The sequence below is a fragment of the Dyella mobilis genome, from assembly GCF_016904945.1.
GTDB lineage: Bacteria > Pseudomonadota > Gammaproteobacteria > Xanthomonadales > Rhodanobacteraceae > Dyella_B > Dyella_B mobilis.
Map to the genome: position 1 here is coordinate 173,015 of NZ_JADIKF010000034.1, position 45,612 is coordinate 218,626.

The window sequence follows — 45,612 nt, forward strand, 5'->3', positions numbered from 1 at the left end:
AAGCCATGGCCTGCGCATGGGCGGCCAGCTCGTGCGCCAGATCGGTGGGGCTCAATCCTTGCGGCGAGCGGGCGAACAGCGGCACGCCGAGGCTTTCCTCCAGTTCGCGGATGTGCCGCCCCAGGCTGGGCTGGGTCATGCCCAGGGCGCGCGCGGCGCCGGACAGGCTTCCCTCGCGCATCACTGCGAGAAACGAACGGTACAGCTCCCAGCCGGGCTCGGTCTTAGTCATACATATTTGTATAGCAGATCAACGCTATTAGGCAATTTTCTTTTACCTGCCCGCCACCCAGACTGTGTCCATTCCAACGGAGGACACCCTCATGCAAGCATCCAAGACAGTTCTGGTGATCGGCGCGAACGGCGGCATCGGCCGCGAATCCTGCCTGGCGCTGCTGCGCCACGGCTGGCAGGTGCGCGCCCTGGTGCGTGCGCTGCCGCCGGAAAACCAACAGCAGGGCATTACCTGGATCAAGGGCGATGCGATGAGCGCAGCCGATGTATTGAGCGCCGCGCAAGGCGTTGCGGCGATCGTGCACGCGGTCAATCCGCCCGGCTATCGCGACTGGGACAAACTTGTGCTGCCGATGATGGACAACACCATCGAAGCGGCGAGGGCCAATCATGCGCGCGTCGTCTTGCCCGGCACGATCTACAACTACGGTCCCGATGCGTTTCCGCTGCTGCGTGAAGATTCCCCGCAACACCCGCAGACGCGCAAAGGCGAGATCCGCGTGGAGATGGAACGTCACCTGGCGGATGCCGCAACCTCCGGCGTTCGCAGCCTGATCCTGCGCTGTGGCGACTTCATCGGGCCGCATGCCGGCAATACCTGGTTTTCCCAGGGCCTGGTCAAGGCGGGTTCGGAGGTGAAGACCATGCAATATCCCGGCGACTATGCGCTTGGCCACGCGTGGGCTTACCTGCCGGATGTCGCCGAAACCATCGCCCTGCTGCTGGAGCGCGAGCAAGAGCTGGCGAATTTCGAGCGGTTCCACTTCGGCGGCTTCTGGCTCGATGGCCACGCGATGCTGGAAGCCGTACGCCGCTCGGCCGGCAAGCCGCAGATTGCCGCCGGCTACTTTCCATGGTGGATGACGGCCGCGCTTGCGCCCTTCATGGTGACGCTGCGCGAACTGCGCAAGATGCGCTACTTGTGGAAATCGCCGGCGCAACTGGATGACCGCAAACTCGTCGCGTTTCTCGGCGGCCGTCCGTACACCCCGCTGGACGAAGCTTTGCGGACGACACTGACGGCGATCGGCTGCATGCCTTCGCAACGCACTGCTGCACACGTGGCGTGAGTGGATAGGACGCGTTCCGATTTTTGGAACCGGTGTTTCCCGCATGACACGCCATGCACCGTCATTGCGGAAAAAAAACGAGAACGATAGAGCGCACCGATGCACTCGATAGCAACAAACGATTTCTTGGCTTGTCGTTCGCCACCTAGATTCCATTCACCCCATCAATCGAAGGACGAAACGATGAAAGCAGCAACCCATGGGATTACCAAGACTGCTCCGCGCAAGCGCTTCCTGACCACCACTATCTTTGGGCTGCTGTCTGGCCTGTCGTTTCAAGGTGCGGCACTTGCCGAGCCGATCAACATCATCACGTTCCATGGGGCCATCAGCGAAGCAACGCCTAACTTTTCCACGATTGCATTGAATTCAGCCAAGTCCGTTGATCGCGGCCAGTATCGCGTCGACCAGGATCAGGTTTCCAAAGTCGGCGAGGAAGTCGTTCCCAAAGGCGTATTGGACTATTACGCCGAATACGCGCCACACAAGGCCAGGCTGGTGACTATTTCGTTGCGTTGACCGCCACGGCATGCCATGGGGTTGCCCCGAAATAGATCCGAGGGCAACCCGACATTTCGGTCGCCGCGCGCACCCTTCATGATGACGCTGCGTGAACTGCGCAAAATGCGCCATCTGTGGAATTCGCCTGCGCAACAGGATGATCGCAAACTCGTCGCGTTCCTAAGCAGCCGCCCGTACACCCCACTGTATGATGCATTGCGCACGACATTGACGGTGATCGGCTGCATGCCTTCGCAAAGCAGTGTGGCGCACGTGGACTGAGTCGATCGGACACGTTCCGTTTTGTGGCGTCGACGTTTCCTGCGTGACACGCCACGCACCGTCATTACGGAAAAAAGCGATAGGGCGTATTGATGCGCTCGACAGCAGCAAACGATTTCCTGGCTTGTCGTTCGCCACCTGGATTCCAATCACCTCATCAATCGAAGGAAAGAACGATGAAAGCAGCACCCCATGGAATTACCAAGACTGCTCCGCGCAAGCGTTTTCTGACTCCCGCAATCTTTGGCCTCTTGACTGGGCTGTCGTTTCAAGTCGCGGCATTTGCCGATCCGACCCACATCATCACGTTTCATGGAGCCATCGGCGAAGCAACCCCGACGTCTTCCACAATCGCGTTGGATTCCGCCAAGTCCATCGACCAGGGCCATTACCACGTCCACCACGTTCAGCTTTCCAAGGTCGGACAGGAAGTACCCAAAGACGTACTGGACCATTACGCGGAATACGCATCGACCAAGGCCAGGCTGGTGACCATTTCGCTGCATTGACTACCACGGAGTGCCATGGGGTTGCCCCGGTATTGATCCTAGGGTCACCTGACGTCCCGATCGCTACTGCTGGGTTACGCTGCGCTAACCCAGCCTACGGTTGGCGCGTCTTCGCCATTCCGTTGTCGTCAATGCCACATCGATCTGGTCGGCAAAACCTTCCAGGCATTGACTGAAGGCGCTGCGTGTTACTTGTAGGGGAATGTCCTCTTCTTCCTGCGTGACGGCGGTGATGAAGTTGGCGATCAGCAGCAGTTGATCGCGGACCTTTTCCAATCGCAGATAGTTTTTTTCGGTCAGCAGATAGCCGGACGCCGTGGCGTCCTCGTTGTGGCGCTTGGCCATTGTCGTCACTCCATGAGGGTTAAGTCACGCCGTGCATTGCACACGGCGTGATGGGTTGCAGGAAAAATCCTGCACGGAAAAGCAATACCGGCCGATATCGTTTTATCCGCTACCCGGGTTGGCCCGACGTCGCCCTGTCCGGACGCGTGTGAAGTGACTCGAAATGTGGCAGGGGAAAGATGCGGCAGTGCATCGGTGCCGTATGATGGGTTTAACCATGATCAACTCCGCTTAAGTTGGTGGTGGCCAGCGGATCGTTCGAGCGCTAACTCTTGCGATCCGCGCACTTCACTTCATACGTCGGGCGTGCGATTTCCTGAAAAACGCGGAGCACGCCCGACGTCACCAATTTCCTACTTTCGCGAGCGGCTGTATGTCGGCGCTTACGGATGGAGTGATAGGAATAAACCCCGCAAGCGCTATCGCTTTTGCGGAAAGCGCGCCGCGGCTCGACGGCATCAGGTACCGCGCGGCTTGGCGCGGTGCGTGGGCGTGGCCGTCCACGGATCGTCCGGCCAGGGATGCTTGGGATAGCGTCCCTTCAATTCCTTTTTCACTTCCGGGTAGGTGCGCTCCCAGAAGCCCTTGAGGTCCTGCGTCACCTGGATCGGGCGCCCAGCCGGGGACAACAGATGCAGCGTTACCGGAATGCGCCCGCCTGCCACGCTCGGCGTATCGGCGAGGCCGAACAGCTCTTGCAGCTTGACCGCGAGTACGGGCGCTTCGCCGGGGCTGTATTCCAAGCGGCGCGTCTGGCCGCTGGGCACGGTCAGGCTGTCGGGCGCGTGGGCATCGAGTTGGCGGCGCTGCTCGTAGTCGAACAGCGCTGCGAGCGCCTGCGAAAGATCCTCTTCCGACAACGCATCCAGTTTGCGCTTGCCTTGCAGGTAGGGCGCCAGCCAGTGCTGCAACGTGTCGAGCAGGTGCTCGTCGGAGACATCCGGCAGATCGAGCTCCGGCATCCACGCGCGCAGCGATTGCATGCGCAGGCGCAAGCGCCGCGCAGCTTCGCTCCAGGGCAAGGCATCCAGGCCGCGGTTGCGAATGGCGGCGAGCAATGCCGGGATCGCATCTTCCGCCTGCACGGGCACGCTGCGGCGTTCCAGCACGATGGCGCCGAAGCGGCGCTCCTCGAAGGCTTCCACGGCGGCGCGTTCGTCGTTCCAGCGTACGTTGCGCACGCGCTGGAATTGCGCGGGATAGTCTTGTTCGAGAATGCGCGGATCGAGCGGCGCGGCGGAAAGTATCAGGCTGTCGCGTGCTTCGTGGCGCAGGTCCAGCACCACCAGCCATGGTTCACCCAACAAGGCCGTCTGTTCGTGCAAACGCGCACCACGGCCGTTGGCCAAGGTATAGCGCAAAGGATTGCTTTCATCCTGGCGCGCAATGCGATCAGGGAAAGCATGCAGCAGCAGATCGCCCACCGCGTGACTGTGCGGCACGCCGCTTGCGGCACTGCGTACGTCCAAGCGACGGCGCCAGCCTTTGCTGGCTTGCTCGATCGCTGCCAGCGCACCGGCATCGACACCGCCATGCTGGCCGGTAGCGCTGCGGCGATCGCGCCACGCATGCAGTGCGTTGACGCGTACGCGGAAGTCGTCGCTACGTGACGCTTCTCCGCGCATCGGCGAGCGCGCATCCATCAAGGCAAGCAGATCGGCAATCAACGCATGCAACGTTTCCGGCGCACACGTAGCGGCCGCACCAAGGCGTGGCGTAGCGCCCAGCTCCAGCATGCGACGTCCCAAGGGCGTGATGCGCTCTTGCGCATCGAGTGCACCAAGCCTGCTCAGCAGTTCGCGCGCCTGCGCCAACGCGCCCGCAGGCGGCGCATCCAGCCACGGCAGGCTGGCACTGCCCCACGCCGCCAATTCCAGCGCCAGCCCGGACAGTTCCGCCTGGGTAATTTCCGCCGTGCGCGACGGGTCCAGTCGACGACTCTGCGGCCACAGCCGATACGCCGTACCTTCCGCGACACGCCCCGCACGGCCGGCGCGCTGATCGGCCGAAGCCTGGGAAATGTTTACCGTTTCCAGTCGGGTGAAGCCGGAATTGGGGTCGAAGCGCGGCTCACGTGCCAGTCCGGCATCCACCACGGTGCGGATGCCAGGTAAGGTGACGCTGGATTCGGCAACGTTGGTCGCCAGCACCACGCGTCGTGTGCCGAATTCCGCCGGCGCCAGCGCCAACTGTTGCTCGCTCAGCGACAGCTCGCCATGCAGCGCGACGATTTCTACATCCTCACGCTGCAACGATTGCGAGAGCACGCTTTGCACCCTGGCAATTTCGCGGCGGCCAGGCAGGAACGCCAGCACGTCGCCGTCGTTTTCCTCCAGCGCCTGCCGCACCACGCGCGCCAGGTGATGCTCCACGCTTTCCTGCGTGCGCGCCGGCGGATATTCCACCCGTACCGGAAAACTGCGTCCGGGGCTGCTAAGCCGCGGCGCATCCAGCCACTGCGCAATGCGCTCGCCATCCAGCGTGGCCGACATCACCACAATACGCAGATCCGGCCGCAGCGTGCCCTGGATATCCAGCGCCAAGGCTGCACCGAGATCGCCGGCCAGGTGCCTTTCGTGGAATTCGTCGAACAGGATCGCGCCGATGCCGGTGAGTTCGGGATCATCCTGGATCAGGCGCGTAAGAATGCCCTCGGTCACCACCTCGATCCGCGTCGCCGCACTCACCTTCGATTCGAAGCGAATGCGATAGCCGACCGTCTGCCCAACCTGCTCGCCCAATTGCTGCGCCATGAACTGCGCCGCCGCCCGCGCGGCGATGCGGCGCGGTTCGAGCATCACAATTTTCTTGTCGCTCAGCCATTCGGCATTGAGCAAAGCGAGTGGAACTTGCGTGGTTTTGCCGGCGCCAGGCGGCGCCTCCAGCACGAGCCTTTGTAGAGAAGTTAGGCCTGCTTGAATATCAGGCAGTAGCGAGTTGATCGGAAAATTGGGCGCGGTCATGTTCGCTATGGTAGTCCAGCGACCTAATAAAACGCCCGATCCTCTCCATTTGAACACAAATCCAAACGTCGAGGGCGCCCCGAACTTTATCGAGAGACGCCCTCAATTACTTACGCAAAGCTATTAGCTATTAGCTATTAGCTATTAGCTATTTCGAATGATGGTCCAATACTGTTTACACGGACCTAGCGTGCCCACATTTGGAATTATAAACCATCCGGCGGGTACAAAATTTGCGGAACATATCTGCAATGTCGTCCCCACTGGTTTGTCAAAGTAGCTTTCAAAAACGTATTCCACCGCTGCCTGACCTACGTTACCGCAAAGTGCATTTTGCCTCACCCCACTCCACACATAACCAGCAGGTGGAGTAAGAGTACAGCTAACCAGCGTATACAGAGGCCGAATCAAAGGAACGACTTGTGGATCAGTCGTACTTTGAGCAATCGAAGACGTCGCATAAATGGATACGAAGGAAATGACAGCAGCAAATGCTAATTTTGCTTTTTTCGCACGCATATCAACACCATCCTTTTTAATTGAATCATCCAATTGTTAAGTCACCGAATCCGGGACCTACTCACGACAATGCCATCTTCAATGGAAGAACAGGTTTATCGTCACTCATCAGACACGTCCAATTAGACAGTTCTAATTAGTAGATTCGCGTAATCACCCATTGGGACACTACTAATCCATTGAATGTACAACTGAGACCTTTGGTCGGACTACTTAATGACCAACCCTCAGGTATATTCAAGTTGGAACATACTCGGATTGAAGAGCCCACTGGCTTATCAAAATAGCTTTCGTAAATTAGAAGCAGCATTTCGTGGCCAGGCCCTCCACACGAAGCAGCATGCTGGACAGAAGTCCAGACGTACCCGTTTGGTGTAGATGTGCGGCCGCTACATCCCGACAAGATGTAATTCGGCCTGAACTTAGAAAAGTCGTAGGCATTTTCGCCTGCGTATGACAGCAATGGCAACGAACACGTTAACAATGATGCAACCACTAGGACCGACATACATTCACGCTTGAATGTTTTCACGCTCCACCTTCCTTTGTCGACTCTTTAATTCCTCAGACTCAATCATTCATTTATGCGAAGACAATACTCCAGACGCTACCTATATAGGACCAGGATCGCGTCGACTGTAATTGTGTTTTTTTGCCAGACACTTTCTATGAAATACACAATAAAACGCGACATTTCAGAAATTCCCTACAAAGAAATCATCTCTCCTGATTAGCCACGACTCTCAGCTCCAAATCGGATGATTTGAGATGTTATTCGTGGACGACGGCATCCTTTCCAACGAGGAAGGACATCGTGGCGATCAACCCGATGCGGTTCTAGTGGCCTCTGTCGCTGATAGAGTTTATGAGCTGGTACGGCACGGAAGCCAAATACTGCCGCGCGTTGTACCGCGTACGTTGGCCGCAGGGCTTTCGTTGCCCGGAATGGGCTAACCGTTCGTGATCGTCGTGAGCATGTCCACATCGTCGCGCCGAACTGTTTGCGCGAGCACGCCCTGCATCAGGTCGACTTCACGTCGGACAAGCAGGAACGCGAGCACGTCGCCGTCATTTTCTTCCAGCGACTACCACACGATGCGCGCCAGATAATGCTCCACGTTTTCCTGCGAGCGTGCCGACGGGTAGTCGACGCGCACCGGAAAGCCACCCCCCTGGCTGCTGGTGCGTGGCGCATCCAGCCACTGGGCCACACGCGCGCAGTCCAGCTCGGTCAACATCATACGATGCGCAGATCCGGCCGTAGCTTGCCCTGGATATCCAACACCAAGGCCGCACCGACATCGCTGGCAAGATGGCGCTCGTGGAATTCGTCGAACTGGATCGCGCCGATGCCGTTGAGTTTGGGATACTCCTGGATCAGCCGCGTGAAAGTGCCCACGGTCACCACTTTGATGAGCGTGACCGCACACATCCTCAATTCGAAGCGAATGCGATAGTCCACCGCCTCATCCAACTGCCACGCTATGCACCGCGCTGCCGCGTAGCGATGCAGCGCGGCTCTAGCATCACAATCTTGGTGCCTTGCAGCCAGGGCTCAGCGAGCAGCGCCAGCGAAACCTAGGGGGGGCGGCGCCAGGCGGCACCTCCAGCACGAGCTGCCGCTGTGCGGCGGGCACGCGGCGAATATCAGGAACATCGGCACGGTAATGCGCGCGATGATAATTCCGGTGCCGCCATGGACCTATGCGCAGCGTGCATGCCTCGCGGGGAGGCATGCACGTGAGCGGTACCGTTAGTGGTACGGATTGGTGACGGTGGTCGTCGGCTCAGCCGTGGTGGTACGCGGCCGCAACGGCGCCAGCGACTCGAAGCCGCTCTGGTAGTCTTCGGTGATTTGCTTGGCGTCTTCGCTGTTGGTGATCACGCGCGGGGTGATCAATACGATCAGTTCGGTGCGGGTCTTGCTCTTGCCCGTCGAACCGAACAACTTGCCCAGCACCGGAATATCGCTCAACAGCGGCACGCCCGAGCCGTTATCGGCGTTCTGTTGCTCGATCAAGCCACCGAGCAAGACAGTCTGCCCGTTCTGCACGCCGAGTTGGGTGGCCACTTGGCGCTGCTGGATGGTGTAGTTGCCCTGCGCATTGGGCGTGGCCGAGGTAGTCTGGCTGACTTGTTGATCGATGTTGAGATAGACCAATCCACCGGGATTCACGCGCGGCTGCACGTCCAGAATGATGCCGGTGGGGATGTATTGCACCTGGCCCGCGGTGGTCGGCTCGCTGCTCCCACCCACCCCGACGTAGTAGGTCTGGTTGACCGGAATCTGATTACCGACCTGGATGTGCGCGACCTGATTGTTTAGAACGACCAGCGAAGGCGCCGACAACGTCTTGGTGTTTTGACTGCTTTCCAGTGCGTTGACGGCGACCTGGAATTTGCCGTTCGAACTCAAGAAAGAATAGAAGAACGGCTGACCACTATAGGTGTTGGTCGAATTGGAATTTGACGTGGCGCCGAAGCCACCACCCAGGCCAATCATGCGGTGCGCATTCGGATTACCCGGGGTATAGCTATCGCCGTTTTGCGTACCGCCCGCCAAACCTTGCAGGTACCACTGCACGCCGTACTGGAGGTCGCCGACCAGATCCACCTCGAACACGCGCGTTTCGATCTGCACTTGCAGCGGCGGCACGTCGAGCTGTTTGACGGCGCCGAGAATCTCTTCCCATTGTGCCGGACGTGCGCGCACCAGCAACTGATTGTTGGCATCCACCGAGCTGATGCGAATGCTGCCGTCTTTGGAGCTGTAGCCCTGGTCCTGGTTGTTGTTGTTGGACAAGCCACCATTCATGCCGACGCCGCTGACACCGGTGCTACCGCCGGTACCACCGGTCAACGAGGATGAGCTACCGAAAGCACTGCTGCTGCCCGTGCCGGAGCTTGACGGGTAGCTGCTGCCCCCGGTCGAGCTACCGAGACCGCTGGACAGGCCACCCGTCGTCGAACTACCGAAGCTGCCGGCGCTGCTGCCCATGCCACTGCTCGAGCCCGATGCATTGTTGCCGACGCCCAAGGTGGTGCCACCGCCCATGCCCGGTGCGACGGCGCCGCCACGGTCGCTGCCGCCGCTACCGCCGTTGTCGGTGTAGATCATCGCGAGGTAGTGCGCCAGATCCGACGCATTGATGTTGCGCACGTCATACACGTAGAGGTGCGGCTCGTTGCCACCGCCCAAATCAATCTTGGCGATCCATTCGCCCACTTCGCTGAGGTAGTTGGGCTGCGTGCTGATCACCACCAGCGCGTTGGTGCGCTTGATCGGAATGAAGCGCAGCATGCCGGCCAGCGGCGTATCGCCTTTCGCACCGAACATGCTGTCCAGTTGCGGCATCAGGTCTTCGACGGTGGCGTGCTGCAGATTGAATACGCCGACCGACATGCCCTTGAGCCAGTCGACGTCGAAGGTGCGCACGGTGCGGTCGTAGTTGGCCAGTTCATCCGGTGTGCCGGCCACCACGATGACGTTGCGCGCGTTGTCGACCAGCAGAATCGAATCGGGGCGCGCAAACGGCTTCAGCAGTTTTTGCATCTGGTCGGCGGCGATGTAATGCAGCGGGAACAGGCGCGCCTGCATGCCGCCGGCGGGCGCCACGGCGCCGAGGCTCGGGGCAACGTTACCTTGCACGGCATCCTTTTCGGGCATCACCACGTAGCGGCCGTTGGTCTTGATCAGCGCGTTGTGGGTCCACGACAGCAGCGTTTCCAGGATCGGCATTGCCTGGCTGCTGTCCACCGGTTCGGAGGTGGAGAAGGAAATATTGCCTTGCACGCCCGGCACGATCGTGTAGTTCTGTTGCAGCAGGTCGCCCAGGATCGCCTTCACCACCGCCTGCACCGGCTGGTTTTCGAAGTTGAAGGTGACGGCGCCGCTACCGGTGGCAGCCGGACGCGGCGTCGACAGGCCGGTCGGGCGCACGAACCGGCCACTGCCGGTGCTGATGCTGGCGACCGGCGGCGCAGGAGTGGTGTTGCCGAGGCTGTTATTGAGCTGCTCGGGCTGCGGCGCCGGCTTTTCGGTGCCCGCGACGGCTTCGCGCTCCAGCGAAAGATCGGGCTGGGTCAGCGGCTTGTTGGCCGCGCAGCCACTCAGGAAAACGGCGAGCGCAATGGCGCTGACCTGCAAGCCTTGGCGTCGGTAAAACTGCGTGCGCACGTGTGTCATGAATCAATGTTCTCCCTGAGCGTTTCCGGCTTGCTGGGAACGCTGCTTAAGAATGGCGGCCCTGAGTTTTTGTAGTCGTTGTGCCTGCACGTCGTTCGGCGGAGGCATCGGGCCGGCCGGCGACGGTTGCATCATGGCGCGATTTGGCATCGGCCGTCCGGGGCCGGGGGGCGTGCCGGGCGGTCGATTCATCGGAATCGCCCCTGGCGCTGCAGGCTGATCTATGGGTGCACCGGCCGGCAATTTTAGTTCCGTACGGCCGCTGGAGGAGGCAAATATGGCCGAACGCGGCAGCACCCTGATCAGTTTCCAGGGGGTATCAGGCACGTTGCTGCCCTCCTTCACCCGCACTTCCTGGCTGCTGTCGTCGTCCTTGTTGGTGCTGGGGTGGATCGGGCCCAGCAGGGCCATGTGCAGGGACGGGGTGAGAATGATGCCGGTGAGCTGCAGGTCGCCCAGGCTTACGCCGCCGGAGTCGCCCCCGCTGGATACGATCGGCTTGCGGTCGCTGCTGAACAACGGGTGCTCCCACACCTGCGCGTAGCTAGGCAAGGCGGGTGGCGTAGGCAGGGCGACGTTGTGCACGGCAGGCAGCGGCGGCGTTTCGCGTGGCGCATTCCAGCTCACGCCATGACCGACGCCGAACAGCAGGGAAAGAAAGGCGACGCCAAGCACGGCGGCGGCGGTGCCGACCATGGGCGTGAGACGGCGCTGGGAGGCGGCATTCATTGCGCATCGTCTCCCGTCGCGTTGTCGCCGTTCGCATTGGCCCCGGGCGCATTGGCGGGCGCATTGACATAACCGGCCAGGGTGAACTGCACCTCCAGCGGCACGCCCCCGCCTTTCTGCGTGTTCATCAGCGGATTGCGGTAGACGCTGAAATCCTGCACGAACAGATACGGCTTGCCCTTTTCCAGCGTGTACAGCAGGCCGACCAATGGCTGCATGTCGCAGTGCAGGCTGATGCTCACCACCACCTTGCGATAGGGATCGCTGGAGACAGTGGTGGGATTGGGTACCGGCATCTTCTGGCTGACTTCGCAGCTGCCTTCCTGTGCGTGGGCGGCGGCGTCGTCGACCACACGCTGCATCAGGCCGGCTGCCGCCGCGTTGGGATCGCTTTCCGGCAGAAAGGTGCTGCTGTCGGCCTGGTCGTGCCCCAGCTCGGCCAGGCGCTTTTGCAGTTGCGGTTTTTCCGCAATGGCGGCGGCATAGCGGCTTTGCGTATCGCGCAAATCGTCCATCTGGCTGTCGACGTCGCGCAGCGGCGCGACGAACCACCAATGCAGCAACACGAAATACGCCAGCAGCACGACCAGCAGCAGCAAGCCGATGGCGGCCAGGCGGCTTTCCAACGGTTTCATCGGGCGCATGTTCATCGCGCCGCTCCCGTGCTGCTGCTCGCCGCCGGCTTGGCATTGCTGGGCGCACGCACTTGCGCATCCATGAAGAAGCGCTCCTTGTTGGTCGCGGGATCGCGCTGGATCACGCCCTGGAAATTGGCACCGGTGAGGAGCTTGCTGCTCTGCAGTGCGTCGATCAGCGATGCGGCCTTGGCGCTTTGTCCCTGCATGCCGACGTGTCCGCTGCTGTCGACGGTAAAGCGTTCCAGCCAGGTGTCGTCGGGAATGCGCGTGGTGAGATCCTGCAGTATGTCGACCACGGCCACGGTATCGGTCTTGCGCCGCGCGAGGAAGCCGGATGCGCCGGCGCTGTCTTCCAGTTGCTTGCGCAGCTCGGAAACTTTTTGCGCGTCGGCGTGCATGTCGTCGACCTGCGTCTGCATGGCGGCCAAGGCATCGTCGCGGTTGTGCAGCCACTGTCCGAGACTCAGCAACAACAGCAGTGCGGCGGCGCCGGCCAGCGCAAGGTTCAAGCGGCGGCGCGGATCGCGATGCACGCGTGCCACACCCGGCGGCAACAGGTTCACACCCAGCCGCTTGTCGCCCTCACACAGATCCACGGCATCGATGGCGATGCCGGCATGGCGCAGCAGATCGAGCCGTGCATCGACCACCGCACGCGGCGTGGCAATCAGCTCGGCGGCGATGCGCCCGGATGGCGCCGGGCCGGGCAGCTCGCGCAGGTCGTAGTACACCTGATCAGTGCGAAACGGCGTCTGGCGATCCATTTCAAAGGCGCCGATCTGGCGCAGATTGTCGCGCGCCGCGTCGGGCAACAGCAGGCGGCGGCGCAGTACCAGCTCCTGCGGCAGGCACAGGGCCAGGCGCAAATCCTGGCTGTCCACGCCGGCTACGGCGGCACCCAACGCGGACTGTTGCGAGGGCGCGTCGAGAGCATCGCTCCACGGCGCCGATGCCTGCGGCTGGCCGCTGCGGCGAACCTGCCACTCGCCATTGTCGTGCCGCAACAGGCACCACACGTTGCCGCCGCTGAAGAAACCCTGCCAGCGTACCGGCAGCAAGGTGCGCAGCTCACCGCTCCACCAGTCCAGAAAGGCCGGCAAAGGCGACCCGCGCCAGGCGCGGCGTACACGTTCCAACTGCGGTCGCAGTGTCTGCGTAGCGGAATTCACTCCCCATCTCCCTCTTGCCAGCGCAGCACCGCAAAAGCTTGCGAACCGGGCCGAAACCCTTGCAAGCGCACGGTGGCGCGCAATACCGCACGCGTTCCATCGGCGAGCACGGCCTCCGACCGAATACTATGCGTGATGCCATTGTTTGCGACCAGCCCTACCCCGCCTGCATTCGCAGCGGCGTTGCCGGGGCGCGCGGCTATCATCGCCGCCGCCTGTTGCAGGTTCATGCCGGGCGGAATGGAGGCTAGCGCAAGCAATGGCGCCGTGCTCGGATCCGGAGTGGCACGACCCGACCAAATCGTGACGTAAGGCGCAACCGCCTGGTAGATCGCCGGCGTTACCCCCAGCACCATCTGCAACTCCTCCACGCTGGCGAAGGGTGCATTGCGCGGACCGTAGTCGCGCCCGGCTGCCGTATAGACGGCGGCACGCTGCGCCACCTGTTGCGGGGTCATGGGGAAACTGCGCCAGTCGACGACAGCCTGGGCGATGGCCGCGGCGTGCTGTGCATCCACGCCGGCGTTGCGAAAGAGATTGGTGAGCACGTCGGGCGAGGCGGCATTGAGGTCCACCTTGCCGTTTTCGGAAACTGCCGAGACCGCAATCTTCGCGCCCTCGAAGGCGAACGGATAAACGCGACCGTCGGCCACCCAGCGATCATTGATGTTCGGCGCCTGCAGCGCATAGATCGCACGCATCACACCCGCCTCCGCCGCATAGTGCGCGCGCGTCTGCTGAAACTGATAACTGGCCTGCAAACCTTCGGTATGCGCCAGCACCGCATAGCCGCCGAGCAGGATGGCAAGCAGCGTGCACGCCCACATCACCACCAACAGGGCGACCCCGCGTTGCGCGCGCTTCATGGTCCGACTCCCGGACCGTGCAAGCCGCGCAGCAGATTGCCCGGCGCCTGCGAGGCTGCCGCATTCACGCGCAACGGCGCACTTAGCAGCGGCCACTCGCGGCCGTTGCGCAACGCCAGCTTGATGGTGACCACATTGGGCATGTTGCCGGCGAATTTCCAGTCGCTCTGCCAATCCATCAGCTTGCCTTGCTGATCCAGACCGCGATAGCTGAAACCGCCGTCGACGATGCCATCGAGCAGCACCTGTGGATCGCCCAACGGCTTGGGCTTGCTGCCATCCGGCGGAAGCACCGCCAGGCTCGCCACCAATTGCTTGCCTTTGTCGCCGTCGGAAACCAGTTTCACGTCGACGATCTGCGGGCCGCTCACACCGAGATAGCCGGGCAGCGGCGCCACGAACTGCATTTCGTTGCTGCTGCCGATGAAATAGATATTGTTATTGTTGTCGTCGTGCGCGATGGCCTGCGTCATCGCCTGCTCCAACTCGCGGCGCAAAAACATTTGCGCGGAACGCACCTGATCCAGCTGCTCGATTTTCAGCGTGCCGGCCTGCACCGTGTGGGTGGCCGAGCGCACGCCCGAATACACGCCCAGCAGCAACAGCGCCATCAGCATCAGCGCGCCGAGGACTTCCAGCAAGGTGAAACCGGCTGCGCGCTTCATAGCGAAGGAGTCGCGTTGTTGGGGCTGCCGATGCGCAGCGTGCTGAAATGCGCCTTGCGCTCGAAGGGTGCCGAGCCCCACATCACGTCGAGGTCGAGCCGGTACATCTGCATGGCGCTGGCGTTGGCAGCGGGTTGCACACCCGGCGCTACCCACGGGGTTACCTGCAGGCGCCAGCGGTAGTGATTGTCGAAGTGCCCTTCGGTAACGCCGGTCTGGATGGGATCGAGCGCGAAGCGCGTATCCAGCAGCGAGCGCGCCCACAATGCCGCCTGGGTGTGTTCTGACGCGTTCTGCGAGAGGCGGATCGATCCGCCCGCCACTTCCATCAAGGCGCCGAAGGTAACCGCCAACAGCAGGATGGCCGCGATCACTTCGAGCAAGCTGAAGCCGCGATGGCGGCGAGGCGGCGTGCTCATGAATGTGCCGCCGTGTCGAAGAACGTGATCGCGCCGGTCAGCCAGGACACGTTGACGTGCCATTCGCGCTTGCCGCTGCGCAAGGTGATGCGCCCGCCGGTGGAGCTGCCATCGGGAAAGAAGCGAATGCGCGCCACGTCGCCGCCACTCTGATCCTTGGTGGCGCTGGTCACTTCCACGTCCAGGCCCTTGGGCAGGCGCACGCTGCGCTTGTCCACACCCTGGTAACTGTCGCCGCGCACGTCGATCTGGAACGTACTCGGCTGGCCATGCACGATCGCCTGCGTGCGCGTGGCGCGCAGCGATGCGGCGATCTCGCCGGCCGCTGCGTTGATGCGCGCACTGGCCAGGCCGCGTGCCACCGAGATCGATACGGCTGCCGCCGCGATGCCGATCAGGATGATGACGGCGAGCATTTCCAGCAGGGTGAAGGCGCGCTGGGTGTGCCGCAGGGAAACGGGTAACGGGGAACGCAAAGATTTGCGCGATACCGCGCGCACTCCCACGTTCGACGAATCGTTTTTCCCAAAAGAGGAACGGGCACGAATCACGCGATGAGGCAGCGCCCCATCACGTTCCCCGTTCCCCGTTACCCGTTCCCCGTTCATTACTGCCAGTTCCCCACGTCGGCGTCATACCCTTCGCCGCCCGGCTTGCCATCGCGCCCATAAAAAATCAGGTCGTAATTGCCGTGTTCGCCGGGATATTTGTAGCCAAAGTCGTGGCCCCACGGATCCTTCAACTGCGAAGGCTTCACGTACGGTCCCTGCCAGTTGTTGGCGTTGGCGGGCTTGGTTACCAGATCCTGCAACTGTGCCGGCGGCGAACCGTTGTCCAGGGCATAGCTGTCGATGGCCTGGCTGAGCGTGGTGACCTGTGCCTTGCCCGCGCCGTACTTGCCCTTGTCCACGCTGCTGCCGACCTGGCGCACCACGATGGCACCTACGATGCCGATCAGCACGATGACCGCCAGCATTTCCAGCAAGGTGAAGCCGGCGCTGCGGGAAGGGTTACGCAGTTGCCGGGTTCGCGGATATCTGTACTGCATGGATGCATTTCTCCGTTTTCTTGTAGCGTGAACGACAGGGGTACGCCGATCGGACGAAGCCGATCATTGAATGTTGCTGGTAAGGCTGAGCAACGGCAGCAGGATGGCCGCCATGATGATGGCCACGAATACCGTCATGACGATGGTGAGCGCGGGCACCAGCGCAGCGAGCAGGCGATCGATGGAGCGGCGGCTTTCCAGCTCGAAGGTGTCGGCCACCTTCAGTAGCATGGTGTCCAGTTGCCCCGCCTCCTCGCCCACCTGCACCATCTGGATGGCCAGCCGCGGAAAGCGCTGCGAATGCGCCAGCGCCAGGCTGAGTCCGTTGCCGCCCTTGACCATGTCGGTGGCCTGGACCAGCGATTCGTCCAAGGCCTTGTTGGACGTGACCATGCGCGCAATGCCCAACGCGGAGAGCAAGGGCACGCCGTTTTTCACCAGGGTGCCGAGCGTGCGGGCCAGGCGCGCGGTTTCCACCTTCAGCACCAGCGGGCCGACCAGGCGCATCTTGAGCAGGCGTTCGTGCCAGGCCATGCGCATGGCGGGATCGCGCATGCGTGCGCGCCACACGAACGCGCCGCCGATGATCAGCACCGCGATCAGCCACCACCAGTCCTGCAAGGTGGTGCCCAGCAACAGCACGGCGCGGGTGATCCACGGAATCGGTACCTGCATGTCCTGGAAGATCGGCACGAACTGCGGCACGACATAGGTCAGCAACAGCAGCAGCGAACCCAGCACGCCGACCATCAGGAACGCCGGATAGATCAGCGCATTGATGATGCTGCCGCGCAATTGCTGGCTGCGTTCCAGGTAATCGGCCAACCGGCGCAGCGTATCTTCCAGCGAACCGCCGACTTCGCCGGCGCGCACCAGCGCGATGTACAGCTTGGGAAAAACGCCGTGCTCTTCATCCAGCGCCTGCGACAACGGCGTACCGCCGCGCACGCGGTCGCGCACGCGCTCAATCAGTTTCTTGGCGTGTTCGCCCTCGGGCAGGTCCAAGAGAATGCCCAGCGCGCGATCCAGCGGCTGCCCCGCACCCAGCAGGGTGGCGAGCTGATGGGTGAACTGCGCCAGCTGATCGCCGCTGAACGGACCGCGCTTGAACAGGCCGGCGAAACCGCCGCCTTCCCCGGCGGCATCGGCGGGTTTGGCTTCCAGCGGCGTGTGGCCCTGATCCTGCAGGCGCACGATCACTTCATCGAGGCTGGACGCCTCCATCTGTCCCTGCATGATTTCGCCGGTGGCACTGACGGCGCGGTAGCGGAACTGGCTCATAAAGGAAACAGCTCTTCGCGTTCGCCTCCTCTCCCCTGCGGGGAGAGGATTGAGGTAAGGGGCCAGGCTTGCGTGATGGCCGCATCGGAGCGCGCGCCGATGAAGGGGCTGCGCAAGAGCCGCCCCTCACCCCAACCCTCTCCCCAAAGAGGAGAGGGAGTAAAAGCGGCGGCGTCATCCTTCCTGCGTAACACGCAACACCTCCTCGATGGTGGTGATGCCTGCCACGGCCTTGGCAATGCCATCCTCGTACATCGTGCGCATGCCTTCGACGCGCGCCTGTTTCTCGATCTCGCCGGCATCGGCGCGCTGCATCACCAGGCGGCGCAGGGAGTCGCTCATCACCAGGAACTCCATGATGGCGCGACGGCCACGGTAACCGGTGGGATTGGACGCGCTGCTGCCTGGTTTCCACAAGCGAATCGGTCGTTCGTCGGTGTACTTCTCCAGCTCGAATTGCTCGACGACTTCCGGTGGTGCTTCGTAGGGAATCGCCGTTTCCGGATCGAGGCGGCGCACCAGGCGCTGCGCCAGGATGCCGTTGACGGTGGAGCCGAGCAGATAATCCTCCACGCCCATGTCGAGCATGCGGGTGACGCCGCCGGAAGCGCTGTTGGTGTGCAGGGTGGACAGCACCAGGTGGCCGGTGAGCGCGGACTGGATGGCGATGCGGCAGGTTTCCAGGTCGCGCATTTCGCCGATCATGATCACGTCCGGATCCTGGCGCATGATCGAGCGCAGCGCGTTGGCGAAATCCAGCCCGATCTGCGGCTTCACCTGGATCTGGTTGATGCCTTCGAGCTGGTACTCGACCGGATCCTCGACGGTGATGATCTTCACCCCCGGCGTGTTGATCTTCGACAGCGCCGTGTACAGCGTGGTGGTCTTGCCCGAACCGGTCGGACCGGTCACCAGCAGGATGCCGTGCGGGCGCTGCAGCACTTCCACGAAGCGATCCTGGAAAGCGCCAGTAAAGCCGAGCGAGGCGAAATCGAACACCACCGTTTCGCGGTCGAGAATACGCATCACCACCGATTCGCCGAAACTGGTGGGCACGGTGGATACGCGCAGGTCCAGTTCCTTGCCTTGCACGCGCAACTGGATGCGGCCGTCCTGCGGCAGGCGGCGCTCGGCGATGTTGAGCTTGGCCATGATCTTCACGCGGCTGATCACCGCCGCGGTGGAACTGGATGGCGGGGCTTCCACTTCGTGCAACACGCCGTCGATGCGGTAGCGCACCTTCAGGCGGTTCTCGAACGGCTCGATGTGCACGTCCGAAGCGCGCTGTTCCACCGCGCGCTGCAGGATCAGGTTGACCAGGCGGATCACCGGCGCCTCGGAAGCGAGATCGCGCAGGTGTTCCACGTCGTCTTCTTCGGCGGCGCTGCCGTCGAGGTTTTCCACGATGGTGCCCATGGCCGAACGGCCCTGGCCGTAGTAGCGCTCGATCAGGTCGTCGATTTCCGAGCGCAGGCCGATGCACAGCGATACCGCCTTGCCCGAAGCCAGGCGCACGGCGTGCAAGGGATACGGATCGGCCGGGTCGGCCACCACCAGGGCCAGGTCGTCCTCGCCGGAACGTACCGGCACCACGTGCTGCTGCTTGAGAAAGCGCAGCGATATATCGAGGTCGGCCGGCGGCATGTCCGGCACGTCCTTGATGGCCAGCAGCGGCGCATCCAGGCGTTCGGCCCAGGCCTCGGCAAGGTCGCGCTCGGACACCAGGCCCAGCCGCGCCAGCAAGGCGGTCAGCGTGCCTTCCGGGGCCTCCTCGTGCAGGCGCCGGGCACGTACCAGATCGTTGTCTTTCAGGCGCCCGCGCGCCACCAGCAGTGCACACACTGCCGATTCATGGTCATCCGTGGCCTTGGCTGCCCCAACGGACGCCGGCTTTACGACTGCCGACATGCTCCACCCCACTCGTGACTGACATCTCAAAAAACGCATCCTTGCCTACCCGACGTCCCCTAGCGTCGAACAGGCGAATCCCATTCGTAACACATCCACAAAGCGACTGGCGAGCCTTGCCAGGCAAGCTGCCGGCACGTACGGGTCAGCCGTTCATGCAGGACTGGGCGATGGCACTCAAGGAATGGGACAATAAAAACCAAAAAAGGGTTCTCCATGCAGCTCATTGATATCGGTGCCAATCTCACTCACGAATCGTTTCGGCACGATTTCGACGCCGTGCTCGACCGCGCCAAGGCGCACGGAGTCGTAAAAATGGTCGTCACCGGCGCGTCACACGCCGGCAGTGAACATGCCGTAGACGTGGCCCAAAAGCACCCTGGTGTTTTGTATGCCACGACAGGGGTCCACCCGCATCACGCCATCGACTACGGCGACGCCACCGACGCCCGCTTGCGGGAGCTCGCGCGGCAGCCGGAGGTTCGCGCGGTCGGCGAGACCGGGCTGGATTACAACCGCAACTACTCGCCGCGCGACGTGCAGTTGCAGGTATTCGAGCGGCAATTGCAGATCGCCGTTGATGTGGGCAAGCCTTTGTTTCTGCACCAGCGTGATGCGCATCACGATTTCCTGGCTTTGCTCAAGCGCTATCGCGAGCGGATTCCAGCTGCCGTGGTGCATTGCTTTACCGATACCCGCGAGGCGCTGCTCGACTATCTCGCGCTGGATTGCCACATCGGCATCACCGGCTGGATCTGCGACGAACGCCGCGGCACGCATCTGCGCGAATTTGTGCGCGAGATTCCGAGCCATCGCCTGATGATCGAGACCGACGCGCCCTATCTGCTGCCGCGCACGGTACGCCCGCAGCCCAGCCATCGGCGCAACGAACCGATGTACCTGAAGCACATCTGTGAGGAAATCGCGCGCGATCGCGGCGAGCCGGTGGACGTGACGGCGGCAAACAGCACGGAGACCGCGAAAGCATTTTTTGGCTTGTAGCGCCGCGTCAAAACGTAGGCTGGGTTACCCCGGACTTGATCCGGGGGTAACCCAGCAAATATCGCCTGGAATTGCTGAATTAGCCACGGATCAAGTCCGGGGCAAGCCAACCTGCCGCCTACGGCAAAACGACACGCGTCTGTCCAAGCGGCAGGTCATCCAACGCATAACCCCCTATCCGCACGCGGATCAAACGCAGAGTAGGAAAACCAACTGCTGCCGTCATGCGCCGGACCTGGCGGTTGCGTCCTTCGCGCAAGGTGATCGACAACCAACTGGTGGGAATGCTTTTGCGGAAGCGCACCGGCGGATCGCGCGGCCACAGCCAGCCCGGCTCGTAGGCCGGTTCGGCTTGTGCCGGCAGGGTCGGTCCGTCGTTCAACACCACGCCGCGGGACAAGGCCTGCAAAGCACAGTCGTCGATCGCACCGTCCACCTGCACCAGATAGGTCTTGGGTTGCTTGTGCTTCGGGTCGGTCAGGCGATGGGCGAGCACGCCGTCATCGGTCAGCAGCAGCAGACCTTCGCTGTCGTGATCGAGCCGGCCGGCGGGGTATACGTCTTTCTGCCGCACGTAATCGGCCAGCGTAGGCCGACCGTCCTGGGTGGTGAACTGGCACAGCACACCAAAAGGTTTGTTCAACGCAATGAGCATGGTTTTTTGCTCACCCCCGCGGGCGCTTCGATGAACGCGCCGCAGGGGAGCAAGGCCAAGGCAGGCGATGGCCCGCCCAGGCCATCAATGCGCCGGCGAGCTGGAAGACGAAGCCGGCGCCTTGGCCGGCTTGACGAAGCGCAGCGTCATGCGATCGGACTCGCCGATCGCCAGGTATTTGGCGCGATCCTGCTCGCCCAGGGTCAGGGTGGGCGGCAGCGTCCACACACCCTTGGGGTAATCCTTGGTGTCCTTGGGGTTGGCGTTGATCTCGCTCTGCGCATCCAGCTTGAAACCGGCGTCGGTGGCCAGCTTGATCACGTAGTCAGTAGGCAGGTAGCCGGTGTCCTTGACCGATTCGAAGCTGGCGCCTTGCGCCGCCCGATGGTCGGCAACACCCAGCGTGCCGCCCGGCTTGAGCACGGCATAGAACGCCTTGAACATCGCCTCCCCCGTGCCCGCCTCCGCCCAGTTGTGGACATTGCGGAAGGTCAGCACCATGTCGGCCGACCCGGCCGGCCCGAACACCGGCGTCTTGGGATTGAAGGTGATGATGCTGGCCTTGCCGTACTCGGCGGCATCGCCGGCAAACTTGGCCTGCAGCGCTGCGGCATTGCGCTTCTGTTCGGCGCCGTTGCCGGCCGGCACAGCGGCCACGTAGTGACCGTTGTCGCGCAGCAGCGGTGCGAGGATTTCGCTATACCAACCGCCGCCAGGGGTAATTTCCACCACCGTCTGATCCGGCTGCAAACCGAAGAACTGCAGCGTCTGCTTGGGATGGCGATAGACGTCGCGCGCCTTGTCGGTTGCTGAGCGCCAGGAACCGGCCAACACGGCATCCAACTGGCTGGCGGTGAAATCGCTGGCGCTGGTCGGCGGCACCAGATCGCCCGCGGGCTGATCCTGGGCGCTTTGTTGCGCATGGGCCATGCCAGCAAACAACAGCGCGGCGGACAATCCGAAGGCAAGCCTGATCTTCATGACAACTCCTTCAACAGATGCCCGCGGCACGTGGCCGCCGGCGAGATGCAGCGAAGGGACCATTTTACGATTAATTTACGACTGCTGCGTTAGCGGCGTGCGAATTGCCTCATGCCCTCTCACGCCTGATGTTCGCAGGTCGGGTTAGCGCAGCGTAACCCGGCGATTGAACCTGGAGCGGCGCGCAATCGCGCTTCGATGTTGCGCATCGCGAGCGCCGCCCCTCACCTCAATCCTCTCCCCAGAGGGGAGAGGAGGCGAAGGCGGAGAGCGCGTTACCTCATTAAAACGGGCGGGGACAGACGGATTGCAGGCCGTCGATGTGTTCGTGCAGATCCGGCGCAATGCCCTGCCACATCGGGTCGAGAATGAAGTCGATGCCTTCATAGCGTGCGAGCTTGGCGGCCGGAATGAAATCCGCGTCGCCGGCAACCAGGATGATCTGGTCCACCTGCTTCTTATAGGCAAGCGCAGCGATGTCGATGCCGATCTTCATGTCGACCTGGGTCTGGCGCATGTCCGGCTCGAAATGCTCGTCGCCCAGCTCATCCCAATACAAGGATTCGTCGCGCAGCTGCTGATAGGCCTGATGACGCAGCTTCCATTCGCCGCGATCGGCCAGGCGCCCCAACCGCAACGCCATCTTGCGCTGGCGGCGAAGCTGGTCGTGCAGGTCGCGGCGAAACGCTGCCGCGGCGGTGCGCGCGAAATCGATGCTTTCGCCGCTGATCGGCTTCACCAGCACTTTTTCCAGCGGAGGGCAGTCGTAGAAAAAAATGCGATAGAGCGATTCGCGCGGCCGATCCAGCGCCTTGAGATGTTCCAGCGCCATGCCGAACACGGTCTTGGCCACGGTGCGGGCGTCGTTGGCGTCCCGGTCGTTCCATACTTTGCGATAGCGCGCAAGAAAGAAAGCACCGTCAACCAGAATGGCGGTATTGGACATAGGAAATCCTTATGACGTGTTGCGAATGAATGGTGATGCCAGCGAACCATGGCCGGCGCCGGCTATCTTACGGCAAGCACTGCACCACTCGTCATGGGCGCGTCACAATCCATGTTTGCGCCTTTGCTTTTCATACAAACTGACGCGCTCAAAGACGGCGCTATACTCAGCCGACACTGACAGGGGGTCGTATGAAGCAAGGCATTGCAGGTCTGCTATGTATGTTGTGGGTGTGTGCTGCGTGGGCTGCCGGACCCTCAGCCGTGCGCAAGCTCGCAGAGGCTTCAATGCTGGTGACCGGCTCGATCGACGTCATGCCTGACGGTAGCGTTCGCAACTACACCATCGACCGACCCGAGAAGATTTCACCAACAGTCCTGAGCCTCATCCAGAAAAGCGTCCCCAACTGGAAATTCGAGGCCGAGAACGGCACCACCGCCGTCGAACGCGCAAAGATGAATCTTCGCCTGGTCGCCAGGCGCACCGACGACACCCACGGCTCGATCGCTATCACCGGTGCGACGTTCTTCGACGCCAATGCACCGACCACCGATTCGGTTCACTCAGGCAGCAAAAGGAGTCTACCCAGGTATCCGCCCGAGGCCATCGCGGCAAGAGTCAGCGGAACGGTGTTTCTGATCATGCAGGTGGGCCGGCAAGGCCAGGTTGAGCAAGTGGCCGCCGAGCAGGTCAATCTCGGGGTCTATGGAAGCGAGTCACAGATGCATCGCTTTCGCGACATGCTGGCCGATGCTTCGATCAACGCCGCCAAGACGTGGACCTTCAACGTGCCCACCACCGGCAAGCAGGCGTCGGATGCACATTGGAACGTTCGCGTGCCGGTCGCCTTCAATCTCACCGCCGACAACGCCTCCAACGACACCTACGGCAAATGGCAGGCCTACATTCCCGGTCCGCGTGAATACATTCCTTGGGTGCAAAAGGACCAGCTTGCATCGCAGGGTTCTGATGCGATTCCGGATGGCACCCTTGCGCCAGCCGATCAACCCTTACATCTGACCACGGCGCTCGACGGCACCTGACGCCGCCAGGTATCGGCAAGCTGCCGCCAACCCGTCAACGGTCGGCGCCCGCCTCGCCGCCCTCCGGGCCCCAGAAAATCACCCAGGTACAGAAGTCCTCGGTAAAGTTTTCGAAGCGGTGCGTGCTGCCCGCTTCGACAAACAGCACGTCGTTGGCGGCAAACCGGCAGCGCTCGCCGTTTTTGACGAAATCGCCACTGCCGCCGATCACGATGTACAGCTCGTCCTGCTTGTGCGGCTGTTGCGCATCCACCTGCTGGGGTGCGTAGATGCCCACCCGCATCGTGCCGTGCCGCAGGCCGTAACCGGCCCTCAGCACGGCAGGATCCAGCGGTAGATTCTGCCGTACCTGCTCCAGCGAAAAACGCCAGTCCGTCGAAGACATCGATCACCTCGCGTGGATTTACGCCGCCGCCTCGTCCGGCGGCCATTGCGGCATCTGCTGGCAATACGCGTCGGCTTCGCCCAGCAGCCATTCGCGGAAGGTACTCATGCCGCGATGATCTTCCGAGCGCGGCGGATACACCAAGTAATACGCCTCCGGCTCGGGCACCGGCAGGTAGCGGTCGCCCAGCACCACCAGGCGTCCGGCGTCGATCAGCGACTTGGACGTCACAATGCGGCCGAGTGCAACGCCCAACCCTTCCAACGCAGCGTGACGCAAGGCATCGACGGTATCCACATGCGCCACGTAGCGGCGCGGCGGCTTGCCGCCGTAATGGGCAAACCAGTCGTTCCAGCGGTTATTGGGATTGGGGTCGCCCAGCAGCGGCCAGTTGGCCAGGTCGCGCGGATCGGCACCGGCCATGCGTTCGACCAGTTCGGGGGCAGCGACCGGCGCAATCCATTCGCCAAACATACGCTCGGCCAGCACGCCTCGCCATTGGCCTTTGCCATAGCGCACGGCCGCATCCACCGCTTCGCGCTCGAAATTCACCAGGGCGGAGGTGGATTGCAGATTGAGCTCGAGCTCCGGATGCGCGGCCAGCAGGCGCGGCAAGCGCGGCATCAGCCAGCTGGAGATGATGCCGGGACTGGCACTGACCGAAAGCGCATCGTGCCGCCGTTCGCGAAAGCGCGACATGGCGTGGTCGATCCCGTCGAAATGCTCGCCGATGGCTTCAAGCAGGCTGCAGCCCTCCACGGTGAGGGTGACGCCGCGCGGCCCGCGCTCGAACAGGCGCCGCTCCAGGCGCTCTTCGAGCTGGCGCATCTGGTGGCTCAAGGCGCTGACGGTGAGATTGGCCTGGTCGGCGGCGCGCGAGAGATTGCCCAGTCGCGCCACCTGCACGAATTGCTGCAAAAGACTCAAAGGCACCCGACTCATCTTGAATTTCCTTCAAATCAGGCTTGTGAATATATCGCTTTTACCCGCCGCCGCACTCCCTTACTTTGAGCACACCCCAACCCCATCAAGGAACTCCCATGCGTTCGCCATGGACCGACCTGCTGTTCCTTCACGGCCACGCCACGCCCGCCAAGCTCGCCTGGCGCCCGGATGCCCCGAGCTGCCGCTGCAAGACCGAACAGGTGGAAGTGGATATCGCCCGCCTGCCCTTGCATGCCTGCGCAAGGAACGAGCCGGCCTGCTGTACCGGCGAAGGCAATCCGGCTTGATTAGGGCCTGTTAGCACCCACCTCGAAGCTTTACGCTTTACCGCGCCATTCGAGGGCTTCGTCATGCAACAACGCCAGCTTGGCCGCTCCGGCCTTTCCGTCGCACCGCTCGCCTTCGGCGGCAACGTATTCGGCTGGAGCGCGAACGAAGCGCGCTCGTTCGAACTGCTCGACGCGTTCGTCGACGCCGGCCTCAACCTGATCGATACCGCCGACGTGTATTCCGCCTGGGCCCCCGGCAACCGCGGCGGCGAATCGGAAACCATCATCGGCAAGTGGCTCAAGCGCAGCGGCAAGCGTGACAAAGTGGTGATCGCGACCAAGGTCGGCAAATGGGTGGAGCACACCGGCCTGGAACCGATGAATATCCGCGCCGCCGTGGAAGGTTCGCTGCAGCGCCTGCAGACCGACCGCATCGATCTGTACCAGGCGCATGCGGACGACGCCACCGTGCCGCTGCACGAAACCCTGGAAGCGTTCGCCGCCCTGATCAAGGAAGGCAAGGTGCGTGCGATCGGCGCATCCAATTACAGCGCCGATCGTTTCGCCGAAGCGCTGAGAGTCTCGAAGGAACACAACCTGCCCCGTTACGAAAGCCTGCAACCGGAATACAACCTGGTCAGCCGCGCCGGCTACGAAAAGGAACTGGAGCCGCTGGTGCTGCAGGAAGGCATCGGCGTGATCAACTACTACGCGCTGGCCAGCGGCTTCCTCAGCGGCAAATACCGCAGCGAGGCGGACCTGTCCAAGAGCAGCGCGCGCGGCGGCTCGGTGAAGAAATACCTCACCCCGAAAGGCTTGAAAGTGCTCGCCGCGCTGGACGAGGTCGCTGCGGCACATCGTGCGACCCCGTCACAGGTAGCGCTTGCATGGCTGATCGCGCGCCCCGGCATCACCGCACCGATTGCCAGCGCCACCAGCGTGGCGCAGTTGCAGGAATTGTTCGGCGCCACCGCCTTGTCGCTCACTGCAAGTGACGTGGCAGCGCTCAATGACGCCAGCGACGGGTTCTAAATACGGCGACATTCCAGAACGCAGCAAACACTACTGCCGGCACAAACGTCACGAGCCAGGCCACACTGCCTGGCTTGGGCCTGCGCAACCGCCTCAGCCAACTCCGTCAACTAGCCGGGCTGCAAGCGAGCCATCAAAGCTTCGTCGCCGAGATCGGAAAAACGCCGTGGCAGATCCTGCTGCTCCTTCACGTTCGGCTCCTTCTTCCGTTCATCGCTTGCGCCATTTCAGGGCGATTTCGTACGCCACATTGATGTCCTTGGACTTGGCCTCGGCAAGCTGCCGGATGTCTTCGCCCATCAGCGCAACCTTGTCCGGATGGTATTGGCTGATTTTCGCGCGATACGCGCGTTCGATATCCGCCAGGGCGGCATCCTCCGCAACGCCGAGCACCTCGAACCACGGCGGTGCCGGCGGAACCTCGATCTCGGGCAGCGGACGCTGCAACGGCTCGGGACCGCCGCCCGGGTGGGGCGACAGATAATTGGCGACCAGCCTGTAACCGAACAACAGTCCCGCGGCGATCACTACGACATCCAAGGCCGTCACGGGCGCAATCCCTCGAAATAAGCCAGATAAGCTCCCAGCGCACGTGCCTGTGCGTCGTCGGGCTCGATAAAGTGCAGGCTGGCCTGGATACGCTGGCGAAGTATCGCCGTCAGCTCATCGAGTGCCGCCGATGACAGTGCCGTGCTGGCGAGCACGCGAAGATCCACGTCCGATTGCTGGCGCAAACCGATCTTGCGAACGATGTTCAGCGCGAACGGAGCGCACAGCAACGCATCCAGTGCGATGGCGAGCACTGCGCGCCGCGACATATTCAGAGCCTTTCGCAAACGATAAACCTGCCACAGCGTCACCAGAATGACCGCATATACCGCCGCGGCCCACGCCAATAACGCCTCGACGTTTCCCGATACGAACAGAACGTACGGCAGACCGATCGCGAACAGTGCCAGCAACGAAAATATCCACGGCGCCAGGGCGGCCGAGGCGATGCGTACCCGGCGAAAACGCAGCGCCTGCCCTGCCCCGGCATAGACCCCCTGCCCTGGCCAGCTCAGGCGAAACGCGATGCGGTGAGGCGAAAACGGCGCCGGCACAAAAACGTGCCGGCCACCAAGCTCGATGCCCGAGCCGGCGGATACCCGGTATCCCCGGCTCGTTGCAATCAACAGCACTTCATTGTGATAGAGCAGCAGGGCGGAGTCGTACAGATAAAGCGCGACGACTACTCCCAACAACAGCAGCCCATCGTGCAACGTCATCGCGCCGGTTTCTTCTTGACCAGATTCTTGAACCACGCGCCAAGCGCAACGATGCCGGCTACCACGAACTTCCATGCCGCAACCAGAAATCCACCGATGACCGTGAACAAACCCTTCTTCGCCGCTACCGCCAGTGCACCGCCGGTAATCAGGGCCGCCAGCCCATATTCGGCCACACGGTCGCCGGCACGATATTCGGCATAGCTTTCGCCTTGCGCGTACTGGAATCCCGGGAGCGTGCTCTTGAAGTCATCGATGGACGTTGCAAGCCTGGAAGGCTCGGTGACCATGACCACATCCATCACGCCATGGCGCCCCAGCAGGCGCGTGTTGTAGTTGACGACGTCGGTCTGCGTCTTCTGATCCTGCAGAAGGATCGACCAGGCCAGCGATTTGATTTGCGTGTCGTATTCCGGCTTGGCCTTCCAACCAAGCACGTTGAGTTCGGACCAGCCTCGCGCCCGACGCTCCTCGTTACCCTTTTCGGTACCTTCGCGATACGACTGCAAGATGGCGTCCGGATCGAGCTTTTCGTCGTCCTTGACGTAACCGATGTCTTCGTAAGAGAAGAACGCAATCCACGCCAGGGACTTGGGCGCCAGCGTATACACATCCACATTGGCTGGCGGGTTATGCAAAATTTCATTCAACGAACGGCTGCCGGCCGGCCCCAGGAAGGCGTAGCCGTCCGGAACGTTCAGGCTCGCCTGATTGCCCAGCTTTACCGTGGCAGGCCCCATTTCCCAAGGCAGCGATGCGAGCGGATTGCGCTGCCCTTGCTGCGGCTGCTCCTGTGCAAAGAGCGTCTGCGCGGCACACGCCAACAGCAGCGCCACGAGCACTAAAAAAAACTTCTTCATTTCCGTCCCCTATGCCGAGTGATTCCGTACACCCCAGCCAACTGTATCAGGGGAGGAGACCGGGCGGTGGACCACCCGCGGCAGGGAGAGCCGGCGGCTTTTCAATGGCCTGGGGAGTCCGTTTGGCCTTGTTGCGGGTCGTCTTCGTCCGGCGCCTGCACCGTGTAGCCCGCGGCCTTCAGCTGGGCCAGCAGGCCGTCCGGCGACAAGACTTGTTCCATCGGCAGTAGCGCGAAGGTCTGGGTGTTTTGGGCGAGTGCCTCGCGTGCCGCGCCCAGCCACGCAGCATCCAGGCGTTGCGGCAGGTCGTGCAAGCCAAGTTGCTGGGCGAATTCCGCGTTGATCACCGCATCCACGCACGACTCGTAGCGATCGCTCAACGCAAACTGCCGCAGCGCGTGCACGTCTCCGACCGACCAGGCATTGGCGCGCTCGGTCAGTGCGCCCATCTGGTTCTGCACCAGGTTCAAGGTCTGGTTGAAACAGCTGATGTCGTGCAGATTGGTCTGCTTGATCGCGTTGAGCGCGTCGCGCGGATGCTCGATCACCAACTTGTATTTCACCGGTACGCGCCGGATACCGTGATCGTCCGCCATCTTGAGCACGGCCTTGTTGACGTCGTTGCCACTGGTCAGCCCGGCCTTGTCCAGCGCCCGGCGATAGAGCTTCAGCGCCACCACGATCGGCCGCCAGTATTCGACGCTGCGATCATTGCCGAAATATTGCTGCTTGAGCACTTCCCAGCGCGTATACATCTCGGCTGGAAGAATTTGCTGCAGGCTGGCGCCGCCGGGATTTTTCCGCGCGCCGTACGCCGACGGCAGCAGGAACAGCTTGCCGAAAAAACCTACGTCCGCCTTGACGTCCGCGGCCGGCGCTTCCAGCACTTCTTGAGAATGCTCGAGCGTCTGTTCCACCTCGGCCGAATGCCATTGCATCTGCCGCGGCAGGGGCTTGAGGGTGCCCAGCACCCACATCACGTGATCGCCCTTGCTGACCTTCCACAAACCCGGGCCAGGTTGCACGCCGGTGACCGTCACCGCTTGCAGCAGCGGCGCATTGGCAGCCGACGATGACGGCGTCGAGCTTGCCGTAGCAGGCGCCGACTGTGCCCACGCGTGCGCGGCCGTAAAGAGCAGCAATAACCCTAGCGTCATCGACCTGCGCATGCGTGATGGTTCCTGGATTCCGGGAGACGTCGTGGCGATTGTACTGACAGCGGGCTCGACAGCACGTTCCACGCAAGTTGTTTCGCATGCAAAAAAGAAGGGGCCGATGAGGCCCCTTCTTCAAACAGGTATCGCGCTGCCGCTTACAACGCCGCCAGCGCCGCGTTGAACGTTTCGCTCGGCCGCATGGCCTTGGTCACCAGGGCGGTGTCCGGATGGTAGTAGCCGTGGATGTCGTTGGGCTTGCCCTGTGCACCGTTGAGCTCGCCGACGATCTTGGCTTCGTTCTCGGTGAGCGCCTTGGCCAACGGGGCAAACTTGGCCTTCAGCGCGGCATCGTCGTTCTGCTCGGCCAGGGCCTGGGCCCAATACATCGCCAGGTAGAAATGGCTGCCGCGATTGTCCAATTCACCGACCTTGCGCGCGGGCGACTTGTTGTTGTCGAGGAACTTGCCGTTGGCCTGGTCCAGCGTCTTGGCCAGCACGTGCGCCTTGGCGTTGTCGTAGCGGTTGGCAAGATGTTCCAGCGAGGCGGCCAGGGCCAGGAATTCGCCCAGCGAATCCCAGCGCAGGCAGTTTTCTTCCAGGAACTGCTGCACGTGCTTGGGCGCGGAGCCGCCGGCGCCGGTTTCGAACAGACCGCCACCGGCCATCAGCGGCACGATGGAAAGCATCTTGGCGCTGGTGCCCAATTCCATGATCGGGAACAGGTCGGTGAGGTAGTCGCGCAGCACGTTGCCGGTGACGGAGATGGTGTCCTGGCCCTTGCGGATGCGCTCCAGCGAGAACTTGGTGGCATCGACCGGCGACAGCGTGCGGATGTCGAGACCGCTGAGGTCGTGGTCCTTCAGGTAACGCTCGACCTTGGCGATGATCTGCGCATCGTGCGCGCGGTTCTTGTCCAGCCAGAACACGGCCGGCGTATTGCTGAGGCGCGCGCGAGTCACGGCCAGCTTCACCCAATCCTGCACCGGGGCGTCCTTGGTCTGGCACATGCGCCAGATGTCGCCGGCTTCCACGTTCTGTTCCAGCAGCACCTTGCCGTTGGCGTCGGTGACGCGCACCACGCCGTCGCCGGCGATCTGGAAGGTCTTGTCGTGCGAGCCGTATTCCTCGGCGGCCTGCGCCATCAGGCCGACGTTGGGCACGCTGCCCATGGTGGCCGGGTCGTAGGCGCCGTGTGCCTTGCAGTCTTCGATCACGGCCTGGTACACGCCGGCGTAGCTGCGATCCGGAATCACCGCCTTGGTGTCCTGCAGCTTGCCTTCGGCATTCCACATCTTGCCGGAGTCGCGGATCATCGCCGGCATGGAGGCGTCGATGATCACGTCGCTGGGCACGTGCAGGTTGGTGATGCCCTTGTCGGAATTGACCATCGCCAGATGCGGACGCTTGCTGTATTCGGCGTCGACGTCGGCCTTGATTTCCGCCTGCTTGTCTGTCGGCAGCGCGCCGATGCGCGCATACAGGTCGCCGATGCCGTTATTCGGATTGAAGCCGATGCTCTTGAGCGTATCGGCATGCTTGGCCAGCACGTCCTTGTAGAACTCGGTGACCACGTTGCCGAACATGATGGGGTCGGAGACCTTCATCATGGTGGCCTTAAGATGCAGCGAGAACAGCACGCCCTGCTTCTTGGCGTCTTCGATCTGCGCATCGATAAAGGTGGCCAGCGCCTTCTTGCTCATCACAGCGGCGTCGATGATCTCGCCGGCGGTGAGGTTGGTCTTTTCCTTCAGGACGGTACTGTTGCCGTCCTTGCCGATCCATTCGATCTTGGCGACCGTGGCCTCGCCCAGCAACGTGGACTTTTCGCTGCCGTAAAAATCGCCGCCCGACATCTGTGCCACGTGGGTTTTGGAATCGGCGCTCCACGCGCCCATCTTGTGCGGATGCTTGCGCGCGTAGTTCTTCACCGACGGCGGCGCGCGGCGATCGGAATTGCCTTCGCGCAGCACGGGGTTCACCGCGCTGCCCTTGACCTTGTCGTAGCGGGCGCGGACATTCCAGTCGCTCACGTCCTTGGGTTCTTCGGGATAGTCCGGCAAGGCATAACCTTGCGACTGCAGTTCCTTGATCGCTGCTTTCAGCTGCGGCATGGAGGCGCTGATGTTGGGCAGCTTGATGATGTTGGCGTCCGGCGTGGTGGCCAGCTCGCCCAGTTCGGTGAGGTCGTCGGAGACCTTCTGGTCGTCTTTCAGGATGTCCGGAAACTGCGCCAGGATGCGACCGGCGAGGGAGATATCGCGCGTTTCGACGCTGATCCCCGCGGTGCTCGTGTAGGCATCGACGATCGGCAGCAGGGAGTGCGTGGCGAGATACGGCGCCTCATCGGTGAGCGTGTAGATGATCTTGGGCGTTTGGGACATGGTCTGCATGGGCCTCTGTGGCTACGGCATATCGGTGGAGCGCGGTCATCGCGACAGTCCGGACAGCGATGGGCGACCGCGAAAGCCCCTCATTGTCGCGTTTTCGGCCGCGAGGCGAAAGCGCGAAGCCCCGATCTTGGGCCAGGCAGGCCGAATCCAAGCCCCTGCCCACACGTACGGCTGGGTACAGAGGCAAGCGGTCGACACGCATCGAGAGGGTCGGCACCGGCGACCAAAACACCATCCCGGCAGTCGCGACGAATGCATCCGGGATACCCGCAAGTCCCATGCGCAAACCAGGTAGATCCGGTTAGTATTCCGCAGCTGTGTATGCCATGGGGGCCACGTGACCGGATTGAGTCAACGCATCGTCGACTACATCGCCGAACTGATGCCGCTGTATACGTTCCAGTTTGCCGACGGCCGCGACTGCGCGTTGTCGCTGGTCGATGGCACCCTGTTGATGCCGGTGGACGAATGCGGCCCCGAGCGCGAAGAAGGTTGGGTGGCGGTGCTGTGGCAGGGCGACGCGCAACGACGCTCGGAAGTGCCGGGCCCGCTGCTGGCCTATCAAGCCGCATTGCGTTGCGCCGAACTGCACGGCATCGGCCGCCTGCCGGCCGAAGTAGCCTCGCATCGCCACATCCTGTTGACGCGCCTGCGTGGCATCTGCGGCGATCTGTTGCACATCGAAATGGTTACGCGGTTCTGAACCGGAACCAACGAAAGAACGTGTTTTATCCTGAAATCGGGCGCAAAAAAACCAACTTTTCCGTCACGCGCCCGCTACGCGACACTGAACGTGAGTCTGCACGTATGTTTCGGCGAAAAAGGATCGATCGCTTCGTATCGATCCGACACTCGCATTTTTCCGAACGCCCCCTCGAGTCGCCGCGCATACCCGTCAAGCCGCTGATTGAGCGTAAAAAACCCTAGCCATCCTGACGGCCGGCAACGACAAAGCTGCCGCATATAAAACGTAGTCATCACCTACGTGCATGCCTGGTCAAGCAAACGGCCTGCGCGTTTTTTATTGCGCGCGATCAGTGCTGCCGCCACGGCGATGAAGTCCTTTGCGACCTACGCAGGATTAATATGACTTTCACGGATTGCGTACACCCGGACTACGCAACGCCACCCCTCGGGGACACCACCACGACCGGGCAAGGAGTAAGGCCAGGCTGCAATCCCGCAGCAAAACTGGGGAGTACGACCTTGAACATACAGCATCAAAACATCGCTATGGCGATCCGCACGGCTCTGCTTCTTGGCGGCTTCGCAATGACAACGATCGCTGTGGCCCAGACATCGGCACCTGCTCAAACAGGCAACCCGGACCAGACGACCAGCACCACTTCCACAGCGCCGCAAACCGCTACGCCGCCGGCACCGCCGCCGCCCTCCAACAAGACCGTGACGCTGCAGGGCGTGACCGTCACCGGTTCGCTGATCCGCAGCGTGGACGTGGAGACGGCACAACCGGTCACCGAACTCTCGCACGAGGCATTGCAGCAGCAAGGCTTCGTTACGGTCGGCCAGATTCTGCAGAACGTCACCTCGGTAGGTTCGTCGGGCACCAGCAACCAGAGTGCGCTGGGCAACATCGTCGGCCAGTACGCCAGCCTGCGCGGCCTGGGCGCGCCACGCACGCTGATCCTGGTCGACGGCCAGCGCTACACCACCGACATCTTCGGCCAGACCGACCTGAGCACCATTCCCAGCTCGCTGATCGATCACGTCGAAATACTGCAGGACGGCGCATCGGCCATCTACGGCTCCGATGCGATTGCCGGCGTGATCAACATCATCACCAAGAAGGATTTCGACGGTGTGCAGCTGGACACCTACAACAGTACCTATGCGCCTGGCCACGACGGCAACGTCGGCCAGTTCAGCCTCACCGGCGGCAAGAAGTTCTCGCGCGGCTCGTTCGTGATCAATATCACCGCGCAAAACCAGGGCGCGCTCAATGCGCCGGATCGCTCGTACAGCAAGTACGGGTTCTTCAGCTTCGGCCCCAACTACCCGCAAGCGGTGGGTCCGTCGGATTACGGGCAAATTCTGGGCGCGATCAATCCCGCCACCGGCCAGCCGGCGAACATTCCGGCGCTGGCCGGTTCCATGGTGAACGGCATTCCGGCTCCGCTGATCGTCAACGCCGGCGGCAACGGCATGAATATCGCCGACTACCATCCGGACACCTTCGGCCTGGAATATCCGTCACCGACGTTCAACAACGACTACGCCAATTCGTCGTTTCTCAATACTTTGGTACCCGACAGTCGGCTGCGTTCGTACACGTTGAAAGGCGATTTCAAAATCACCGATCACGTGACGGCCAATTTTACCGGCACCTACAACACCAATAATTCGTACGTCATGATCGGCGGCTACGACTTGAGTTCGTCGACGCCGACCAACGGCGCCAACCTGGCCGCGGCGCTGGGAATGCCGGCCGGCACCTTCTCCGCAACGTATTTTCCGGTGCTGTCCGCGCAGAGCTATTACAACCCGCTGCCGGGCAACAACCTGCAATTCTCGATGCCGCTGTTTTATCCAAACCGCTACGACGACAACAAGATCAAGCAGGCCGGCTTTCGCGTGGGCCTGGAAGGCGACTTCTCGATCGGCGAGAACCTGTTCAATTGGGACGCCGGCTACAGCGACTATCGCTACGACCAGTCCAGCTTCGGTTACGGCAATCTCAACCTGGTCCACGCCTACCTGGGCCTGGGGCCGTCCTTCATGGCAGCCAACGGCCAGGTGGTGTGCGGCACGCCGGGTAATGTGATCGCAGGCTGTGTACCGATCAATCCGTTCTCCGGCGCGGGCGGCCTCACCCCGGCGCAGATCGATTACCTCAACATCGATGCCGGCACCCGCTCCTTCAGCCAGGTGCGCAATTTCTCCGCCGACCTGAGCGGCGACATGTTCACGTTCCCGAATGCCATGGGCAGCGGCGACGCTACCTTTGCCGTGGGCGCCGACCATCGCGACATATCCGGCGGCGCGACACCGGACATGTACACGCAGGAAGGCCTCAACACCAACCTGCAACAAAATCCAGGCTCGGGCTCGTATGGGATCAACGAAGCCTATGCCGAGGTGAACCTGCCGCTGTTGAAGGATCTGGCGGGCGCCCAGTTGTTGGACTTCGACGTCGCCCATCGCTTCTCGCGCTACACCAACTTCGGCGACACCAATAACAACCAGTACAAGCTCTCGTACAAGCCGATCGACGATCTGCTGGTGCGCGCCAGCTACGGCACCGGCTTCCGCGCACCGTCAATCGCCAACCTGTATGGCGGCACCATGCAGAGCTTCACCACGTATACCGATCCGTGCGACGTCAATTACGGTCTCACCGGCAATCCCACTGTCGCCGCGCGCTGCGTGAACGGGTTTGCCGGCATCCCGGCGGTCGGCCCCGGCTTCACCCAGCTGACCTCTTCGGGCGTACCGGTGTCCGGCCCGAACTCGATCAGCGCAACACCTTATTTCACCGGCGCCAACGCCTCGCTGAAACCCGAGACGTCCAAGAGCTATACCGCCGGCTTCGTCTACAGCCCACATTGGCTGGACGGATTCAATATCACGGCCGACTACTACCGCATCCGCGTCGACAACATCATTACCTTGCCGACGGCGAGCAGCATCCTGGACAACTGCTACCTGCTGGGCGAAACCCAGCAGTGCTCGCAGTTCCAGCGCAGCGGCAGCGGACAGGTGGTCGATCTGCTGCAGGCATTGGTCAACCAGGGCTTCCTGGACGAGCGCGGCGAGGACGTAACACTGAGTTATCTGTTCCCGGAAACCCCGGTGGGCCGGTTCAAGATCGACACGACCGGTACCTATATCAACTCGCTGCGCGAGCAGGCGGTAACCGGCGGCCCGGTCGTCTCCAATACGCTGGGCAGCTATGACAGCGTGCTGGGACCGCTGTGGCGCTTCCGCGACACCACCAATATCAATTGGAACTACCGCGGCTTCGGCGTCACCTGGACGATCCGCTACTACTCCTCGCTGACGGAGTCGTGCCATCCGGCCAATCCGCTGCTGAACGAATACTTCCCCTGCAACATGCCCACCGCAGACCTGGTCGATTCGCCCACCGGCCTGCAGCGGCAGGGCGGCCTGGCTTTCAACGACCTGCAGGTAAATTGGGATACACCTTGGAAAGGCCGTATCGCCCTGGGCGCCACCGACGTGTTCAACCGCAGGGCGCCACTTTCTTATACGGGCGTATTCAGCATTACCGGTCCGCTCGGCCCGACCGGCACGGACGGTTTCAGCCAATACCCGTACAACTCGATATACGACATTGGCCGGGTGGTTTATTTGAAATATACGCAGAAGTTCTTCTGACGTCGCAACGCACGGTCAAAATAATGCAAAGCGGACCGTCAAAAACTTCAAAAACTTCAGAGCGCGGCTTGACCGCGCTCTTTTTATTAAAGCCAATTGTCGATAAAAATCGAATACCAATTGATGCCTGCGCGATTTCGATGACGTGACTTTAGTCATGCAGAAGCTAAAAAACCCCTCAAAAGAGGGGTTAACTGCGAAGACATACTTTCTCCTGGCTGACAATTAATCGCGTCATCAGCAACTTTTTGTCAATCGCGAATGAAATATATCTTTTGACACTCGATTTTTAGTTTGCATTTCGTATATGTATTAGTCACCCACACAACAAACCCACACAACCCGAATACTTCTACACGTCGCTGAGAAGACGTGGTTTGGTATGCACGCGTCATTCGTACGCGTGTAGGCATTGTCACGCAAATCTGGGGAGTATCACTTTGAACATCAAACAGCACAGGATCGCGCTTGCGATACGTACCGCATTGATTTTGGGGGGATGCGGACTGGCCACAGTGGCCGTCGCACAGACTTCAACCTCCGACCAGCAGACTTCCGCACCGCCCACTTCGCAACCCCCGTCCGCCACGCCGCAGAACGGCACCGCACAACCATCGAACAACAAGACCGTGACCCTGCAGGGCATCACCGTTACCGGTTCGCTGATCCGTAGCGTGGACGTTGAAACGGCACAGCCCGTGACCGAACTCTCGCACGAAGCATTGCAGCAGCAAGGCTTCGTCAGCGTCGGCCAGATTCTGCAGAACGTGCCGTCGGTCGGTTCGCCCGGCACCAGCAGCCAGAGTGCGCTAGGCGACATTGTCGGCCAGTACGCCAGCCTTCGCGGCTTGGGCGCGCCGCGCACCCTGGTGCTGGTCGACGGCCAGCGCTACACCTCCGATCTTTTCGGCCAGACCGACCTCAGCACTCTGCCCAGTTCACTGATCGACAGCGTGGAAATCCTGCAGGACGGTGCCTCGTCGATCTACGGTTCCGATGCTATCGCCGGCGTGATCAACATCCACACCAAGAACATCGATGGCCTGTACCTCGATACCTACAATAGTACTTATGCGCCGGGCGACTACGGCAGGCAAGCACAATTCAGCCTGACCGGCGGCAAGAAGTTCTCGCGCGGCTCGGTCACGTTCAACATGACGGTGCAGAATCTCAACCCGATCATGGCCAACCAGGTCTGGTTCAGCAGGAACGGTCTCTCGGTTCCCTCGACGCTTCCACAGTATCCGCAAAGCACCGGACCATCGGACTACGGTCAGATAATCGGCGCCACGAGTGCGGCGACCGGATTGCCCGTCAACATTCCCGGACAGGTCTACAATGCGGCACTTGGCGGCGATCTGCCGATGATCGTCAATGCGGGCAGCGACGGCAGGAACATCGCCAACTATCATCCTGATACTTTCGGCGCGATATACCCCTCGTCGACCTTCGCCAACGACTACTACAACCCGGCATCGGAACAAACGCTGATGCCGAACAACCGGTTGCGCTCGTATTTCCTCAAAGGCGACTACAAGCTCACCGATCACATCACCGCCAATTTCACCGGCACCTACAACACCAATAACGCCAACTCCTACATAGGCGGCTACCCGCTAAGTTCCAGCACCCCCGCCAATGGTCCCAATCTGGCCAACGCGCTGGGCTTGCCGGCCGGAGCCCTCGGCAGCGCATGGTTCCCGGTGTTGTCATCGCAGAGTTACTACAACCCGATGCCGGGCAACAACTTGAGTTTCTCCTTGCCGCTGATCACTCCCAACCGCGTCACCTACAACAACATCAAGCAGTACGGTTTTCGCGCGGGCCTCGAGGGCGATTTCGCTCTGGGCGAGAACGAATTCAACTGGGATGCCGGCTATAGCGACTACAAGTACATTCAGGACATGAGCGGCCCTGGCAACCTCAACCTGGTCAATCTGTATAACGCACTGGGCCCCTCCTTCATGGCCGGCAACGGCCAGGTGGAATGCGGCACGCCGACCAATGTCATCCAGGGCTGCGTACCCCTCAATCCGTTCTCCGGCGCGGGCGGCCTCACGCCGGCTGAAAGCAATTACCTCAACTACTTCACCACTTCGCACACCTGGAGCCGCCAGCGCAACGTGCAGGCCGATTTGAGCGGCGACATGTTCACCTTCCCCAATTCCATGGGTGCGGGTGACGCGACCTTCGCCGTCGGCGCCGATCACCGCGCCGTAGCCGGCGGCGTGACGCCGGATCTTTATACCCAGCAGGGACTCAACACCAACCTGCAGCAATATGCAGGTGCCGGTGCGTATGGCGTCAACGAAGCCTATGCAGAAATCAACTTGCCGCTGCTCAAGGACATGGCCGGCGCGCAATTGCTGGATGTCGACATTTCGCATCGCCTGTCGCATTACAGCAACTTCGGCACCACCAACAACAACTCGTACAAGATTTCGTACAAGCCGATCGACGATCTGTTGATTCGCGCGAGTTACGGCACCGGTTTCCGTGCAGGCTCGATCTCCAACCTGTATGGCGGCACCATGCAGAGCTTCACCACTTACACCGACCCCTGCGACGTCAACTACGGCCTCACCAACATAGCCACCGTAGAGCAGCGCTGCCTGAACGGCATCGCCAATCTCAAGGGCGTAGGCCCGGGCTTTACCCAGCTGACTGCCACCGGCGTGCCGGTGGGAGGACCCAACGGCGAAAGCGCCACCCCGTTCCTGACAGGCGCCAATCCCAGCCTGAAACCGGAAACCTCCAAGAGCTATACCGCGGGCATCGTCTACAGCCCCAGTTGGTTCACCGGCTTCAACGTGACGCTGGACATGTATCGCATCCGCGTCGACAACGTGATTACCCTGCCCTCGGCGGAGAGCATTCTGAATAACTGCTACCAGTCTGGCGAAACGCAGCAGTGCGACCAGTTCCAGCGATCCTCGACTGGCCAGGTGATCAACCTGCTGCAAGCGGTAACCAACGAGGGTTTTGTGGATGAGCGCGGAACCGACCTCACTCTCGGCTATCTGTTCCCGGAGACACCGGTGGGCAAATTCAAGATCGACACTTCCGGCACCTACATCGCCTCGGTGAAGGAAGAAAGCTCGCCCGGCAGCGTCGAATCCTGGACACTGGGTTCCTACGATCCGATCCTTGGACCGCTGTGGCGCTTCCGCGATACCACCAATCTCAATTGGTCACTGGGCAACTTCTCCGCCACGTGGACGATGCGCTACTACTCCTCGCTGAAGGAAAGCTGCCGCCCCAATACGCCATTGTCCGCGCAGCAGTCCATGTATTTCCCGTGCGATGACATCAATGGAAATGTGCAGGGCCAGCAAAAAGGCCTGTATCGACAGGGCTCTCTCGCCTTCAACGATCTGCAGTTCAGCTGGAAGGCACCGTGGAAGGGCCAGATTTCGGTGGGTTCTACCAACGTGTTCAATCGCAAGACGCAGTTGTCGTACACCGGCGTGGAGCCGGGCGTAGGTCCGCTGGGTCCGACCGGCACGGATGGCCTTACGTCGTACTCTTACAACCCGATGTACGACATTGGCCGCGTGATCTACCTGAAGTACAGCCAGCAGTTGTTCTGATTGCGCCTACGCCGGATTGCCGGCGAAAAAATAAAGAGCGCGGTAACGCCGCGCTCTTTTTTTGTGCGCGCTGCCGCACCATTCGCTGCACGCTCGATAACAATTTCGTCACATACGTGAATGCAAAAAATTTCAAGCGCATGATTTCACTATTTTAATTTCGTGCGATGAAGCGCAATTGCTTGCTATCCCTTTTTTACGTGATTTTCGTGTAAGACTCCGACCACGGCATGCGGTCAATCCACGTGCCGCAACCGAGCGAAACATAAAAACGGGCAAGGAGGCGCAAGCACTCACATCACGTCAGCTTGGGGAGTACGAACTTGAACATTCGACAGCACAAGATCGCCCACGCGGTCCGCGTGGCGCTCATATTAGGCAGTTGTGGATTGGCCACCGCGGTGGCGGCACAGACCGCCCCGGCCGATCAAACCGCGCCCCCCGCTCCGACTGCGCAATCCTCCGCGCAGTCGCAACCGCCGCAGTCTGCCTCGCCACAAACCGGCACCCCCGCTCCACCGAACAAGACTGTGACCCTGCAAGGCATCACCGTCACCGGTTCGCTGATTCGCAGCGTGGACGTAGAGACAGCGCAGCCCGTAACCGAGCTCTCGCACGAGGCGCTGCAGCAGCAAGGCTTCGTCAGCGTCGGCCAGATTCTGCAGAACGTACCTTCAGTCGGTTCTGCCGGCACGAGCAACCAAAGCGCTCTGGGCGATATCGTCGGACAGTACGCCAGTCTTCGCGGCCTAGGCGCGTCGCGCACCCTGATTCTGGTGGACGGCCAACGCTATACCACCGACATTTTTGGCCAGACCGACCTCAGCACCCTGCCCAGTTCGCTGATCGACAGCGTGGAAATCCTGCAGGACGGCGCTTCGTCCATTTATGGCTCTGACGCCATCGCCGGTGTGATCAATATCCACACCAAGAATGTCGACGGCCTGTACGTGGATACCTATAACAGCACGTATTCGCCCGGCAATTATGGCAAGCAAGCTCAATTCAGCCTGACCGGCGGCAAGAAGTTCTCGCGCGGCGATATCACCTTCAACGTAACCGTGCAGAACATCAACCAGATCATGTCCAATCAGGTCTGGTTTAGCAGGTACGGCTTTGCCTCGCCTTCCTCCGTGCCGCAATACCCGCAAAGCCAGGGACCATCCGCCTACGGCCAGATTCTCAGCGGCGTCAATTCAGCCACCGGTGCACCAACGGTCATTCCTGGCCAAGTCATTTCTCCTGTTACCGGTGGCCCTCTGCCGATGATCGTAAACATGGGCGGCAATGGGATGAACATCGCCGATTACCATCCCGATGCAGTGGGGATTCAATTCCCTTCGCCCTATCCTGGCGCCAGTTTCGCCAACGACTACGGCAACCAGGCGTATGAGGAAACACTGATACCGGACAATCGCCTGCGCTCCTATTTTCTGAAGGGCGACTACAAAATCACGGACCACGTGTCGGCCGTGTTCACTGGCACCTATAACACCAACAATGCCACCAGCTACACAGGCGGCTACGGATTGAGTTCGTCGACACCCGCCAACGGTCCGAACCTGGCGGCCGCGCTCGGACTGCCTGCAGGTAGCCTCGGCAACGCATGGTTTCCGACATTGTCAGGCAGCAGCTATTACAACCCGCTGCCCGGCAACAACCTGAGTTTCTTCCTGCCGCTCGCGCAGCCTAACCGCGTCACCGTCAACAATATCAAGCAGTACGGCTTTCGCGCCGGCCTTCAGGGCGACTTCTCGCTTGGTGAAAACGAATTCAACTGGGATGCCGGTTACAGCGACTACAAGTACATCCAGGACATGGGAGGCGGCGGCAACCTGAATCTGGTGCATTTGTACGAAGCGCTTGGGCCTTCCTTCATGGGCCCCAATGGCCAAGTGCTATGCGGCACACCAGGCAACGTGATCCAGGGCTGCGTACCGCTCAATCCATTCTCCGGCTCAGGCGGCCTCACTCCCGCTGAAAGCAATTATCTGAACTACAACTTCTTCACCCACTCCTGGAGCGAAGAGCGCCAGGTCCAGGCGAACTTGAGCGGCGACATGTTTACGCTGCCGCAGTCACTGGGCGAAGGTGACGCCACCTTTGCCGTGGGCGCCGACCATCGCGACGTTTCCGGCGGCGTGACGCCTGACCTCTATACGCAGGAAGGTCTCAATACCAATCTGCAGCAGAATCCAGGCAGTGGCTCGTACGGCATCAACGAAGCCTACGCCGAAATCAACCTGCCTCTACTGAAAGAAATGACCGGCGCACAGCTGCTGGACTTTGACGTTTCGCATCGTCTTTCGCACTACACCAACTTCGGCACGACCAACAACAATTCATACAAGATCGCGTACAAGCCTATCGACGATCTCTTGATTCGCGCCAGCTATGGCACTGGCTTCCGTGCCGGTTCGATCTCCAATCTGTACGGCGGCACGATGCAGAGCTTCACCGACTATCTAGACCCGTGCGACGTCAACTTCGGCGCAGCCGCCACCAACGCAGCAGCCGAGCAACGCTGTCTCAGCGGTATCGGCAACCTGAAAGGCGTGGCTCCGGGCTTCACTCAAACAACTACCTCCGGCACGCCCATTACGTCAAACGGTGGAGCGCAAAGCACCACACCGTTCCTCACGGGCGCCAACTCGAATTTGAAGCCTGAAAGTTCCAAGAGCTATACCTTTGGTTTCGTGTATAGCCCCAGCTGGTTTAGCGGCTTCAACTTGAATTTGGACTACTACCGCATCCGCATCAACAACGTCATCACCCTGCCATCCGCCAACAGCATCCTCGATAACTGCTACGTGGCAGGCGAGCTCAACGAATGCTCGCAATTCCAGCGCAATGCAGCGACCGGCCAGGTGGTCAATTTGTTGCAAGCGGTAACCAATGAGGGCTTCATTGATGAACGCGGCACCGATCTGGGACTTAGCTACAACTTCCCGGAGACCCCGGTAGGCAAGTTCAAGATCGATACCACCGGCACCTACATCAATTCGCTGCACGAGGAGGCAACTTCAGGGCCTGGTGCTCAAGTCGTGTCGTACGACGTTGGCACCTATGATCAGATCCTCGGCCCGGTGTGGCGATTCCGCGATACAACCAATCTCAATTGGAGCTGGCGCGCCTTCAGCGCCACCTGGACGCTCCGCTATTACTCCTCGCTGCGCGAATCCTGCCGCACTAGCAACGTGGCCATGCAAATGTACTTCCCCTGCCCCGATCCCACCGGAATCGTCCAGAACAACAACCTCGGCACCGGCCTGTACCGCCAGGGCGGGCTGGCCTTCAACGATCTACAGGTCAGCTGGAAGGCGCCGTGGAAGGGACAGATCTCGCTGGGTGCTACGGATGTCTTCAACCGCAGGGCACCGCTCACTTATGTCGGTGCGGAAAACGTGGTCGGCCCGCTGGGCCCAACCGGAACGGATGGCTACACGTCCTACGCGTACAATCCGGAATACGACATCGGGCGGGTGATTTACCTCAAATATAGCCAGAAACTTTTCTAGTCTATTTTCGCCATCGAACGTTCTCTACGAACCCCGGCAACGTGTTTGCGCACGTGCCGGGGTTTTATTTTTTTGCGATTTTACATCACACATCGCAAATACCTTCGGCACTTGGCAAACCACCTATCGTAGTGGCAGGTTTGTTTGTCGCATGCATCTGATTATCGAACGATGCTTACGCGACGCTTGCGAGATTTTGTCACCTTCATCGACATTTTTGGATGGAAATTGTCATGGATGACGCGATGATCCATTACGGCTCGACTAACATCGTCGCGCGCCACGAGACGCCTTGCGGACTTCGCTTTCCGCAACTGCACGGTACGCATTTCGAAGATATTGCGTGCCCGGACGCCGACGCAACGGCGATTTTATATCCCGACATTCTCCGCGCGTTCTCTTTAGCCGTCGCGTCCGCGCCGGATCGAACCCGCGTGAGGCTTGCCATAAAAACGTCGCAAATACGCGGCATTTCTGCTTGAAGAAAAAGAACCATACCTGCGACGACGCACGCGCGTCGTTCCCGAAAGGCGCCTACGGGGGTTACTCCTTTGACAGTGCACAACGAGTTCGAGACGGCCACTCACACATTCACGACGACGTCATCGCAGGCTATCGTCATCTCAGGCCAAGAGCGCCTGGCATGGCAATGCCACGAACACCGTGACGGAAGTGAGCAGTCGTCCACGTCTTCTTTGCTTTTGAGCATCGATGCCGAACTTTCCCGCGCCATCGAACAGCTGGCCAACCGGCACGACGCTACGGTGCTCCAAGCGATGGCGACTGCCTGGGCCGTGTTGCTGGCGCGCCTTTCCAGCCAGATCGAACTGGATATAGGCTGCCTCGTTCAACCCTCGGCGTATTTGCTCGATCTGTCGGATGTGTCCAGTGTCGGCGAGCTTCTTACCCGCTTACGCCGGGCAACGTCGACGAACCAAAATCATCCACACTCATTTTCTGGACGAACGGCGGAGACAGATTCGCCGTCCAAAGCTGATCAGTCGCCGGCATTCCAAACATTTGTTATTTGGCAGAACGACGAAGAAGAAGTACCCACAGCGCCAGAGTTGCGAACCGAACCGACGACTACGTTCTTCGACGCAACGCGTTTTGACTTGCAGCTGGCGTTTCGCGAAAACGGCAATGGCACCATCACCGGAAGACTGAGTTACGCCACCGCGTTGTTCGATGCCGCCACGATGGAACGCTACCGCGGCTATCTGTTGCAGGTATTGCGTGCAATGGCCGCCGATGCCGCGCAGCCGATTGCGCGCATCGCTCTGTTGGACGAGGCCGAGCGCGCCTTGCTGCTGCAGACCTGGAACCACACCGATGCGCCCGTTGCGCAAGCGCTGTGCATCCATCAACGCTTCGAGCAGCAAGCGGCGCATACCCCCGAGGCCGTCGCCCTCCTCTTTGAGGACCAGTCGCTCACCTATGCCCAGCTCAATGCCCAGGCCAATCAGCTGGCCCATCACCTGATCGCACAGGGCATCGGGCCCGACGATCGGGTCGCCCTCTGTGTCGAACGCGGCTTCGCCCTGGTGGTCGGGCTGCTGGCCATTCTCAAGGCCGGCGGTGCGTATGTGCCGCTCGATCCGGTCTACTCCTCCGACCGTCTGTCTCTGATCCTGCGCGATGCGCAGCCACGCTTGCTGCTGAGTGATGCCGCCGGGCGACAGGCCCTGGGCGAGGAAGCCCTTGCCCCGCTTCACGTCGTCGATCTGGACACGCCGCAGTGGCTTGCGCAGCCACAGCGCAATCCCGATCGTCAGGATCTAGCTGCGCACCATCTGGCCTATGTGATCTATACCTCTGGCTCCACCGGTACGCCCAAGGGCGTCATGGTGGAGCACGCCCAGGTGATGCGCCTGTTCTGGGCC

General features: G+C 61.3%; 40 protein-coding genes (1 of these 40 running past the window's edge). 14 read left to right on the forward strand and 26 right to left on the reverse strand.

Features of this window, described 5'->3' with window-relative positions; genetic code table 11:
- A protein-coding gene (locus ISS99_RS03700; RefSeq protein WP_204630236.1) for a LysR family transcriptional regulator crosses the window boundary here: on the reverse strand, positions 1-232 show its start. 692 nt of this gene lie to the left of the window's left edge; the window shows 232 of its 924 coding nt (coding positions 1-232); it begins with the start codon at positions 230-232; the stop codon falls past the left edge of the window.
- Between the two features lie 91 nt (positions 233-323).
- Between ISS99_RS03700 and ISS99_RS03705 the strand changes: the two genes are divergently transcribed.
- The 4 genes from ISS99_RS03705 (at position 324) to ISS99_RS03720 (ending at position 2,596) form a co-directional block, all read left to right on the forward strand.
- A complete protein-coding gene (locus tag ISS99_RS03705) occupies positions 324-1,304 on the forward strand; it encodes an NAD-dependent epimerase/dehydratase family protein (RefSeq protein WP_204630237.1) in 981 nt (326 codons plus the stop codon).
- 183 nt (positions 1,305-1,487) lie between these two features.
- A complete protein-coding gene (locus tag ISS99_RS03710; protein WP_204630238.1) occupies positions 1,488-1,823 on the forward strand; it encodes a hypothetical protein in 336 nt (111 codons plus the stop codon).
- A 78-nt stretch (positions 1,824-1,901) separates the two neighbouring features.
- Positions 1,902-2,087, forward strand: coding sequence for a hypothetical protein (locus ISS99_RS03715; protein WP_204630239.1), 186 nt, complete (start codon positions 1,902-1,904; stop codon positions 2,085-2,087).
- A gap of 176 nt (positions 2,088-2,263) precedes the next feature.
- Positions 2,264-2,596: a hypothetical protein gene (locus ISS99_RS03720; RefSeq protein ID WP_204630240.1), complete on the forward strand. Its 333-nt coding sequence runs from the start codon at positions 2,264-2,266 to the stop codon at positions 2,594-2,596.
- An 84-nt stretch (positions 2,597-2,680) separates the two neighbouring features.
- Here the strand turns inward: ISS99_RS03720 and ISS99_RS03725 are convergent, their stop codons facing one another.
- The 15 genes from ISS99_RS03725 to gspE form a co-directional block, all read right to left on the reverse strand.
- Complete coding sequence (locus tag ISS99_RS03725; RefSeq protein WP_204630241.1) at positions 2,681-2,941, reverse strand: XAC0095 family protein; 261 nt, start codon at positions 2,939-2,941, stop codon at positions 2,681-2,683.
- A gap of 458 nt (positions 2,942-3,399) precedes the next feature.
- Positions 3,400-5,904: an ATP-dependent helicase HrpB gene (gene hrpB, locus ISS99_RS03730; RefSeq protein ID WP_204630242.1), complete on the reverse strand. Its 2,505-nt coding sequence runs from the start codon at positions 5,902-5,904 to the stop codon at positions 3,400-3,402.
- A gap of 1,604 nt (positions 5,905-7,508) precedes the next feature.
- On the reverse strand, positions 7,509-7,664 hold the full coding sequence (locus tag ISS99_RS03735) for a hypothetical protein (RefSeq protein ID WP_204630243.1): 156 nt from the start codon (positions 7,662-7,664) through the stop codon (positions 7,509-7,511).
- Positions 7,661-7,885, reverse strand: coding sequence for a hypothetical protein (locus tag ISS99_RS03740; RefSeq protein ID WP_204630244.1), 225 nt, complete (start codon positions 7,883-7,885; stop codon positions 7,661-7,663). Before ISS99_RS03740 ends, ISS99_RS03735 begins: the two co-directional genes overlap by 4 nt.
- 291 nt (positions 7,886-8,176) lie before the next feature.
- Positions 8,177-10,609 carry a type II secretion system secretin GspD gene (gene gspD, locus ISS99_RS03745; RefSeq protein WP_204630245.1) on the reverse strand — a complete coding sequence of 811 codons (2,433 nt, stop codon included), beginning with the start codon at positions 10,607-10,609 and terminating at the stop codon, positions 8,177-8,179.
- Between the two features lie 3 nt (positions 10,610-10,612).
- On the reverse strand, positions 10,613-11,338 hold the full coding sequence (locus ISS99_RS03750) for a general secretion pathway protein GspN (RefSeq protein ID WP_204630246.1): 726 nt from the start codon (positions 11,336-11,338) through the stop codon (positions 10,613-10,615).
- Complete coding sequence (gspM, locus tag ISS99_RS03755) at positions 11,335-11,988, reverse strand: type II secretion system protein GspM (protein ID WP_204630247.1); 654 nt, start codon at positions 11,986-11,988, stop codon at positions 11,335-11,337. The genes ISS99_RS03750 and gspM overlap by 4 nt, the downstream gene beginning before the upstream one ends.
- Positions 11,985-13,145, reverse strand: coding sequence for a PilN domain-containing protein (locus ISS99_RS03760; RefSeq protein WP_204630248.1), 1,161 nt, complete (start codon positions 13,143-13,145; stop codon positions 11,985-11,987). The genes gspM and ISS99_RS03760 overlap by 4 nt, the downstream gene beginning before the upstream one ends.
- Positions 13,142-14,011, reverse strand: coding sequence for a type II secretion system minor pseudopilin (locus ISS99_RS03765; protein WP_204630249.1), 870 nt, complete (start codon positions 14,009-14,011; stop codon positions 13,142-13,144). Before ISS99_RS03765 ends, ISS99_RS03760 begins: the two co-directional genes overlap by 4 nt.
- On the reverse strand, positions 14,008-14,676 hold the full coding sequence (locus ISS99_RS03770; protein WP_204630250.1) for a prepilin-type N-terminal cleavage/methylation domain-containing protein: 669 nt from the start codon (positions 14,674-14,676) through the stop codon (positions 14,008-14,010). The genes ISS99_RS03765 and ISS99_RS03770 overlap by 4 nt, the downstream gene beginning before the upstream one ends.
- Complete coding sequence (locus tag ISS99_RS03775; protein ID WP_204630251.1) at positions 14,673-15,095, reverse strand: type IV pilus modification PilV family protein; 423 nt, start codon at positions 15,093-15,095, stop codon at positions 14,673-14,675. Before ISS99_RS03775 ends, ISS99_RS03770 begins: the two co-directional genes overlap by 4 nt.
- Positions 15,092-15,601, reverse strand: a complete 510-nt coding sequence (locus ISS99_RS03780) for a GspH/FimT family pseudopilin (protein ID WP_425490425.1) — start codon at positions 15,599-15,601, stop codon at positions 15,092-15,094. The genes ISS99_RS03775 and ISS99_RS03780 overlap by 4 nt, the downstream gene beginning before the upstream one ends.
- Positions 15,602-15,702: 101 nt before the next feature.
- Positions 15,703-16,143: a type II secretion system major pseudopilin GspG gene (gene gspG, locus ISS99_RS03785; protein ID WP_204630253.1), complete on the reverse strand. Its 441-nt coding sequence runs from the start codon at positions 16,141-16,143 to the stop codon at positions 15,703-15,705.
- Positions 16,144-16,206: 63 nt separating this feature from the next.
- Positions 16,207-17,424 (reverse strand): type II secretion system inner membrane protein GspF, encoded by a 1,218-nt coding sequence (gene gspF, locus ISS99_RS03790; RefSeq protein WP_204630254.1) that lies wholly within the window; start codon positions 17,422-17,424, stop codon positions 16,207-16,209.
- A 174-nt stretch (positions 17,425-17,598) separates the two neighbouring features.
- On the reverse strand, positions 17,599-19,332 hold the full coding sequence (gene gspE, locus ISS99_RS03795) for a type II secretion system ATPase GspE (protein ID WP_204630255.1): 1,734 nt from the start codon (positions 19,330-19,332) through the stop codon (positions 17,599-17,601).
- Positions 19,333-19,548: 216 nt separating this feature from the next.
- Here gspE and ISS99_RS03800 point away from each other — a divergent pair, with 216 nt between their 5' ends.
- Positions 19,549-20,334, forward strand: a complete 786-nt coding sequence (locus ISS99_RS03800) for a TatD family hydrolase (protein WP_204630256.1) — start codon at positions 19,549-19,551, stop codon at positions 20,332-20,334.
- A gap of 118 nt (positions 20,335-20,452) precedes the next feature.
- Here the strand turns inward: ISS99_RS03800 and ISS99_RS03805 are convergent, their stop codons facing one another.
- The 3 genes from ISS99_RS03805 to ISS99_RS03815 all read right to left on the reverse strand — a co-directional run bounded on the left by ISS99_RS03805 (position 20,453) and on the right by ISS99_RS03815 (position 22,916).
- Entirely contained in the window at positions 20,453-20,989 is a 537-nt protein-coding gene (locus tag ISS99_RS03805; RefSeq protein ID WP_204630257.1) for a pseudouridine synthase, read from the reverse strand.
- 84 nt (positions 20,990-21,073) lie between these two features.
- The gene (locus ISS99_RS03810) at positions 21,074-21,970 is read right to left on the reverse strand and encodes a class I SAM-dependent methyltransferase (RefSeq protein WP_204630258.1); all 897 of its coding nucleotides are present in this window, start codon (positions 21,968-21,970) and stop codon (positions 21,074-21,076) included.
- A gap of 283 nt (positions 21,971-22,253) precedes the next feature.
- Positions 22,254-22,916 carry an NYN domain-containing protein gene (locus ISS99_RS03815; RefSeq protein WP_204630259.1) on the reverse strand — a complete coding sequence of 221 codons (663 nt, stop codon included), beginning with the start codon at positions 22,914-22,916 and terminating at the stop codon, positions 22,254-22,256.
- 263 nt (positions 22,917-23,179) lie between these two features.
- On the opposite strand from ISS99_RS03815, the gene ISS99_RS03820 reads away from it, so the two are divergent.
- Positions 23,180-23,959, forward strand: coding sequence for an energy transducer TonB (locus ISS99_RS03820; protein ID WP_204630260.1), 780 nt, complete (start codon positions 23,180-23,182; stop codon positions 23,957-23,959).
- Positions 23,960-23,993: 34 nt separating this feature from the next.
- Here ISS99_RS03820 and ISS99_RS03825 read toward each other — a convergent pair whose 3' ends face one another.
- Together ISS99_RS03825 and ISS99_RS03830 are read right to left on the reverse strand one after the other, a co-directional pair.
- Entirely contained in the window at positions 23,994-24,344 is a 351-nt protein-coding gene (locus ISS99_RS03825) for a cupin domain-containing protein (RefSeq protein WP_204630261.1), read from the reverse strand.
- Positions 24,345-24,362: 18 nt separating this feature from the next.
- Complete coding sequence (locus tag ISS99_RS03830; RefSeq protein WP_204630262.1) at positions 24,363-25,286, reverse strand: LysR substrate-binding domain-containing protein; 924 nt, start codon at positions 25,284-25,286, stop codon at positions 24,363-24,365.
- A 98-nt stretch (positions 25,287-25,384) separates the two neighbouring features.
- On the opposite strand from ISS99_RS03830, the gene ISS99_RS03835 reads away from it, so the two are divergent.
- Together ISS99_RS03835 and ISS99_RS03840 are read left to right on the forward strand one after the other, a co-directional pair.
- A complete protein-coding gene (locus tag ISS99_RS03835; RefSeq protein ID WP_204630263.1) occupies positions 25,385-25,576 on the forward strand; it encodes a hypothetical protein in 192 nt (63 codons plus the stop codon).
- Positions 25,577-25,639: 63 nt separating this feature from the next.
- Entirely contained in the window at positions 25,640-26,590 is a 951-nt protein-coding gene (locus ISS99_RS03840) for an aldo/keto reductase (protein ID WP_204630264.1), read from the forward strand.
- A gap of 210 nt (positions 26,591-26,800) precedes the next feature.
- Here the strand turns inward: ISS99_RS03840 and ISS99_RS03845 are convergent, their stop codons facing one another.
- From ISS99_RS03845 to ISS99_RS03865, 5 genes are all read right to left on the reverse strand, one after another.
- Positions 26,801-27,139, reverse strand: a complete 339-nt coding sequence (locus tag ISS99_RS03845; RefSeq protein WP_204630265.1) for a J domain-containing protein — start codon at positions 27,137-27,139, stop codon at positions 26,801-26,803.
- A complete protein-coding gene (locus ISS99_RS03850; RefSeq protein ID WP_204630266.1) occupies positions 27,136-27,858 on the reverse strand; it encodes a hypothetical protein in 723 nt (240 codons plus the stop codon). The genes ISS99_RS03845 and ISS99_RS03850 overlap by 4 nt, the downstream gene beginning before the upstream one ends.
- Entirely contained in the window at positions 27,855-28,718 is an 864-nt protein-coding gene (locus ISS99_RS03855; RefSeq protein WP_204630267.1) for a DUF2167 domain-containing protein, read from the reverse strand. Before ISS99_RS03855 ends, ISS99_RS03850 begins: the two co-directional genes overlap by 4 nt.
- A gap of 101 nt (positions 28,719-28,819) precedes the next feature.
- Positions 28,820-29,887: a TraB/GumN family protein gene (locus tag ISS99_RS03860; protein WP_204630268.1), complete on the reverse strand. Its 1,068-nt coding sequence runs from the start codon at positions 29,885-29,887 to the stop codon at positions 28,820-28,822.
- A 143-nt stretch (positions 29,888-30,030) separates the two neighbouring features.
- The gene (locus tag ISS99_RS03865) at positions 30,031-32,256 is read right to left on the reverse strand and encodes an NADP-dependent isocitrate dehydrogenase (RefSeq protein ID WP_204630280.1); all 2,226 of its coding nucleotides are present in this window, start codon (positions 32,254-32,256) and stop codon (positions 30,031-30,033) included.
- A 346-nt stretch (positions 32,257-32,602) separates the two neighbouring features.
- On the opposite strand from ISS99_RS03865, the gene ISS99_RS03870 reads away from it, so the two are divergent.
- The 6 genes from ISS99_RS03870 to ISS99_RS23155 all read left to right on the forward strand — a co-directional run.
- Positions 32,603-32,968, forward strand: coding sequence for a hypothetical protein (locus ISS99_RS03870; RefSeq protein WP_204630269.1), 366 nt, complete (start codon positions 32,603-32,605; stop codon positions 32,966-32,968).
- Between the two features lie 569 nt (positions 32,969-33,537).
- Positions 33,538-36,621, forward strand: coding sequence for a TonB-dependent receptor plug domain-containing protein (locus ISS99_RS03875; RefSeq protein ID WP_204630270.1), 3,084 nt, complete (start codon positions 33,538-33,540; stop codon positions 36,619-36,621).
- A gap of 440 nt (positions 36,622-37,061) precedes the next feature.
- Complete coding sequence (locus ISS99_RS03880; RefSeq protein WP_204630271.1) at positions 37,062-40,211, forward strand: TonB-dependent receptor domain-containing protein; 3,150 nt, start codon at positions 37,062-37,064, stop codon at positions 40,209-40,211.
- A 323-nt stretch (positions 40,212-40,534) separates the two neighbouring features.
- Positions 40,535-43,729 carry a TonB-dependent receptor plug domain-containing protein gene (locus ISS99_RS03885; protein ID WP_204630272.1) on the forward strand — a complete coding sequence of 1,065 codons (3,195 nt, stop codon included), beginning with the start codon at positions 40,535-40,537 and terminating at the stop codon, positions 43,727-43,729.
- A 233-nt stretch (positions 43,730-43,962) separates the two neighbouring features.
- Positions 43,963-44,211 (forward strand): hypothetical protein, encoded by a 249-nt coding sequence (locus tag ISS99_RS03890; protein WP_204630273.1) that lies wholly within the window; start codon positions 43,963-43,965, stop codon positions 44,209-44,211.
- Between the two features lie 75 nt (positions 44,212-44,286).
- A partial coding sequence (locus ISS99_RS23155; RefSeq protein ID WP_338081569.1) for an AMP-binding protein occupies positions 44,287-45,612 on the forward strand: 1,326 nt, incomplete at its 3' end.

Coding starts and splice junctions, on each gene's coding strand:
- ISS99_RS03705 (WP_204630237.1), top strand. CDS start 324: ATGCAAGCATCCAAGACAGTTCTGGTGATCGGCGCGAACGGCGGCATC.
- ISS99_RS03710 (WP_204630238.1), top strand. CDS start 1,488: ATGAAAGCAGCAACCCATGGGATTACCAAGACTGCTCCGCGCAAGCGC.
- ISS99_RS03715 (WP_204630239.1), top strand. CDS start 1,902: ATGATGACGCTGCGTGAACTGCGCAAAATGCGCCATCTGTGGAATTCG.
- ISS99_RS03720 (WP_204630240.1), top strand. CDS start 2,264: ATGAAAGCAGCACCCCATGGAATTACCAAGACTGCTCCGCGCAAGCGT.
- ISS99_RS03725 (WP_204630241.1), bottom strand. CDS start 2,941: ATGGCCAAGCGCCACAACGAGGACGCCACGGCGTCCGGCTATCTGCTG.
- hrpB (WP_204630242.1), bottom strand. CDS start 5,904: ATGACCGCGCCCAATTTTCCGATCAACTCGCTACTGCCTGATATTCAA.
- ISS99_RS03735 (WP_204630243.1), bottom strand. CDS start 7,664: ATGATGTTGACCGAGCTGGACTGCGCGCGTGTGGCCCAGTGGCTGGAT.
- gspD (WP_204630245.1), bottom strand. CDS start 10,609: ATGACACACGTGCGCACGCAGTTTTACCGACGCCAAGGCTTGCAGGTC.
- ISS99_RS03750 (WP_204630246.1), bottom strand. CDS start 11,338: ATGAATGCCGCCTCCCAGCGCCGTCTCACGCCCATGGTCGGCACCGCC.
- gspM (WP_204630247.1), bottom strand. CDS start 11,988: ATGAACATGCGCCCGATGAAACCGTTGGAAAGCCGCCTGGCCGCCATC.
- ISS99_RS03765 (WP_204630249.1), bottom strand. CDS start 14,011: ATGAAGCGCGCGCAACGCGGGGTCGCCCTGTTGGTGGTGATGTGGGCG.
- ISS99_RS03770 (WP_204630250.1), bottom strand. CDS start 14,676: ATGAAGCGCGCAGCCGGTTTCACCTTGCTGGAAGTCCTCGGCGCGCTG.
- ISS99_RS03775 (WP_204630251.1), bottom strand. CDS start 15,095: ATGAGCACGCCGCCTCGCCGCCATCGCGGCTTCAGCTTGCTCGAAGTG.
- gspG (WP_204630253.1), bottom strand. CDS start 16,143: ATGCAGTACAGATATCCGCGAACCCGGCAACTGCGTAACCCTTCCCGC.
- gspF (WP_204630254.1), bottom strand. CDS start 17,424: ATGAGCCAGTTCCGCTACCGCGCCGTCAGTGCCACCGGCGAAATCATG.
- gspE (WP_204630255.1), bottom strand. CDS start 19,332: ATGTCGGCAGTCGTAAAGCCGGCGTCCGTTGGGGCAGCCAAGGCCACG.
- ISS99_RS03800 (WP_204630256.1), top strand. CDS start 19,549: ATGCAGCTCATTGATATCGGTGCCAATCTCACTCACGAATCGTTTCGG.
- ISS99_RS03805 (WP_204630257.1), bottom strand. CDS start 20,989: ATGCTCATTGCGTTGAACAAACCTTTTGGTGTGCTGTGCCAGTTCACC.
- ISS99_RS03810 (WP_204630258.1), bottom strand. CDS start 21,970: ATGAAGATCAGGCTTGCCTTCGGATTGTCCGCCGCGCTGTTGTTTGCT.
- ISS99_RS03815 (WP_204630259.1), bottom strand. CDS start 22,916: ATGTCCAATACCGCCATTCTGGTTGACGGTGCTTTCTTTCTTGCGCGC.
- ISS99_RS03825 (WP_204630261.1), bottom strand. CDS start 24,344: ATGTCTTCGACGGACTGGCGTTTTTCGCTGGAGCAGGTACGGCAGAAT.
- ISS99_RS03830 (WP_204630262.1), bottom strand. CDS start 25,286: ATGAGTCGGGTGCCTTTGAGTCTTTTGCAGCAATTCGTGCAGGTGGCG.
- ISS99_RS03835 (WP_204630263.1), top strand. CDS start 25,385: ATGCGTTCGCCATGGACCGACCTGCTGTTCCTTCACGGCCACGCCACG.
- ISS99_RS03840 (WP_204630264.1), top strand. CDS start 25,640: ATGCAACAACGCCAGCTTGGCCGCTCCGGCCTTTCCGTCGCACCGCTC.
- ISS99_RS03850 (WP_204630266.1), bottom strand. CDS start 27,858: ATGACGTTGCACGATGGGCTGCTGTTGTTGGGAGTAGTCGTCGCGCTT.
- ISS99_RS03855 (WP_204630267.1), bottom strand. CDS start 28,718: ATGAAGAAGTTTTTTTTAGTGCTCGTGGCGCTGCTGTTGGCGTGTGCC.
- ISS99_RS03860 (WP_204630268.1), bottom strand. CDS start 29,887: ATGCGCAGGTCGATGACGCTAGGGTTATTGCTGCTCTTTACGGCCGCG.
- ISS99_RS03865 (WP_204630280.1), bottom strand. CDS start 32,256: ATGTCCCAAACGCCCAAGATCATCTACACGCTCACCGATGAGGCGCCG.
- ISS99_RS03875 (WP_204630270.1), top strand. CDS start 33,538: ATGACAACGATCGCTGTGGCCCAGACATCGGCACCTGCTCAAACAGGC.
- ISS99_RS03890 (WP_204630273.1), top strand. CDS start 43,963: ATGGATGACGCGATGATCCATTACGGCTCGACTAACATCGTCGCGCGC.